At 62.1% G+C, this 55,846-nt stretch carries 52 protein-coding genes (2 of these 52 cut by a window edge); 21 read left to right on the top strand and 31 right to left on the bottom strand.

The window, feature by feature from the left end; all coding sequences use genetic code 11:
• A protein-coding gene (gene kduI / locus ACGK9R_RS03705) for a 5-dehydro-4-deoxy-D-glucuronate isomerase (protein WP_394578263.1) crosses the window boundary here: on the bottom strand, positions 1-556 show its 5' portion. It extends 281 nt beyond the left edge of the window; only the first 556 of its 837 coding nucleotides appear in the window; the start codon lies at positions 554-556; its stop codon lies beyond the left edge, outside the window.
• A gap of 144 nt (positions 557-700) precedes the next feature.
• Positions 701-1,396 (bottom strand): response regulator transcription factor, encoded by a 696-nt coding sequence (locus tag ACGK9R_RS03710; RefSeq protein ID WP_394578585.1) that lies wholly within the window; start codon positions 1,394-1,396, stop codon positions 701-703.
• Positions 1,397-1,556: 160 nt separating this feature from the next.
• On the opposite strand from ACGK9R_RS03710, the gene ACGK9R_RS03715 reads away from it, so the two are divergent.
• On the top strand, positions 1,557-2,057 hold the full coding sequence (locus tag ACGK9R_RS03715; protein WP_394578265.1) for a molybdopterin-dependent oxidoreductase: 501 nt from the start codon (positions 1,557-1,559) through the stop codon (positions 2,055-2,057).
• A gap of 152 nt (positions 2,058-2,209) precedes the next feature.
• Complete coding sequence (locus tag ACGK9R_RS03720) at positions 2,210-4,312, top strand: ATP-binding protein (RefSeq protein ID WP_394578267.1); 2,103 nt, start codon at positions 2,210-2,212, stop codon at positions 4,310-4,312.
• Here ACGK9R_RS03720 and ACGK9R_RS03725 read toward each other — a convergent pair.
• From ACGK9R_RS03725 to ACGK9R_RS03745, 5 genes are all read right to left on the bottom strand, one after another.
• Positions 4,273-5,469 (bottom strand): EAL domain-containing protein, encoded by a 1,197-nt coding sequence (locus ACGK9R_RS03725; protein ID WP_394578269.1) that lies wholly within the window; start codon positions 5,467-5,469, stop codon positions 4,273-4,275. The genes ACGK9R_RS03720 and ACGK9R_RS03725 overlap by 40 nt on opposite strands.
• 278 nt (positions 5,470-5,747) lie before the next feature.
• Complete coding sequence (locus tag ACGK9R_RS03730) at positions 5,748-7,586, bottom strand: ABC transporter ATP-binding protein (protein WP_394578271.1); 1,839 nt, start codon at positions 7,584-7,586, stop codon at positions 5,748-5,750.
• Positions 7,587-7,674: 88 nt separating this feature from the next.
• On the bottom strand, positions 7,675-9,282 hold the full coding sequence (locus ACGK9R_RS03735; protein WP_394578273.1) for a gamma-glutamyltransferase family protein: 1,608 nt from the start codon (positions 9,280-9,282) through the stop codon (positions 7,675-7,677).
• 33 nt (positions 9,283-9,315) lie between these two features.
• A complete protein-coding gene (locus tag ACGK9R_RS03740; protein ID WP_394578275.1) occupies positions 9,316-9,846 on the bottom strand; it encodes a chromate transporter in 531 nt (176 codons plus the stop codon).
• The gene (locus ACGK9R_RS03745) at positions 9,843-10,409 is read right to left on the bottom strand and encodes a chromate transporter (RefSeq protein ID WP_394578277.1); all 567 of its coding nucleotides are present in this window, start codon (positions 10,407-10,409) and stop codon (positions 9,843-9,845) included. The genes ACGK9R_RS03740 and ACGK9R_RS03745 overlap by 4 nt, the downstream gene beginning before the upstream one ends.
• Positions 10,410-10,619: 210 nt before the next feature.
• Here ACGK9R_RS03745 and ACGK9R_RS03750 point away from each other — a divergent pair, with 210 nt between their 5' ends.
• Both ACGK9R_RS03750 and ACGK9R_RS03755 read left to right on the top strand, forming a co-directional pair.
• Entirely contained in the window at positions 10,620-11,288 is a 669-nt protein-coding gene (locus ACGK9R_RS03750) for a GntR family transcriptional regulator (RefSeq protein ID WP_394578279.1), read from the top strand.
• Between the two features lie 39 nt (positions 11,289-11,327).
• Positions 11,328-11,891: a DUF1415 domain-containing protein gene (locus ACGK9R_RS03755; protein ID WP_394578280.1), complete on the top strand. Its 564-nt coding sequence runs from the start codon at positions 11,328-11,330 to the stop codon at positions 11,889-11,891.
• Here the strand turns inward: ACGK9R_RS03755 and ACGK9R_RS03760 are convergent.
• From ACGK9R_RS03760 to ACGK9R_RS03795, 8 genes are all read right to left on the bottom strand, one after another.
• A complete protein-coding gene (locus ACGK9R_RS03760) occupies positions 11,873-13,477 on the bottom strand; it encodes a diguanylate cyclase domain-containing protein (RefSeq protein ID WP_394578282.1) in 1,605 nt (534 codons plus the stop codon). The two genes, ACGK9R_RS03755 and ACGK9R_RS03760, sit on opposite strands and share 19 nt — an antisense overlap.
• A 168-nt stretch (positions 13,478-13,645) precedes the next feature.
• Positions 13,646-14,140, bottom strand: a complete 495-nt coding sequence (locus tag ACGK9R_RS03765; protein ID WP_394578284.1) for a GNAT family N-acetyltransferase — start codon at positions 14,138-14,140, stop codon at positions 13,646-13,648.
• Positions 14,141-14,143: 3 nt separating this feature from the next.
• The gene (locus ACGK9R_RS03770; RefSeq protein ID WP_394578286.1) at positions 14,144-15,142 is read right to left on the bottom strand and encodes an LLM class flavin-dependent oxidoreductase; all 999 of its coding nucleotides are present in this window, start codon (positions 15,140-15,142) and stop codon (positions 14,144-14,146) included.
• A 142-nt stretch (positions 15,143-15,284) separates the two neighbouring features.
• Complete coding sequence (locus ACGK9R_RS03775) at positions 15,285-15,977, bottom strand: SDR family oxidoreductase (protein ID WP_394578288.1); 693 nt, start codon at positions 15,975-15,977, stop codon at positions 15,285-15,287.
• An 81-nt stretch (positions 15,978-16,058) separates the two neighbouring features.
• On the bottom strand, positions 16,059-17,318 hold the full coding sequence (locus ACGK9R_RS03780; protein ID WP_394578290.1) for a nitrate- and nitrite sensing domain-containing protein: 1,260 nt from the start codon (positions 17,316-17,318) through the stop codon (positions 16,059-16,061).
• A 53-nt stretch (positions 17,319-17,371) separates the two neighbouring features.
• Complete coding sequence (locus ACGK9R_RS03785; RefSeq protein ID WP_394578292.1) at positions 17,372-18,724, bottom strand: NarK family nitrate/nitrite MFS transporter; 1,353 nt, start codon at positions 18,722-18,724, stop codon at positions 17,372-17,374.
• A 293-nt stretch (positions 18,725-19,017) separates the two neighbouring features.
• Positions 19,018-20,037 carry a patatin-like phospholipase family protein gene (locus tag ACGK9R_RS03790; RefSeq protein ID WP_394578294.1) on the bottom strand — a complete coding sequence of 340 codons (1,020 nt, stop codon included), beginning with the start codon at positions 20,035-20,037 and terminating at the stop codon, positions 19,018-19,020.
• Between the two features lie 103 nt (positions 20,038-20,140).
• Positions 20,141-20,881 carry a murein L,D-transpeptidase catalytic domain family protein gene (locus ACGK9R_RS03795; RefSeq protein ID WP_394578296.1) on the bottom strand — a complete coding sequence of 247 codons (741 nt, stop codon included), beginning with the start codon at positions 20,879-20,881 and terminating at the stop codon, positions 20,141-20,143.
• Between the two features lie 263 nt (positions 20,882-21,144).
• Between ACGK9R_RS03795 and ACGK9R_RS03800 the strand changes: the two genes are divergently transcribed.
• Positions 21,145-22,785, top strand: coding sequence for a murein L,D-transpeptidase (locus ACGK9R_RS03800; protein ID WP_394578298.1), 1,641 nt, complete (start codon positions 21,145-21,147; stop codon positions 22,783-22,785).
• 134 nt (positions 22,786-22,919) lie between these two features.
• Here ACGK9R_RS03800 and ACGK9R_RS03805 read toward each other — a convergent pair whose 3' ends face one another.
• Positions 22,920-24,614 (bottom strand): peptidoglycan DD-metalloendopeptidase family protein, encoded by a 1,695-nt coding sequence (locus ACGK9R_RS03805; protein ID WP_394578300.1) that lies wholly within the window; start codon positions 24,612-24,614, stop codon positions 22,920-22,922.
• A gap of 728 nt (positions 24,615-25,342) precedes the next feature.
• On the opposite strand from ACGK9R_RS03805, the gene ACGK9R_RS03810 reads away from it, so the two are divergent.
• On the top strand, positions 25,343-26,257 hold the full coding sequence (locus ACGK9R_RS03810) for a LysR family transcriptional regulator (protein ID WP_394578302.1): 915 nt from the start codon (positions 25,343-25,345) through the stop codon (positions 26,255-26,257).
• Positions 26,258-26,365: 108 nt separating this feature from the next.
• On the top strand, positions 26,366-27,367 hold the full coding sequence (locus ACGK9R_RS03815; protein WP_394578304.1) for a glutathione S-transferase family protein: 1,002 nt from the start codon (positions 26,366-26,368) through the stop codon (positions 27,365-27,367).
• Between the two features lie 78 nt (positions 27,368-27,445).
• Here ACGK9R_RS03815 and ACGK9R_RS03820 read toward each other — a convergent pair whose 3' ends face one another.
• Positions 27,446-27,946, bottom strand: a complete 501-nt coding sequence (locus ACGK9R_RS03820) for a PRC-barrel domain-containing protein (RefSeq protein WP_394578306.1) — start codon at positions 27,944-27,946, stop codon at positions 27,446-27,448.
• A gap of 56 nt (positions 27,947-28,002) precedes the next feature.
• Entirely contained in the window at positions 28,003-28,200 is a 198-nt protein-coding gene (locus ACGK9R_RS03825; RefSeq protein WP_394578308.1) for a CsbD family protein, read from the bottom strand.
• Between the two features lie 478 nt (positions 28,201-28,678).
• Between ACGK9R_RS03825 and ACGK9R_RS03830 the strand changes: the two genes are divergently transcribed.
• Together ACGK9R_RS03830 and nfi are read left to right on the top strand one after the other, a co-directional pair.
• A complete protein-coding gene (locus ACGK9R_RS03830; RefSeq protein WP_394578310.1) occupies positions 28,679-30,385 on the top strand; it encodes a DEAD/DEAH box helicase in 1,707 nt (568 codons plus the stop codon).
• Between the two features lie 117 nt (positions 30,386-30,502).
• Positions 30,503-31,210: a deoxyribonuclease V gene (nfi, locus tag ACGK9R_RS03835; protein WP_394578312.1), complete on the top strand. Its 708-nt coding sequence runs from the start codon at positions 30,503-30,505 to the stop codon at positions 31,208-31,210.
• Here the strand turns inward: nfi and ACGK9R_RS03840 are convergent.
• Positions 31,194-31,907: a glutamine amidotransferase gene (locus ACGK9R_RS03840; RefSeq protein ID WP_394578314.1), complete on the bottom strand. Its 714-nt coding sequence runs from the start codon at positions 31,905-31,907 to the stop codon at positions 31,194-31,196. The genes nfi and ACGK9R_RS03840 overlap by 17 nt on opposite strands.
• A 96-nt stretch (positions 31,908-32,003) precedes the next feature.
• Between ACGK9R_RS03840 and tpx the strand changes: the two genes are divergently transcribed.
• Positions 32,004-32,507 carry a thiol peroxidase gene (gene tpx / locus ACGK9R_RS03845; RefSeq protein ID WP_394578316.1) on the top strand — a complete coding sequence of 168 codons (504 nt, stop codon included), beginning with the start codon at positions 32,004-32,006 and terminating at the stop codon, positions 32,505-32,507.
• Positions 32,508-32,527: 20 nt separating this feature from the next.
• On the opposite strand, the gene ACGK9R_RS03850 is transcribed toward tpx, so the two are convergent.
• Positions 32,528-33,196, bottom strand: a complete 669-nt coding sequence (locus tag ACGK9R_RS03850; RefSeq protein ID WP_394578318.1) for a gamma-glutamyl-gamma-aminobutyrate hydrolase family protein — start codon at positions 33,194-33,196, stop codon at positions 32,528-32,530.
• Between the two features lie 20 nt (positions 33,197-33,216).
• A complete protein-coding gene (locus ACGK9R_RS03855; protein WP_394578319.1) occupies positions 33,217-34,224 on the bottom strand; it encodes an amidoligase family protein in 1,008 nt (335 codons plus the stop codon).
• 176 nt (positions 34,225-34,400) lie between these two features.
• Between ACGK9R_RS03855 and ACGK9R_RS03860 the strand changes: the two genes are divergently transcribed.
• Positions 34,401-36,824, top strand: coding sequence for a mechanosensitive ion channel domain-containing protein (locus ACGK9R_RS03860; protein ID WP_394578321.1), 2,424 nt, complete (start codon positions 34,401-34,403; stop codon positions 36,822-36,824).
• Here the strand turns inward: ACGK9R_RS03860 and ACGK9R_RS03865 are convergent.
• On the bottom strand, positions 36,735-37,172 hold the full coding sequence (locus ACGK9R_RS03865) for a hypothetical protein (protein ID WP_394578323.1): 438 nt from the start codon (positions 37,170-37,172) through the stop codon (positions 36,735-36,737). The two genes, ACGK9R_RS03860 and ACGK9R_RS03865, sit on opposite strands and share 90 nt — an antisense overlap.
• Before the next feature lie 68 nt (positions 37,173-37,240).
• Positions 37,241-38,062 carry a J domain-containing protein gene (locus tag ACGK9R_RS03870; RefSeq protein ID WP_394578326.1) on the bottom strand — a complete coding sequence of 274 codons (822 nt, stop codon included), beginning with the start codon at positions 38,060-38,062 and terminating at the stop codon, positions 37,241-37,243.
• A gap of 145 nt (positions 38,063-38,207) precedes the next feature.
• Here ACGK9R_RS03870 and ACGK9R_RS03875 point away from each other — a divergent pair, with 145 nt between their 5' ends.
• A complete protein-coding gene (locus ACGK9R_RS03875) occupies positions 38,208-39,632 on the top strand; it encodes a hypothetical protein (RefSeq protein WP_394578328.1) in 1,425 nt (474 codons plus the stop codon).
• Between the two features lie 71 nt (positions 39,633-39,703).
• Here ACGK9R_RS03875 and ACGK9R_RS03880 read toward each other — a convergent pair whose 3' ends face one another.
• From ACGK9R_RS03880 to ACGK9R_RS03915, 8 genes are all read right to left on the bottom strand, one after another.
• Positions 39,704-40,837, bottom strand: coding sequence for an aminotransferase class V-fold PLP-dependent enzyme (locus tag ACGK9R_RS03880; protein WP_394578330.1), 1,134 nt, complete (start codon positions 40,835-40,837; stop codon positions 39,704-39,706).
• A 104-nt stretch (positions 40,838-40,941) separates the two neighbouring features.
• Entirely contained in the window at positions 40,942-41,346 is a 405-nt protein-coding gene (gene cdd / locus ACGK9R_RS03885) for a cytidine deaminase (RefSeq protein ID WP_394578332.1), read from the bottom strand.
• A complete protein-coding gene (gene deoD / locus ACGK9R_RS03890) occupies positions 41,343-42,077 on the bottom strand; it encodes a purine-nucleoside phosphorylase (protein ID WP_394578334.1) in 735 nt (244 codons plus the stop codon). Before deoD ends, cdd begins: the two co-directional genes overlap by 4 nt.
• A 29-nt stretch (positions 42,078-42,106) precedes the next feature.
• Positions 42,107-43,345 (bottom strand): phosphopentomutase, encoded by a 1,239-nt coding sequence (locus ACGK9R_RS03895; protein ID WP_394578336.1) that lies wholly within the window; start codon positions 43,343-43,345, stop codon positions 42,107-42,109.
• Positions 43,345-44,679 carry a thymidine phosphorylase gene (gene deoA / locus ACGK9R_RS03900; RefSeq protein WP_394578338.1) on the bottom strand — a complete coding sequence of 445 codons (1,335 nt, stop codon included), beginning with the start codon at positions 44,677-44,679 and terminating at the stop codon, positions 43,345-43,347. Before deoA ends, ACGK9R_RS03895 begins: the two co-directional genes overlap by 1 nt.
• 2 nt (positions 44,680-44,681) lie before the next feature.
• Positions 44,682-45,470: a deoxyribose-phosphate aldolase gene (deoC, locus tag ACGK9R_RS03905; RefSeq protein WP_394578340.1), complete on the bottom strand. Its 789-nt coding sequence runs from the start codon at positions 45,468-45,470 to the stop codon at positions 44,682-44,684.
• 139 nt (positions 45,471-45,609) lie between these two features.
• Positions 45,610-46,893: a NupC/NupG family nucleoside CNT transporter gene (locus ACGK9R_RS03910; protein ID WP_394578342.1), complete on the bottom strand. Its 1,284-nt coding sequence runs from the start codon at positions 46,891-46,893 to the stop codon at positions 45,610-45,612.
• Positions 46,894-46,929: 36 nt separating this feature from the next.
• On the bottom strand, positions 46,930-47,766 hold the full coding sequence (locus tag ACGK9R_RS03915) for an outer membrane protein OmpK (RefSeq protein WP_394578345.1): 837 nt from the start codon (positions 47,764-47,766) through the stop codon (positions 46,930-46,932).
• A 173-nt stretch (positions 47,767-47,939) separates the two neighbouring features.
• Between ACGK9R_RS03915 and ACGK9R_RS03920 the strand changes: the two genes are divergently transcribed.
• The 9 genes from ACGK9R_RS03920 to ACGK9R_RS03960 form a co-directional block, all read left to right on the top strand.
• Positions 47,940-48,716, top strand: a complete 777-nt coding sequence (locus ACGK9R_RS03920) for a DeoR/GlpR family DNA-binding transcription regulator (RefSeq protein ID WP_394578347.1) — start codon at positions 47,940-47,942, stop codon at positions 48,714-48,716.
• A gap of 267 nt (positions 48,717-48,983) precedes the next feature.
• On the top strand, positions 48,984-49,970 hold the full coding sequence (gene cyoA, locus ACGK9R_RS03925) for a ubiquinol oxidase subunit II (RefSeq protein ID WP_394578349.1): 987 nt from the start codon (positions 48,984-48,986) through the stop codon (positions 49,968-49,970).
• Positions 49,971-49,973: 3 nt separating this feature from the next.
• Complete coding sequence (gene cyoB / locus ACGK9R_RS03930; RefSeq protein WP_394578351.1) at positions 49,974-51,950, top strand: cytochrome o ubiquinol oxidase subunit I; 1,977 nt, start codon at positions 49,974-49,976, stop codon at positions 51,948-51,950.
• Positions 51,950-52,570, top strand: coding sequence for a cytochrome o ubiquinol oxidase subunit III (gene cyoC / locus ACGK9R_RS03935; RefSeq protein ID WP_394578354.1), 621 nt, complete (start codon positions 51,950-51,952; stop codon positions 52,568-52,570). The genes cyoB and cyoC overlap by 1 nt, the downstream gene beginning before the upstream one ends.
• A gap of 1 nt (position 52,571) precedes the next feature.
• Positions 52,572-52,901: a cytochrome o ubiquinol oxidase subunit IV gene (gene cyoD / locus ACGK9R_RS03940; RefSeq protein WP_394578357.1), complete on the top strand. Its 330-nt coding sequence runs from the start codon at positions 52,572-52,574 to the stop codon at positions 52,899-52,901.
• A complete protein-coding gene (cyoE, locus tag ACGK9R_RS03945; protein ID WP_394578359.1) occupies positions 52,859-53,779 on the top strand; it encodes a heme o synthase in 921 nt (306 codons plus the stop codon). Before cyoD ends, cyoE begins: the two co-directional genes overlap by 43 nt.
• Before the next feature lie 223 nt (positions 53,780-54,002).
• Positions 54,003-54,917, top strand: coding sequence for an EamA family transporter (locus ACGK9R_RS03950; protein WP_394578361.1), 915 nt, complete (start codon positions 54,003-54,005; stop codon positions 54,915-54,917).
• A 76-nt stretch (positions 54,918-54,993) separates the two neighbouring features.
• Positions 54,994-55,500: a porin family protein gene (locus ACGK9R_RS03955; protein WP_394578363.1), complete on the top strand. Its 507-nt coding sequence runs from the start codon at positions 54,994-54,996 to the stop codon at positions 55,498-55,500.
• 180 nt (positions 55,501-55,680) lie between these two features.
• Positions 55,681-55,846: the beginning of an HlyD family secretion protein gene (locus ACGK9R_RS03960; RefSeq protein ID WP_394578365.1), read on the top strand. 896 nt of this gene lie beyond the right edge of the window; the window shows 166 of its 1,062 coding nt (coding positions 1-166); its start codon is at positions 55,681-55,683; the stop codon falls past the right edge of the window.

Raw genomic sequence — 55,846 nt, forward strand, 5'->3', positions numbered from 1 at the left:
CTTCCAAGCGGGTCATGCCCATCAATAGCTGGCAGGTAGGTAGCACATCCGGTACGAAATACTTGTAAATGGTGCGTTCGTTGCTGTTGGCGGCGATGCCTAGCGTTTGCGGTGAGGCATCTTCAAGAGTTACTTTCCGGGTAGGGTATTGCTGATGGGCAGGCGTACAGCACATATAAAAAGCGGCCGGATTATTAGCATCATCGCTCTCAAACTGGACATCACGACTCTCTTTGCCGATATAGACCCCTTCATGGGTCGCAACCTCGTAGCGTGTTCCATCGATGGTAATACTGCCAGGTCCCCCAATGTTGATGGTGCCTAGTTCACGCCGCTCGAGGAAGTAGTCGGTGCCCGTGTGTTGACACATAGAGGTCGATATGGCGATCGGATTTTCGATCGGCAGTGCACCGCCTACTATCAATCTGTCCAGGTGGCTGTATACGAGCGTAAGTTCGCCCTTTTGAAATAATTTTTCAATAAGAAACTGGTTGCGAAGACTTTCAGTATCCAGCTGTTTTGCATGCTCACTATGAATAGCCTCACGAAATTCCATACATTCTCCGAAATGCTGTTCTTAAAAAAAAGAAACGACGGTTCATCATAGCATCGAGTATGTTTTTTTCAACTTGGCTCTCACAACAAAAAAAGCAGCAACCCTGCTGATTGGGCGCTGCTTCTTTAATTGATTGGGACAGATTTACTCGTTTGGTGAACACGTCTCCAGTCGATACCCCGACTGATACACGCTTTTTAGCCGCAGCCCGTGGCGGCCGTCGAGTTCGAGCTTGCGACGCAGCCGACTGATGTGGGTATCGACAGTGCGGGTCGAAAGATCGCCCTTGATGCCCCACACCAGCTCTAAAAGATGAGCTCGCGTAAGAAGCTCGCCGACTCGGCTAAACAGTAGCGAGGCCAAACGGAACTCGCGCTCGGTCAGCTCCGCGCTCGACTCCATGATATGGATCTGGCGCCGGTCGCTGTCGAGCGAGTAGGGGGCGGCGAGCACCATCGCGGTGGGCTCTGCTCCCTGGCCCAGCCGGCGCCCAAGGGCGTTGACGCGCGCCGTGAGCTCTTTGGGTCGCAGTGGCTTGGCGAGAAAGTCGTCGGCGCCCTGTTCCAGCGCCTGGACTACGTCGTCCTCGCCCTGGCTTGCGGTGATGAAGAGTATGGGGCCTTTCCAGCCGTCGTTTTGACGCAGGTGTTCGACCACATCCATGCCGCAGCCATCCGGCAAGCGCCAGTCGATGATCAGAAAATCGAAAAGCGTCTGCTGCATGGCGCGGCGCAGCTCGCTGGCGCGGGCAAACGACGACACCGTATAACCCTGGGCCACCAGGCAGTGTTCGATGAACGTCTGCTGGTCCGGGTCGTCTTCCAGTACGCCTATGTGCATCATCTGCATTTAATGTTTCCTCGCTACCGTTCTGCTTCCCTTGCCTGGCCGGTCGCCGCACGCAATTCGCGCTTTTCGACACAAAGATTCACAGTTAGCCTGTAAAGGGCTGCTATATACTTAGCCGCTGACATGCACTTGACCGAAGGGGGCTTTGAACATGCGTTATTTGTTCGCGCTTGCCGCCGCACTACTCCTACCTTCTATATCGGCCGGCGCCGAAATTCTTGAGCCGCCGAGCGATCGCGTGCTGCTCGTGGTCTCGGGAAAGCTCGATAGAACCAATGTCGGTGACGAGGCGCACTTTGACCGCGCCATGCTGGAGGCGCTGGATCAGCACGAAACGCTCACCCACACGCCCTGGCACGATGGGGCAGTGCGTTTTTCCGGCCCCCTGTTCCAAACCGTGCTGGATACGGTGGAAAGCCAGGGAAGAACGGTACGGGTCTCCGCCTTGAACGACTACTCGGCCAACATCCCGGTGAGCGATTTTCGAGCGCATGATGTCATCCTGGCGATGCGGGCCAACGGCGAGCCGCTGCGCGTTCGCGACCAAGGGCCGCTGTTCGTTATCTATCCGTTCGATGACGACCCTGAACTCTTGAACGAGATAACACTTACGCGTTCGGTGTGGCAGGTCAACCGCATCGATATCGAGTAATTCAACGCGGGTCTGTCCCGATGCTGTCGACACTCAAACGCTATTTTCCTCGGGGAACACGAATCGCCACCTTATCGGCGGTTCTTTTCTTTTTTTCCACGTTGGCGACCGGCGGGATCATCTATTACCGGCAGTATACGCAGGAAAACCGGATGCTTGACAACATGCTCTGGGCCGCCTATCAGTTCGATCGGGAGGCGCGAGAGTTTCGTTTGGAGCTTCTGGAGCTGAGTCCGAATAGCGATATGGTCGATGCGCTGCTGATGCGCTACGAGATTCTCTACAGCCGCCAGGCACTTTTACAGCGCGGTGAAATAGGTGAGGAGATCGCTCGGATCGAAAGCCTGGGTGCGTGTATCGAGGCGTCGATGGTCGAGATCGCCGCGCTGGATGCCCTACTCGAGGATTTGTGGGGCAATCCGGACGCTCTTTCGGCGGCGCTGATCGAGACCCTGCGCGAGCGGGCCGAGAGGCTTCAAGCGTTGACCGGGGAGATTCTGGTCGAAGCCAACGCAAGCGTCGTGCAGAGTCGAACCCAGGAGCGCGAAGCGTTGAGACAGCTCTATGGGCTGGCGCTTTTACTGATCACCCTGGTGATGATCGCCGGGATACTGCTGGTTCGCGCGCTCATGCGCGAAGGCCGCTCGAATCTGCACAAGGCCCAGGCGCTCGAAAAGCAGAGTCTCGAGCTCAACGTCACCGCGCAGAAAGCGGAAACCGCCAGCCGCGCCAAGTCCGAGTTCATGGCGATCGTCAGCCACGAAATCCGCACGCCGCTCAACGGTATCGTCGGCATGGCGGATTTGCTGGAAGACGAGGTGAGCACGCCTTCGGCCCACACCTATCTGCAGGCCATGAAGCGCAGCGCCGAGAGTTTGCGCTGCGCCATCAACGACATTCTCGATTACACCAAGATCGAGTCCGGCTATCTGGATCTCAATTGCCAGCCCTTCGATCTGCACCAGTGCCTGGACGAGCTGTGGGCGGGCTATGCGCTTCAGGCTCAGGCTAAGTCCGTCGGCTTTAGCCACGACCGCGCCGAGGATCTTTCCCGCTACGTCGAAGGTGACCGAGCGCGTCTGCGCCAGGTCTTGATGAACCTGCTCAACAACGCGCTGAAGTTTACCGATGAAGGTCTCATCAAATGCTCCGTCATACAGCAGGAGGGCGGCGTCGTGCGCTTCGAGGTGCGCGATACCGGCTGCGGTATCAGTGAGCAGAATCAGGCGCTGCTGTTCACGCCGTTTTCCCAGGTGGATACCTCGATATCGAGGCGTCATGAAGGCACCGGGCTGGGGCTTGCGATCTGCAAGCGGCTAATCGAGTCGATGGGGGGCGAGATCGGTGTCAGCAGCATGGAGGGGGTCGGCAGCCGTTTCTGGTTCACCATCCCGCTACCCGCGACCGAGGCCCCGCAAACCTACGCGCCGCAAAGCAAGCGCCCGTGCAACGTTCGTGGTCGCCATGTGCTGGTGGTCGAGGACAACCCGCTCAATCAGACGGTCGCTCGCGAAATGCTCACCCGGCTCGGCCAACGTGTCAGCGTGGCCGATAACGGCGAGTCGGCGCTGACGCTGCTGGCAAGCGCCGACGATATCGACCTGGTGCTCATGGACATGCAGATGCCGGTGCTCGACGGACTCGAGACCACCAAGCGCTGGCGCGCGCGGGAGCAGGCGCAAGGGCTTGCGCGCCTGCCGATAGTGGCGATGACCGCCAACGTCATGCCCGAGCATCGAGAGCGCTGCATGCAAAGCGGCATGGACGGCATGATCCACAAGCCCTTTACCCGTAGCGAGCTCTACCAGGCCCTTTGCCTGCATTTATCGAAGGCAGAGTCCGGGGCGCCACGGGCCACGCCAGCCTGCGCGGAGCCGGCGCAGGTCGAGGCTGAGCCCCTGGCGCAAAGCGGCTGGCTCGATCCGAGCACCTGTGAAGAGCTCAAGGATACCTTTGCACCGGCGGCGCTCGAAAACCTGATGAAGACGTTTCTCACGCGTTTGGACGAGCGCCGCGAGCGCATGATGGGGTATCTCGAGGCGCAGGAGCGCGAGGCGCTCGATCAGGAGGCGCACTCGCTCAAGGGGGCGGCGGCGTCGCTTGGCTGCCTGGCCATCGCCGAGTGGGCGCGCCAAATGGAAGCACAAGCGCTTTCGAGTACCACAGAAGAGCTGCAGGGTGCCATCGAACGGCTGCCGGCGCTCAAGGCCGGCACTCAGCTGGCGCTGGAAATCGAAGGCGTGCTGGCGGGGTAATGCGGGTTGCTCGAGCTTCGCTGCGTCTTGAACCAGTGCGTGAACGCGGCGGCGGTCAGCGGCCTGGAAATGAAATAGCCCTGGCCCAGACCACAGCCCGCTTGAGTGAGCCGCTCGAGCTGGTGCGCGGTTTCGATGCCTTCGGCTACCACGTCCATCCCTAAGCGTTTACCCATATCGATCACCGACAGGACGATGGCGCATGCCGCCTCATCGCTCTCCAGCGAGTTGACGAAACGGCGATCCACCTTGAGCTCGCCAAACGGCAGCCGGTAAAGCTGCACCAGCGACGAATAGCCGGTTCCGAAGTCGTCCAGCGCGAGCCGGCAGCCGCGATCGCGCAGCGCCTCCAGCACGTGGCTGGCATAACCCAGGCACTCGATGCCGACCGACTCGGTCAGCTCCAGCGTCAGCGCAGGAGCCGGCAGGGCGTGGCGCTTGAGCAGCGCATCGAAGGTCTTGATCACCCCTTTGGCGCGAATGAACTCCGCTGAAATATTGACGGCGATGTTCAAATCCCACCCCAACGCGCGCCAGCGCGTCTGCTGAATCAACGCAAGCTCGAGCATCTGCCAGGTCAGCGCGTTCATCAAATCGTGCTTCTCCGCGAGCGGGATGAAGCTATCGGGAAAGAGCAGCCCGCAGCGCGGATGCTGCCAGCGCACCAGCGCCTCGACGCCGGTGATCTCGCCGCTTTTCAGCGCCTTTTTAGGTTGGTAGACCAGAAACAGCTCATCGCTTTCGATGGCGTGTTCGAGCTCGGCGGCCCAGGGCGCTTTCGCGCTGGCCGCTAGCGGCGCAAGAAAGTCGGCAAGGCCGCCGAGCAGCCTGGCCTTGGGCAGAAAGCCGAGCATGTTAAGCCCTTTCTGGCGTCCCACCTCCAGCGCGTGGTCAACGGCTTGCGAAGCGCTTGCACTGATCAAGAGCACCGCGGTCTGGAGCCGTAAATCGTGCAGGTAGTCGAGAATATCCAGTCCGGTGAACTTGCCAAGCCCCAGATCGAGCAGAATCAGCTCGGCTTCGAGCAGCGCCGGCTTGCGGGCAAGCTCCCCAAGGCTGCCCACCGTCTCGACCGCAAAACCGTGCTGTTCCAGCAATAGCTTGCTTAAATGCTGTACGTCGTAATCGTCGTCGATCACCAGCGCGGTAGAGGGCATGACGTTTCCTTGTGAAATAAAACGCTCGAGGCGCTCATGGATTCTCACTCGATGGGCTTTCAAAAGGCGTATTGAAACGGCCTGCTAGAGTGTACAGGGCACGCTGGACGCTGTTAACGCTGCAGGCATTGACGAACGCGTGACCCAAACGCACTGACCCACCATAGTCCTAAAGTACCCAAACTGCCGATAGCCAACCTGGTTGTTCACATTAGTTCACTTTTTGAACGGCTAACGGTTTTTGACAGGGGTTGAATATAAGCGATAAGGCACTGGATTCATTTGTAACCTTCCGCTTGAAGGCGAAAAAGATGCGCGTAGCGCCCATCGGCTGCCAGCAGCGTTTCGTGGGTGCCGCGCTCGATGATGCGGCCCTGGTCGATCACCAGAATCAGATCGGCGCTGCGCACGGTCGAAAAACGGTGAGAGATCAGAATCGTCATCTTGTTGCGGCTATGCTCGCGAAAGCGCGCGAAGACATCCGCCTCGGCGGCAGCGTCCATGGCCGCGGTAGGCTCGTCGAGCACTATAATATCCGCGTTTTCACGCATGTAGGCGCGCGACAGCGCTACCTTCTGCCACTGCCCGCCGGAAAGCTCCTGGCCATCCTTGAACCAGCGCCCGAGCTGGGTGTGATAACCCGCCGGCAGCCGCTCGATGAAACCGGCGGCCAGGCCCGAGTGCGCCGCCTGCTGCCAACGGGTCTCGTCGTCGACGGCGTGAATGTCGCCGACGCCGAGATTTTCGCCTACCGGCAGCTGGTAGCGCACGAAGTCCTGAAAGATCACGCCGACCCGCTCTCTGAGCGTTTGCACATCCCAGTCGCGCAGGTCGCTGCCGTCGAGCAGAATGCGCCCCGCGTCAGGGGTGTAGAGCCGAGTCAAAAGCTTGATCAGGGTGGTCTTGCCCGAGCCGTTTTCGCCCACCAGCGCCAGGCTCTGGTTGGGCGCCAGATGCAGCGAAATATCGCTAAGCGCCACGCGCCCGCCCGGGTAGGTGAACGTTACGTTTTCAAAGCGCAGGCCGTCACCGGGGCGCAAGCCCTTTGTCAGCGTGCCGCTTTCGGGCTCGGTGGGGTGCTCCAGGTAGTCGTACAGGTTGGAAAGGTAGAGATTGTCTTCATACATGCCGCTGATCGCGGTCAGGATCGCAGAGAGCGCCGTTTGCCCCTGCTTGAACACCATCAGGTACATCGTCATCTGACCCAGGGTAATCGCGCCGGCCACGGTTTCGAGCACCACCCAGCCGTAGGCGACGTAGAAGGTGGCCGTACCCAGTAGCCCGAGCACGAAGCCCCAGCCCTCGCGCCTGAGCGTCAGTCGCCGATCCTCGGTGAACAGCCGCTCGAAAATCGCCCTGTAGCGGCTCAGAAACAGCCCTTCGAGGCCAAAGAGCTTGACCTCCTTGATGCTGTCTTCACGTGCCAGCACCGTTTCGAGATAGCTCTGCATACGGGTTTCCGGCGAGCGGCGGCGAAAAAGGCGAAAAGCGTCGCCGGAAAACTTCGCTTCAGATACGAACACCGGCACGGCGCCGGCAGCCAGGATCAACAGCGCCCAGGGTGAAAACTGCACCAGCAGCACGCTGAAGCTACCAAGCGAGATGGCGTTTTGTAGAAAGCCGAAGGTCTTGGTCACCAGCGCCAGCGGCCGGGTCGAAGCCTCGCGCCGGGCGCGGGTGAGCTTGTCGTAAAGCTCGGAGTCCTCGAACTGGGAAAGCGACAGCGTGCCGGCTTTTTCCAGAATCAGCACGTTCACTTTCTGGCCGAGCAGGGCGCGCAGCAGCGCCTGCTGGGCGGAGAGTCCGCGCTGGGAAAGCGCGATCAGCGCGATGATCAGCGCCTCCAGGGTCACCAGCCACAGCAGCGGGGCGAGAATGATCCAGAGCACCGGCTCCTCGGCGGCCTCATGGACCTGCATGGCGTCGACCACGCCGTCGACGATCAGCTGGCCCACGTAAGCCGCCACCGCCGGCAGCACCCCCGCGATCAGTGTGCAAAGTGCCAATCCCAGCGTCATCCAGCGCGAGGTCTCCCACACCAGCGAAAGCGCTCGCCGGCTGTAGCGAAACACGCTGAAAAAGCCGGCAATGGGCGAGGAGAAGTTCGATAAGGCCATGACGGCTGGGCACCTTTACGTCGTGAATGTCACATCGTGAAAGGCGCCATGATGCAACGCTTTGGCTCAAAGCGCCAAAGCCGGCGGGCTATAGCGGCAGCACGGCCCCGTCGGTGCGCGGCTCGGTGCCGCCCTGGAGCACGCCGGAATCGGCGTTGCGTAAAATCACCTGGCCGCGCCCGAAGCTGATCGAGTCGGCGACCTTGACGATCCTGTGACCGCGCCGGGCGAGCGCCAGCGCCAGGTGGTTGGGAAAGTCGGCTTCGACCTCGACGGTCTTGCCCTCGACCCACTTCCAGCGCGGCATATCGAGCGCCGCCTGGGCGTTGAGGCCATCGTTCAGCAGGCTGGTCACCACCTGTACGTGGCCCTGGGGCTGCATGTAGCCGCCCATCACACCGAAGGGGCCGACGGCCTGGTCGCCTTTGGTGATGAAGCCGGGAATGATGGTGTGGTAGCTGCGCTTGCCGGGGGCCAGAGCGTTGACGTGACTTGGGTCGAGGGAGAACGACCAGCCGCGGTTTTGCAAAGCGATGCCCGTACCCGGCACCACCATGCCCGAGCCGAAGCCCTTGTAGTTGCTCTGGATGAACGACACCATGTTGCCATCGCTGTCTGCGGTGGCCAGGTACACCGTACCGCCCTGGAGTGGGTTGCCATGACGTGGGTCGAGCGCCTGCTCGCCAATCAGCGCCGCGCGCGCTTTCAGGTAGTCATCGCTTAGAAGCTGCTCGGTGGTATGCGCCATGGCGTCGCGCTCGGTCAGGTGCTTGAAGCCGTCCACGTAGGCGAGCTTGGTGGCTTCGATGCGCCGGTGCAGGGTTTCGACCGTATCACCTTTGCAGCTTCCGAGCTGATCGAGCATGCCCAGCGCCTGGAGGACGATCAGCCCGCTGCCGTTGGGCGGAATCTCCCAGATATCGTGATCCTGATAGCGCACGCTGATCGGGTCGACCCACTCCGGGGCGTAGCTGGCCAGATCCTCCTTGCGCAGAAAGCCGCCATGCTCGCGGCAAAACGCGTCGATCGCATCCGCCAGCTCGCCGGTGTAGAACGCCCGGGCGCGGGTATCGGCAATCGCCTTGAGGGTTTGGGCGTGGCCGGGAGAGGCCCAGAGCTCGCCGGGTTGGGGCGCATGGCCGTTGGGGGCGAAGGTGTCGAACCAGGGCTTGAAGGCAGGGTCATCATAAGCGGCGTAAGCATGAAGCGCCTCTTCCCACATTTGATGAATCACCGGTGTGACCGCGAAGCCCTCATCGGCCAGCGCGATTGCCGGCGCCAGCAGTTCGTCAAAGGGCAGTTTGCCAAAGCGTTCGGAAAGCGCCGCCCAGGCGGCGGGCGTACCGGGAACGGTGACCGGCAGCATACCGTGATTGGGAATATGATCATGGCCCAGCGCTTTCACGGCGTCGATAGTGGCGGCGCTCGGGGCCGGGCCGCTGGCGTTCAAACCATGCAGCTTGCCATCGATCCAGACGATAGCGAAGGCGTCGCCGCCGATGCCGTTGGCAGTGGGCTCCACGACGGTCAGCGCCGCCGCTGTGGCGATCGCGGCATCTACCGCGTTGCCGCCCCGCTTTAACATGTCGATGCCCACCTGAGCGGCCAGTGGCTGCGAGGCGGCGATCATGCCGCGCTTACCGAAGGTAGCCATGCGGCGAGAAGCGCTGGGGTAGTAGAGTGCATCGTTTTGCATGATGAATCCCTTTCCGACTAACCTGCTTTCCGACTAACCGAGTAGTACCGCTCCGTAGACAAGCGCCCCCATGACCACAAAGGCCGGGTGGACCTTGAGCCATACCAGGGTCGCGGTGGCCAGAAGCCCGATGATCAGGGTGTGAATGATGCCGGCGCTCTCCACCCCTTCGAGAAAGAAGCCGAGGGTGAGCCACGCCATCAACACGGCGATGACCGGGCGCACCCACTGGCTCATGCGTTTAACGCGCGGTGATTCGCGGTGGCGGTAGAGAAGCCCCAGCGCGCCGAGCATCAGCAGAAGCGAGGGCACCACGGTCGCCAGTACCGCGACCAGCGCGCCCAAAATGCCTGCCACCTCATAGCCGATATAGCCCGCCATCTTGGTGGCGATGGGGCTGGGCAGGGCGTTACCCAGCGCCAGGGTTTCGGCGAAGCCCTGGGAGGTCATCCAGCCGTAGCGGCCGACCACTTCCGCCTCGATCAGCGGAATGATCGCCGGGCCGCCGCCGTAGCCGATGATGTTGGGAATGAAAAACGCCAGAAACAGCTCCCAGTAAATCATGCGGACTCCCTTTTGGTCTGCGCTTTGGGCGTGCGTTTGGGTGCCACCAGCGCCGCGACCAGGATAGCGCCGATGATGATGCCCGGATGCACCCCCAGCCAGTAGATTAGCCCGCCGGCGACCAGAGCGATCGCGATGGCGACCAGCCAGCCAAGTGAGGCTTTCGATTTTTCCATAAAGTCCCAGGTGAGCTGGCCCATCATGACCATGACCACCGGGATGACGGCCTGGCTCATGCCGTTGATCCAGGCCACGTCGCGGTAACGGCTGAACACGCCGAGCATCGCGATCATGGCGACGATCATGGGGCCACACACGGCCAGTACGGCGATGATACAGCCGGCGATGCCGCCGACACGGTAGCCAATATAGCCGGGCATCTTGGTGGCGATGGGGCCGGGCAAGGTATTACCGATCGCCAGAATGTCGGCGAACTCCTCGTCGGTCAGCCACTCATGGCGCTTGACGACTTCGGCGTGCACCAGAGGGATCATCGAGGGGCCGCCGCCAAAGCCAAAAATGCCGACGCGAAAGAAGGCCCAGAAGAGTGCCGGTAGCTTCATGAAAGTGATCGCTCGTGGTCTTCGTAATCGTTTTGAGTAGGGGCGCTGGCGCGATGGAGCTAGTCTCGATCACGCTCGCTGCATGACGCCCTCTTCAACTCGTTTTATCATACCCCTTGATAAAAAATCGATTATTTTTTGATTAATGGATTTTAAGGGTAGTGTAAGCTCTACTGACCGAACGCTGCTCGACACCTTCCGGAGAGGCCCATGAGCGACGAAGTCAAACCGTCAGGTGGCACTTCTTCAAGCCGTATTTTCGAGGCGCTGCGCCAGGATCTGGTGCGCGGGCGCTTTGCTGCAGGCGAGAAGCTTGCGATCAACGCGCTCAGGCAAGCCTACGGCGTGGGGCTGAGCCCGCTGCGTGAGGCGCTCAGCAAGCTCGCCGCTTACGGGCTTCTAATACAGGAGAACCAGCGCGGTTTTCGCGTGCCGGCGCTCAGCCAGGCCGAGCTTGAGGACATCACCCGGCTGCGGATCGAACTCGAGGTCATGGCGTTCGAGCGCGCCATCGCCCAGGGCGACGCGCAGTGGGAGGCGGAGCTTCTGGGGGCTTCGCATCGGCTCAAGCGCGCGGACAGGACCCACGACATGGGGGAGGTCTGGGAGGCGCTGCATACCCGCTTTCATCGCACGCTGGTCGCCCCCTGCGGCTCGATGTGGCTTTTGCGCTTCATCGAACAGCTCCATGATCAGTTCGACCGCTACCGCCGGCTCGGCGACAATCCGCCGCTGATTCGCCAGCCCCTGGACGACCAGCACCAGATGCTCGTCGAGCTGGCGCTGGCGCGTGACGCCGCCGCCGGGCGCGCGCTTCTGACCGACCACATTCAACAATCCTTCGAGGTGGCGCTGGCGCACTATCGTCAGTACACGTAGGCTTGCGCCTTTGATTACGCGACAACACACGAGGGCGCCATGGCAACAGCGGACGAAGCGGTCATCGAACATACTCTGGCCTGGGTGCGGGAATTCATCGTCGAGTACGATATCTGCCCGTTCGCCCAACGCGAGCTCGACGCAGATCGCGTACGCGTTCAGGTGGTGCGCTCGAAGAAGTTCGAAGTGACGCTCGAGGAGCTGGCCGCCGAGCTTGAGTGGCTGACCGAGCACGAGGAGGTCGAAACCACACTGATAGTGCTGCCGACCCTGTTCAGAAGCTTCGACCACTACCTCGACTTTCTCGAACTCGCCGAGAACCTGATCGACATGCTGGGGTTCGAGGGCATCTTTCAGCTGGCGAGTTTTCATCCGGACTACTGTTTCGCCGATGCCGACCCGGAGGACGCCGCCAACTACACCAACCGCTCGCCTTACGCCATGGTACACGTGCTGCGTGAAGCAAGCGTCGAGAAAGCGATCGCGTTTTATGGCGACACCGCCGCCATTCCGGCGCGTAATATCGAAAAACTCGAGGCCATGGGCGCCGAGCAGGCCCAAGCGCGGCTCGAGGCGTGCCTGCGCTACTCCTTCAGGCCGTGAATGATCAACCGGTGCTTACCCTGACTCTTGGCCTCGTAAAGCGCGGCGTCGGCGTGTTTCAACACCGTTTCTATCTGCTCGCCGTGCTTGGGCCACCAGGCGGCGCCAAGGCTACAGCCGACCCGCGCCTGGCGCCCTTCGGGTAGTTCGATGGGATGCTCGATGGCCGCAAGCAGGCGCCGGCCCACTTCCCGCGTCAGGTTTTCCAGCTGTGAGGGCTGGGTTTTTACCACCATGACGAACTCGTCGCCGCCGAGCCTTGCGACCACGTCGCCGCTTCGCAGGGCGTTCTTCAACCGGTAGGTGATCTCGATCAGAAGCAGGTCGCCGGCGTGATGGCCGAGCTCATCGTTGACCCGCTTGAAGCCGTCGAGATCGATATACATCACCATGAGACTCTGGCCGTGGCGCTGTACCTCGGGGATGGCGTGGTTCAGGTACTGATCGAGAAAGGCGCGATTGGGCAGCCCGGTGAGCGGGTCGGTATTCGCCAGATCCTCCAGCCGAGTAATGGTCTTGCGCTGGTCCGAAAGCCTGGCCACCATCTCGCGCAGCGAAGTGGATAGCCGCTTGAGCTCCGGCGCGCCGCGCTCAAGCGGAATCACCTCGGTGCCAGCGCCATCGCGAATGGCGTCCGCCGCCCTGGAAAGCCTGGCCAGCGGCGCCACCAGCCCGGATGCCAGCCACCAACCCAAAATGGCGAACACCAGCGAGAGCAGCAAACCGATGCTCATGATCGCCAGCTGCAGACGCTGCGCGCCAGCGAACGCCGTTTCCATGGGCTGGCGGCTGATCGAAAGCCAGCCCAATCCCTCGAACTCGTCGAATCCGGCGCTGCGCGAGTAACCGGTAACGTAGCGTCGCCCATCGGGCCAGGTCTCCAGCGCCCACTTCGGTCGGCTGTCGTTCTGTGCAGGCAGCGCTTTCAAGCCTTCGAGCTTTTTGCCCAGCATCTTGCGCGGCCCCAGCAGCACGGTGCCGTCGGGGGCGAGCAACAGCATGTCCATTTCGCTTTCGGTATGGTCCGGCGGCTGCATCGATTGCTGGATGTACTCCGCCCATTGCCAGCTCAAGTGAACCGCGAGCACGCCGGTGAAACGCCCGCTTTGATCGTGAATCGGCGTGGAGATGTCAACGAACTTGAGCGCCTCGCCGCTCGGGTTCGGTAATAGAGCCGCCAGCAGGACGGCCTCGTGGACATCGCCGACCCAAAACCCCTGGCGGCCCTCGGTGAACACCGGGCGCTGAGCGATCGATACGCCTTCCAGAATGCCATCGGTCGCCGCAACGACCACGCCCTCAACATCGGTCAGGCCGATCCAGGACGCCACGTTGTAAGTCGCCTGCAAGCGCTCCATCTGGCGTTTGAGCACGTCTGTATCCGAAGCGTCACCGAGTGCCTGGATGGCAAGCAGAAGCTGCACCTCCTTGATTCGCGCGTTCATACTGCGATTGAGCTTGTCGGTCATCTGGTAGGCGGCATCTGCGGCGGCGTCGCCAATACCGGCCTCGATCTGCTCGGCGGATTCCCGCGAGGCGACCCAGGCCAGCAGCAGCGTGGTCGCGAAGACCAGTGCGGCGATCAAAAGAGTGAAGCGCGAGCGCAGCGAAAGGAGTGAAAACCACCTGAAAGATGTCAGAGCAGCGCGAAAAACCATGGGGAGCCAGCGAGCAGGTCGGAAACCTCTTGGGCTTCCTGATTAAAGGAGGCTAGAAATTACCTCATTTTACCGGCGTTTGCATGTCTGCCGTGCTCACAAAAATTTGTGCATTACGTGAATGTCGACCGCGCCCTGGCTTGCGTGATGAAAAGCGCCGGGAACGGTGCCGACGATTGCAAAGCCCAGCCGTTGCCAGAGTGACACCGCTACCTCGTTGGTTGCGACCACGGCGTTGAACTGCATCGCTTCGAAACCGAGCTCTCGTGCAATGCGTTGGGAGTGCTCGCACATCGCCCGTGCAACGCCCTTACCCCTGGCGCGGGCGTTGACCATGTAGCCGCAGTTACACACATGCCCGCCCGGACCCTGGGCGTTCGCCTTCAGGTAATACGAACCCAGCAAGGTGCCGTTGGCATCCTTGACGGCAAACGTCGCCTGAGGAGTCTGGCACCAAAGAGTGTAAGCGCGTTCGGCATCGATTTCCGGGTCGATAGCGTAGGTCTCGCAAGCACCGACGATCCTTTTAAAGTCCGGCCAGAAGGTCTCGAAATCCGTCCGCGTCATCGGTGTGAAGGATAACTCAGCCATTCTCTAGGTTTCCTTGGCGACGTTAGCGACGATCTCGTAGCTTTTCAGGCGATCCTGCTGACTATAGAAGTCGCTGTTGAGCATCAGCTCGTCGGCGCCGGTGCTGGCCTGAAACGCCGTCAGCTCCGCCTTGACGGTTTCCGGACCGCCGATGATCGCCGCGCCCAGAAACTGGCTGATCTGGGCCTGCTCCATCGGCGTCCAGTCGAGCTGCTCTACCGGCGGTTTCGAGGTCGTGCGCCGCCCGCGAATCAGGTTGAGAAACTTCTGCTGCGCGGTGGTCGCCAGGTAGTGCGCCATGGCATCGGTTTCTGCGGCGATCACCGGCAGACCCACCATGGCGTAGGGCTTATCGAGCACCGCAGAAGGGCGGAAGTTGTCGCGATAGAGGCGCAGCGCCTCATACAGGTAGCCAGGCGCGAACTGAGCGGCGAAGGCGAAGGGCAGGCCCAAACGTGCGGCGAGCTGCGCGCTGTAGCCGCTCGAACCCAGAAGCCAGAGCGGCACTTTCGTGCCTTGGCCCGGCACCGCCTTGACCTGCTGATCCGGCGTTTCATCGTCCAGGTAGCGGGTCAGCTCGTCGAGCTGGGCGGGGAAGTCGTCGACGCCGGACTGGGCGCTTCGGCGCATGGCGCGCATGGTGGCGCCATCCGAGCCCGGCGCGCGGCCAAGCCCCAGGTCGATGCGCCCCGGGTAGAGCGTTTCCAGCGTACCGAACTGCTCGGCGATCACCAGCGGTGCGTGGTTGGGCAGCATGATGCCGCCGCTGCCGACGCGAATGGTCGAGGTCTGGCCGGCGACGTGGCCGATCAGCACCGAGGTCGCCGCACTGGCGATACCGGCGATGTTGTGATGCTCGGCCAGCCAGAAGCGGCGATAGCCCAGCCGCTCGGCGTGGCGGGCAAGCTCGGCGCTGTTGGCAAAGGTCTCGGCGGCGCTTCCGCCTTCGCGGATGGGGGCGAGATCCAGCACCGAAAGAGCGGTGTCGGCGAGTTGGCTCATGAATCACCTGCGCGTTGGAGTGGTTCGCGGCTAATGGAAAAGGTCATTAGCACGCTTGTTAACAGCGTTTATGCGGGCAAGGGCGGGAGAAAACAAGGGTACCGCCCGGGCGCTTTCGGCGCCGCCCGGGCAGGTCGTGTGATCAGGAGTGCTCGCGCGGCGGGGTAGGGCGAATGAGAATCTCGTTGACGTCCACGTGCGGCGGCTGATTCAAGGCGTAGATCACCGCGTTGGCGATATCCTTGTCTTCGAGTGCCTGCTCCGGCGGTTCGTCGAAGAACGGCGTGTCGACCATGCCAGGCTCGATCAGGGTAACGCGCACGCCGGTGCCGCGAAGCTCCTCGCGCAGGTTGTAGCCGATCCCGGTGACCGCCCACTTGGTGGCGCTGTACATCGAGCCGGGAATGGTCGTGCGCCCGGCGGCGGATCCGGTCAGCAGCACGTGGCCCGCCGAGCGCTTGAGCGCGGGCAAACACGCCTGAAGCGTCAGCCCCACCCCAAAAACGTTGGTCAGAATCATCTCGCGCCACGTCTCGTGGTCGGCGCCGCTGAAACCGCCTTCGGTGCCGCCGCGTCCGGCGTTGGCGAACACGCCATCGAGGCGACCGAAGGTTTCCAGCGCGAGATCGACCATGGCGCGCTGCTCGGCCATGTCGGTGACGTCGAGCTCCACGGTAAGGATTTTCTCCCGGCCAAGCTCCTGGGCGAGCGCCTCGAGCTTGTCGCCGGAGCGTGCGGCGAGAATCAGCTTGTAGCCCTCTCGCGCCGCGGCGCGGGCGGTGGCGGCGCCTATACCGCTGGAGGCGCCGGTAATGAGAATGACGCGGTCTTGCATGAAAGCACTCCTTGCTCACGTAACCGGGGATCATTCAGCATGGTCAATGCGCCGCGATGTTGCAAACCGCCCATGGCGCGCTCAGGGCGCCTTGCGCTCCAGCATGCTCGAAAGCTCCAGTATCGACTGGGCCATGTTTGCCATGCTCTTGCTTTGATCCATCGAGGTCTTGCGCAGAAAGCGGTAGGCCTGCTCCTCGCTCATCGACTGGTGCGCCATGATCAGCCCCTTGGCGCGTTCGATCAGCTTGCGCTCGCGCAGCGCCTTGCGCGTGTTTTCGAGCTCGTCGCTCAGCCCCTGCAATCGGCTGGACTGGGCGTGGGTCAGCTCGATGAGCGAGCGCCCCAGCGGCGAGGTCAGCGCGCTGGTGGTCAGATCTCCCAGCCGCTCGCTGCCGGTGAGGGCCAGAAGCTGCTCGCCCGGCGCCGAGGAGGCGCCTTTTCTGGGCGCTCTGGCCGCTTCGAGCGCCTGCTGTGCCCGGGAAATCTTGAGGTGGCAAAGCCGCGCCAGCTCCTCGATCGCGCACGCCTCGACCTCTCTGAGCGCGTCGATGCGCTGCGTGGTCAGCGCGTACCAGGTTTCGCTCACTCGTGCGTCGCGCCTTGACGGGCCGCGATCGGCTCGGCTGGCGCTATCGCGCAGCGCTTCGATATGCGAAAGCGTCTGAGGTGAGAGACGCGTCTCCCAGCTTTCGCGCACCGAGGAGCCGGCGAATTCGAGAAAGGTGTCGAAGCAGCGGTTCTGGTCCTGGGTGAGGCGGGTCAAAAGCGCCCGGTGGGGCTCATCGAAGTGGCCGTAGGTGAAGCCGAAGGCGCCGCAAGCGCGCTCCTGGCCGGCCAGTTCCTTGCCCTGCATCAGATGAAAAATGGCCACCAGCGCTCGGGTGATATCCGGGTCGGCGGCGGTATCCGCCGCCTCGAACACGATCGCGAGCAGCCCTCCTATTAGCTCGTTGAAGGCGAGCGTTGCGGCGTCCGGAGAGAGGCCGAACGACTCGACCGAGTGGCGTAGGCTTGAAAGCTCGTCGAGCGCCATCCAGACCGTGGCGATACGGCGAAGAAGCCGGCCGGTGGCTTGGGGGTGGGGCGCTTCGGCGAATTCTTCGAGGCGGCTGCGTATCAGCGCCTCGGCGGCGCTGACCTCCTCGACGAAGGTCTGGCGCCTGGCGGCGAACTGCGCGCCTTTTGACGCCAGGTAGATGGTGGAGGCGCCGCGCTCGCGCTGAAGCGCGTGAATGAAACGGCTGATATCGCCCACCATGTCGCAGGAGGCGGCCAGGTGGCGAAGGCTTTCGATATCGAAACGCAGCGCGGTCAACAGGAGCTTACGGCCAGAGGACATGCGGTATTCCTTGAAAAACCGGCCCCGCCTTCGTGGCGGGGCCGGGGTGTAACCTAGCGTAGTGACAGCGCCCCGGCGCCGGTCTGCTCGCCGAGCGCCTGCTCGTAGGCGCGGGCCTCTTCGGCTTCGGTGGCGTCGCTAAAGCGTACCACCAGCACGCTACCGGCCAGAAGCAGCACGCAAATGCCGAGGTAGAAAAGCCCCTGCTGGTAGGTCAGGCTTTCACTGCGAAACAGAAACGCCGCCAGCACCGCGCCAACGTTGCCACCGGCGCCGACGATCCCGGCGACCGCGCCCAGCGCCTTCTTGTTGATGAACGGGACCACGCCGAAGGTGGCGCCTTCCGCCATCTGCACGAACAGACTGAACACCAGCATGATACCGATCGCAAGACTCAGCACGTGCATCTGGGAAAACGCGATCAGCGCGATGCCCTCGCAAACGAGCGCAATGAACAGCCACCGTACCCGGCCCTTGAGCCCGTTATGTTTGGCGAACAGATCCGAGAACACACCGCCCAGGGTGCGGGCAAAGATGTTCATCAGGCCGAACAGCCCGGCGATCATGCCGGCGGCGGCCAGAGTCAGCTCGAAGTGGTCGAAGAAGTAGATCGCCGCGATGTTGTTGATGGTGAGCTCGACACCGAAACAGAGCCCGTACACCACGAACAGCGCCCAGACACGGATATCCTTCGCCGCGCTCAAAAAGCTCTGCGTCGCGCCGTGCTCGCCGCGCGCCTCTGGCAGCTCGCCGCGGGCTCTGAGTTCGTCGAAGTTGCCGTCCGGGGCGTCCTGAGTGAAGAACCAGTAGCCAATACCGGCCAGAAACAGCACCACGCCGGGTACCATCATCGCCAGCCGCCAGCCGAGCGTTTCGCTTACGCCAAGCATCAGAAGACCTGAAAAAATCAGCGGCATGAGAATCTGCGTGGTGCCGCCACCCAGGTTACCCCAGCCGGCGCTGGTGGCGTTGGCCGTACCCACCACGTTGGGCGCGAACATCACGCTGGTGTGGTATTGGGTGATCACGAAGGAGGCGCCGATGGCACCGATGGCAAGGCGGGCAAGCAGGAAGGTTTCGAAACTATCGGCCAGCCCAATGCCCATCACCGGTAGCGAGCCCAGCATCAGAAGCCCGGTGTAGGTCTTGCGCGGGCCGAGCCGGTCGCACAAAAGGCCAATCAATAGCCGTACCACCACGGTGATGGCCACCGAGGCGATGATGGTGTTGCCGATCTGGGTCTGGGTGAGCGACAGATCCTCGCGCACCACCGCCATTAGCGGCGCGATGCCGAACCAGCCGAAAAAACAGATGTGGAAAGCGAACCAGGAGAAGTGAAACGCGCGCATTTGCGGCGTCGAAAAGCTGAGCAGGCGTATGCGATTGGCCTTGTTGCGAATGTCCATGGAGACCTCACCGAGCACGAACGAGTGTTAGTGACCGCCGCGCGTTAACGCCGCGGCCTACGAGAAGACGCCTTCGCCCTTGAAGGCAACCTCGACGCACTCGTACCCGTTGGGCCTGGTCCACGCCTGTCGCTGCTGGCCAATCTCTAGCAATTAGTTCGCCAGGCAGTGGTTTTTATCGTCAGGACAACGTATTAGGTTTGATCATGAGGTGAGGCCAGCGGTGCCAGCGAGGATAACTGCATCAAAATGGCGCCGCCCTGCGCCAAGGCGGTGCCGTGAAGGGTTGAGGCTCACTCGTTCATGTAGACGGTGTCGATATCGAGGGTAGAGCGGTTGCCCAACGCCTCGAAGTGCTCGTCGAGCCAGCGCTCGGCGGCGGCGCGGCCCAGCTCGAACAGGTGGCACAGAAAGGGCCATTCGGCATTCATCTTGCTCGACACCGACAGATCTTCCAGCGCCTGCTCGCCGCTGATGCGGTGAAACAGCGCCTGCTGATAGCAGTTTTCGATGCCTTGCTCATCGAGCGCGTGCTTGAGCAGCGCGATCATGCGGATCTCCTTGATCAGCGCGGCGTTGAAGGTGATCTCGTTCAAGCGGTTCATGATCGCCGAGGCGGTGGTGGGCAGGGTGTCACGGCTGATCGGGTTGATCTGCACCAGCAGGATGTCGCGGGCGCCACACTCCTCCATCAGCGGAAACAGCGCCGGATTGCCCATGTAGCCGCCATCCCAGTAGGCTTCGCCGTCGATCTCCACGGCCTGAAACACGAAGGGCAAACAGGCCGAGGCCATTACCGCATCGAGGGTCATCTCTTCGCGGCGAAAGACCCGCTGCTTACCGGTGCGCACGTTGGTAGCGGCAACGAAGAGCTTGAGCTGGTCGCAGCTTCGCACGCGCTCGAAGTCGATGTGCTCGTCGACGATGGCGCGCAGCGGATTGATATTCAGCGGGTTGAGCTGGTAGGGCGAAACCAGTCGGCTCATCAGGTCCATGGCGATATAGCCCGGCGACTGATCGAGGCTCCAGTTGCCGGTGAGGATATCCAGCGGCGAGCGGCGAATCGGACTTGCCATGCCGGCGCGGCTGACCGCCTGCCAGAAGTCGCGCAGCGCCTGGCGAGCGGTCTCCTTGCTGCCGCGGGTCAGGGCATCCGCCATCACCACGCCGTTCATGGCGCCGGCGCTGGTGCCGCTGATGCCTTCGATTTCGATGCGGTCATCCTCGAGCAGGCGGTCGATCACCCCCCAGGTATAGCCGCCGTGGGCGCCGCCGCCTTGCAGTGCCAAATCCAGCGTCTTCGCTTTCGCCATGCTGAACTCCTTTCCCGGTCGAATCACCAGGCTTCAGCTTGGCATAAAACCCCGGGGGCGAAAGTGGGCACTTCAACGAAGCCTAACGTTGCGGCTGCCCGAATCAGTGCTCAGAGGCGGCGAGCTGATAGCCATTGGCGCTTTCGCAGCGCAGAAACGCCGAGGTTTTCATCCACTGCGCGTCCGGGTAGTAGGCGAATACGTACTGGTTCTCCTTGAGGCTATCGATCAAGGGGTAGGTGATATCTTCACGCACCGCCGGGCAGCCGTGGCTTCGGCCCAGCCGCCCGGTTTGGGTGATGAAGTCGTCGCTGACGTAGCTGGCGCCGTGAATGACGATGGCGCGATCGAACGCCAGATCATTGACGTTGGCCTCGAGCCCCTGAAGGCGCAGCGAGTAGCCGTTGCGCCCGTAGTAGCTGTTCATGGTGCGAAAAAGACCCAGGCTCGACTGATAGCTTTCCGGCGTATTGGAGAACACCTCGGCGGTGGCGTCGCCGGAGCCGCGCCCGTGAGAAACCAGCTCCTTGAACAGCAGCCGATCACGATGCAGATCGAACACCCACAGGCGCTCCTCGGTCGAGGGCAGCGAGTAGTCGATCACCGCCAGCCGCTCGGCGTTTGGGTCGGCGCAGGCGAGCGCCTGGGCGGCAAGCGCAAGCGCCTGGGGGGTGGCGTTGGGTGCCAAACGCAAAAGCTGGTGGTGCAAGGGCGACACGCCCTTTGGGGCCGATGCCTCGAGCTGGGCATAAAAGCGCAGGGAGGCGTCCGCGTAAAGCGGGGTAGTTGCCAACAGGGCGGGAAAAACGAACAAACCGGTAACGAGAAGTGATCCAGGGCGCATGGTGTAAGACCTACTATCATTAAGGTAACGCCAGACAGAGCCGTCGCAGGCGATACCGCTCGCGGTCACGCCAGTGCCTCGAACTTGTAAATTCGAGCTCCAAGCGCCAGGATTCTTTAACGGAATTTAAGTAATCGGCGCTAAAAAAAGAAGGCTTGTATAACCAGCGTTGGTGAAATCGCAGTTTGCAATGGATGTCGGTGCGCATGTTTTATCTTTATCGGGTTGGCATGCGCCACCGCATGGTAACCCATGGAGGGGTTATGAACGAGACACGCTCGATCCATAAGTGGGCGATCGGTGCCGTATTGACCGCCACACTCTTGCCGCTCCCTCACGCGATCCATCATGCCTACGCGGCCACCCCCGCTCAACCGGCGCTTTCGCAGACGCTAAACGCCTCTGCCAACGATCTCCCCGTGGCCGCACTCTACCAGAATCTGGGCGACCGGCTGATTTGGCAGGATGAAGCCATGGTTCAGGCGTTGGCGGCGGCCATCTCAAGGCTCGATGAAGACGGACTGACGCCGAGCGACTATCGCGCCGATCGGCTAGTCGACGACTATCGAATGGGTGATCAGTCCGGCGAGCAGGCTCGGGCGCGCTTCGATGTAGAGGCGACCGAAACCCTGCTGCTGGCGCTTGATCACCTTTCGCGCGGTAAGGTGAACCCACAGACGCTGGGAAGCCAATGGAGCGGTGAACGCCCAGCGCGGCGCTATAGTATGGTCGAGGTGCGTAACGCCCTGGTACGCGGCGATGTGGAAGCGGCGTTTGCAGCCGCCAGGCCTCAGTCGAGCGCGTACCAAAAGCTGCGTCAGGCGTTGAACGATTACCGCGCGCTCGAGCGCAACACTTCAGGCCCGGTCGCTTATTTGAGTGCCAGCGCTGAGGCGCTGCGCGTGGGCGATTCCAGCGACGCCGTACAGACCCTGCGCCAGCGGCTGACCCTATGGGGTGAAAGTGGCCTGGTCGCCGCCGATGACGATGCCTATCCGATGGTGGCGGTACGCAGCGACGTCGACGACCCGCACTACTTCGATACGGCGCTCGAAAACGCCGTCAAACGCTTTCAGCGGCGCCATCAGCTCACTGCGGACGGCGTGGTAGGGGAGCGAACCCGCCAGGTGCTCAATACGCCGCTCTCCGCGCGCATCGATCAGCTGCGTATCAACCTGGAGCGGGCGCGTTGGCTCGATGGCTTCGAGAGTGAACCCGCGCGCGTCTGGGTCGATGTGGCCGGCTACAAACTGCACTACCAACGCCCCAACGGTCAGCAGTGGGATGCTCGCGTGGTGGTGGGCTCACCGCAACGGGCCACGCCGATGATTCACTCGGCGATCAGCCACCTTACCCTTAACCCGACCTGGACGATCCCGCCGACCATCCTGCGTGAGGACGTGCTGCCCCAGGTACGCCGCAACCCGGACTATCTGGCATCGCGCAACATTCAGGTGCTCGCGCCCTCCGGCGAGCGGCTTGACCCTGCAAGCGTCGACTGGCAGCGACCCGGCGGGGTGATGTTGCGCCAGGTAGCGGGTAGCGGCAATCCGCTGGGTCGGCTGGTGGTGCGTTTTCCCAACGATGACATGATCTACCTGCACGATACGCCGGCCAAAAGCGCCTTTGGTCGTAGCCAGCGCGCGCTCAGTTCCGGCTGTATCCGCGTGGAGGGGATCGACGAGCTGGCCCAGATGCTGCTTCGCGATAGCGGCAGCCAGCAGCAGGTGAGCTCACTGATCAAACGAGGCAGCAGCGATCAGCGAGTGAACCTGCCTCAGCGCATCCCGGTTCAGCTTCATTACCTGACCGCCTGGCCCAATGCCCAGGGCGAGGTCGAGTTCCGCGACGATATTTACCGCCACGATGCGGCGCTACTTCAGGCGCTTGGCCGCCCGGTTTGAAAGGCGCGTTTGAAAGGTTCGCCTTTGAAAGTTTGCCTTGAAAAGTGTGTTTTGAATAAGGCCTGCTTGAACGCAAGAGAGCCGCCCGGAAGGGCGGCTCTCTTTTTACTGCTCGGCTCAACGCAAGCGGGGGATCACTCGCTGCGCTGATAGTTGGCGACGCTGATGGTGCCGGTTTCGCCACTTTCGAGCGCGGCCAGCATCGGCTCGGCCTGGCGTTGGAAAGCGATCAGCGTGTCGCCGGTCAAACCGGAGGATTCCGGCAGGTCCACGGTCATGGCGTTGGTCGGCGAGTTGTTGACGATCACCTCGTAGTGCAGGTGCGGGCCGGTACTGCGACCCGTGTTGCCGGAAAGCGCGATCCGCTCGCCCATGGTGACACGCTCACCAACGCTGACCAGCGGCTTGGAAAGGTGCAGATAGCGGGTGCGGTAACCGTTATCGTGGCGAATGACCACGTAGCGACCGGCAGCGGCGTGATTGGCTACCCGTTCGACCCGGCCGTCCGCCGGGGCGACGACCGCAGTACCGATCGGCATGGCAAAGTCGGTACCGTTATGCGGGCTGATACGGCCGGTGACCGGATGCTTGCGGGTCGGGTTGAACGATGAGCTGATGCGGTAGCTGCCCTCGAACGGGTGACGAGCGAAGCCCGGCTCCAGACCGCTACCTTCCGGGGTGTAGAAGTTGTTGTCCGCGGCGTTGCGCACCATGGTCAAGTCCATACGCTCGCCGTCGTACTGTACCGCCAGCACGCGCGAATCGAGCGTTTCACCGTCGATCATGTCGGATTCGACCAGCACGCTGAATTGATCGCCACGGCGGCTGTCGCGACGGAAGTCGAGCTTCTTCTCGAGCAGGCGGGTCAGCTCGGTGACCGAGCTGCTCGAAAGGCCGGTGGCCTGCGCGGAGCGAGCGAAACTGCCGCTGACACTACCGGCGAACAGACGCTGAACCGGCTCGCCCTGGCGCTCGATGACGGTGGCGGCGAAAGCGTTTGCGTTTTCGTCACGCTCGAGCAGCACGCCGTCGCGAATATCCTTCATCATGCGCAGCGAGAGTAAACGGCCGTCTTCGTCGAGCTGGTAGTCGAAACTGTTGCCGGCGCGCCAGTTAGTGAAAATGCGCGGGTTGGGCATGTCGTCCAGCAGGGCGACCACTTCGCTGTAGCCCAGCCCCAACTCATCCTGGGCCACCACGGCGAAGGTTTCACCGGAGCCGACGATGTGCGTTTCCCACTCGGGTACGAACGGCTCTTCGGCGGCGAGCTCAAGTTCGAGAAACGAGATGTCGTCGAACAGCTCGATGCCGTAATCCTCATAAGAGGTGGCGTCCTCAAGAGGAGCATCGAAAGAAGAAGCATCGGCAATTTCGACCGAAGCGCTGCTGGCGCCTGGCTCGTCGATATTGAGCATGCCACTGGTCAGAGTACCGAACACGACCGCCATGTGCACCGCACCGTCGTCCAGCATCGGCTTGGCATCGATTTCGTCGGCGATCGACGCTTCGGCGGTGGAGATGACGTCGAGATCGACGATCTCTTTCGCGGCCAGGTCGCTTAGCGGAATGTGCTCGCGGGTAGCGTCGATGGCACGCGACGCGCGATTGATCGCTTCGGCGACCGGGCGACGTTCCTGGTTGAGCGAAGGCACCGTGGCAACGGAGTCGCTGGAAAGCGGAACCAGCACGCTTTCCAGCGTGGTGTGAGGTTTGTTCAGATCCTGGTACGTTGTTAACAGCTTTTGTGCGCCCAGCACCGTGACCATCGTCGCCACGGGTAAAAGTAATAATTTATGCGTGCGGGGCAGCGAATGAAGGATTCGCAACATGGGTAAATGGACCGCCGAATTCAAGGTTAAAATGAACGTAAAAGTGAACAAGCTCGGGAACAATACCCCATGGGGGTAGGGGTGAATAGACTGTATTTACATACAAGGAGCAAACTTTCACTTCGGCGCAAAGGCCCATGAGACGGGGGATTATAAGAAAACGGTGTTTACTAATTTTGCTTCAGGCAAGGTGGATGGCATTTTCACCTTGCTACACTCTTGTACGCCAAAGAGCACTTGTATCAATTAGCCCTTAAAAAGCGTCAATATTCGGGAAGCAAGAGAGCGGCGTAGTACTAAAGACGTATACCAACCCCGGCGCTTTTCCTCGCCTTGTACTCCTCTAGCGAGCGTTTTAACACCGATATCTGTTGGGCAGCATCGGGCATGATAGCTGTATAAGGATGCGTGAGTCCCATCGGTCAGAACGCTTGCCGGTGTGTCGTTTAGCGTGCTAAGCAAGCTGATGATTGCGCTCGATGTTTTTAAACTCAAGCGGGTTTGTTATTTTTTGTAACGGCAGTGAGTTACGATAGCCATTCACGTTCGTTCGGCGGTGTCATGTTCACGTGAGGTGATGGTATACGTCTTTTCAAAAAAGTTCCTTCACTTTTTATATTTTTCGATGACGCTCGTTGGAAAGTCGACTGTGCCCGGTACCGGCTATCTGCTAAGGTTTTTTCGAAGTTCTAGCGCCATATTCCGCTTTTAGCGTCGAGGAAATCGAAATGTCTCGGGTAACCCTTGCACAGTGGCAGATGCTCGCCGCCGTTGTGGATCACGGCGGCTTTGCCCGCGCTGCCGAAGCCATTCATAAAAGCCCCTCCACGCTCAACCATGCGGTGCATAAGCTCGAAGAGCAGTTAGGCGTGCAGGTACTGGAACCCATCGGCCGCCAGGTGCGGCTGACCGAAGCTGGCGAATTGCTGCTGCGTCGGGCGCGCCAGCTCATCGAAAGCGCCGCCTCGATCGAGGATATCGCCGTTCGATTAGCGGAGGGGCTCGAAACCGAGGTGACGGTGGCGATCGACCAGGTGTTTCCCGCCGATGCCCAGGCCAAGGCGCTCGAGCGCTTCTCCGAAGCCTATCCACAGGTGCGGGTACAGCTTTTTGAAAGCGTGCTCAACGGGGGGGTGGAGATGCTGATCGATGGCCGCGCCGACCTGGTGATTACGGGAACAGAGGTGCCAGGCTTTCTGGGCGAGCCGGTGGTCAACGTGCGTTTCATCGCAGTGGCACACCCGGATCACCCGCTTCACGGGCTGGGGCGCTCACTGGATCTGCGCGATCTGGCCCAGTACCGCCAGCTGGTGGTGCGCGACTCGGCCCAGCGCCAGTCGACGAACGCGGGCTGGCTCAAGGCCGAGCAGCGTTGGACGGTCAGTCACCTCAATACCTCGCTCGACATGATCAGGCGCGGACTCGGCTTTGCCTGGATGCCGGCCACGCGTATTGCCGACGAGCTCGAACGCGGTGAGCTCAAACCGCTGCCGCTCTCCGCCGGCGGTATTCGCGAAGTGCCGTTTCAGCTGGTCTTCAAGGATCGCGACCGCGCCGGCCCGGCGACCCATGCCATGGCTCGGGTGCTCAAGGAAGCGGTCGCTGAAAGCTGCGGTGAAAAATCGATTTACTCGAACGAGTAGAGGTAAAACATCCGCTGGAGCCGGTTTCAAAGCGCGCTATGCTTTAGCGACGCAGTAAAGCCAGCCAGCGCAGCGCCGTATCAGCGCTGCCGAATAAAGGAGACGCCAATGGGACTGTTAGTAGACGGCGAGTGGGTCGATCAGTGGTACGATACCAAAAAGCACGGCGGCGAGTTCGTTCGCGAGTCCGCCAAGCTGCGCGAGTGGGTGGGCGATGAAGAGGGTGCGTCGTTTCCCGCCGAGAAGGATCGCTATCATCTCTACGTGTCGCTGGCCTGCCCCTGGGCGCACCGCGCGCTGATCATGCGCAAGCTCAAGGGCCTCGATGCGCTGATCGATGTATCCCATACCAGCCCCTTGATGCTCGAACACGGCTGGACCTATCGCAAGGAGGAGGGCTCAAGCGGTGACCGGGTCAACAACGTTTCCTACCATCACGAGCTCTACACGCTGACCGACCCGCACTATACCGGGCGTGTGACCGTGCCGGTTTTGTGGGATACCAGCCGCAGCGTGATCGTCAACAACGAGTCGGCGGATCTGGTGCGCATGTTCAACGTTGCCTTCGACGCACTGACCGGCAACGATCTCGACTTCTACCCCGAGGATCTGCGCGAGACCATCGACGAGGTCAATGACGATGTCTACGATAACGTCAATAACGGCGTGTACAAGAGTGGCTTTGCCACCGAGCAGTCGGTATATGAAAAGCACGTCAGGGCGCTGTTCGAGTCACTCGATCGGCTGGAAACACGCCTCGATGGCCAGCGCTATCTGGCCGGGGAGTGGCTGACCGAGGCCGACGTTCGCCTGTTTACCACCCTGGTACGTTTCGATGCGGTGTATTACGGTCACTTCAAGTGCAACGTTCGGCGCATCGAGGATTACCCGAATCTCTCGAACTATCTGCGCGAGCTCTACCAATGGCCGGGCGTGGCGGAAACGGTCGATATGGATCACATCAAGCGCCACTACTATTACAGCCATGAGTCGATCAACCCGACGCGCATCGTGCCGACAGGCCCGGCGCTCGATTTCGACCGCCCGCACGATCGCGAGCGCTTGCCAGGCCAGGGCATTCGCCGCCGGAGTGAATCTTCGAAAGGCTAAACTCTCACGCAGCAGAGAGCCATGACGAAACAGGCCGCCTCGAGAGGCGGCCTGTTTCATGGTATGAGCGCTCAAGCGTTACTGGGCTTGAGTTTGCGGCTCGTCGTCGTTATCGAAGGCTTCGCGAGTCGACTGCCAGGCACTCTGTGCGCCTTCGCGCGTGGTTTGCCAGGCTTCGCGGGCGTTGTTCTGAGTCTGTTCCCACCAGTCGCGATCGTAAGCCGGGAAGGCTTCGACTTCTTCCGGGGTGGCGTTGAGCATGATGCGGTGCTCGGTTTCGCCATCGCCTTCGGTGCTGGTTTCGAGCGTGAAGTAGTCGTTGGCGACCACGATTTCGCGCCCGCCAAGACCCAATACGGCGCCGCTTTCTATGACCAGTCCGGTGATGCGCATATCGTCGTCAAAGAGAATGTCGTCGACATCGCCGATCTCTTCACCGGAGCCGTTGGCGAAGTAGACGTCCGCATCGAGAATGTCCTCGGCGGAATAAACGCCCTGGGGCTCTTGCGCCTGAGCGGTAAGGGAGGCACCCGCCAACAGGGCGGTGCTGACAGCGGTCCAAAGTAATGATTTTTTCATCGCGTTACTCCTTGAAATCTATCAATTCAAAGCGAGGAAGCACTATAGAGCGACGTTTAAAGCGTATTGGCCCAGTCGTCGGCGCGCTTTTCCGCTTCTTCGCGCTCGAGGCCGTACTTCTGCTGCAGCTTGCCGACCAGCTGATCCTTTTTACCGCCGATCTGGTCAAGCTCGTCATCGGTGAACTCGCCCCAACTGGCGCGCGCCTTGCCCTTGACTTCGGTCCATTTGCCTTCGATCTGATCCCAATTCATGGTCTCTCTCCTTGATCGTGTAACGCGTTATTGCCACTGGAATTTTAGACCATATATGGACAAGCGCAAGGATACGGGTCCAGGGTGGGTAAAGTAAAAAAGCTAGCCAGATAAGATTTCGAGTGCTAGTATTCGCGCTCCTCGCATGTGTTGACCCCACCATCACGACGGTAAGCGCTGAACTGCCCTGAAAGCGGCAACGCTTACGAAAACATCCGAGCGATGTTCGTCGCTGTGAAGATGGCGCGTTTTAGTATTTCACCAACCGGGTGAAATCGACGCAGAAGGTCGCCACAGCGGTTGGCGTGTTTCACCGTTTCTCTGCCAGCCGAATGCCAGGTGCGACCGGCGTCTTTGACTCCTTTAGCAAACGAGCCGTATTAGCGGCATTTGCCTACAGCGCGACCGCGCTTTTTAACGTGTCGAAGACGCTTCAGATGTTTTTTGCCGGCCCCGCCGGCCTACCAAGGTGTGATTAATGACCTCGACTTCTGTCGCCTCGCCGAGCTTCGGCGATCTGGCCCTGTTGCCTGCTGTTCTGTCCGCTGTTGAAGCACAGGGTTACCAAACTCCTTCGCCCATCCAGGCGCAAACCATTCCTGCGCTGCTGGAAGGCCGTGACATGCTGGGCCAGGCCCAGACCGGTACCGGTAAAACCGCGGCGTTCGCACTGCCGCTTCTGTCGCGCCTGGAGCTCGACCGCCGCGCCCCGCAGGTGCTGGTCATGGCGCCGACCCGCGAGCTTGCTCAGCAGGTTGCGGTATCGTTCTCCAAATATGGACAAAATCTCAAGGGCCTGGAAGTCGCCACGCTGTGTGGCGGTCAGGAGTATCGTGAGCAGCTGGGCGCGCTCAAGCGCGGCGCTCAGGTCGTGGTCGGCACCCCCGGGCGCATCATCGACCACCTGGATCGCGGCAGCCTGAAGCTCGACGGCCTCTCGGCACTGGTGCTCGACGAAGCCGACGAAATGCTGCGCATGGGCTTCATCGACGACGTCAAGCGCGTGGTTGCCGATACTCCGCAGAATGCCCAGCGCGTGTTCTTCTCAGCGACCCTGCCGACGGAAATCGAGCGCATCGTCAATCGCTACCTGGTCGACCCGGTGAAAGTGGCGATCGAATCGAAGACCACCACCGGTGAAAACATCGAACAGCGCATCGTGCGTGTCGATGGTGGCGCCAAACTCGAGGCGCTCTCGCGTATTCTCGAAGTCGAACCCGTCGACGCGGCGATCGTCTTCGTGCGCACTCGCGCGGCGTGTACCACCCTGGTCGAGCAGCTCACCGCCCGCGGCGTCAACGCCGCCGGTCTCTCCGGTGATCTGGATCAGAGCCTGCGCGAGCGCACCATCACGCGCTTGAAGCGCGGCAAGGTCGACGTGCTGATCGCCACCGACGTCGCCGCCCGCGGCCTCGACGTTCCGCGCATCACTCACGTGGTCAACTACGACCTGCCCCAGGACGCCGAAGCCTACACCCACCGTATCGGCCGTACCGGCCGTGCCGGGCGTAGCGGCGTGGCGATCACCTTCGCCGGCTTCCGCGAAGGCCGTAAGGTCGGCTGGATGGAGCAGGCGACCGGTCAGAAAATGACCGAAATGCCGCTGCCGGACGAAAGCGTCATCCGCGCCCATCGCGACGAAGTGTTCCATCACCGCGTCGTCGCTGCCCTGACCAAGGGCGCCTACGAGCAGCGTGCGCTGGTCGAGCGGCTGGCGGCCGAGGGCCACGACCCGATCGAACTCGCCTGCGCCTTTGCCGCCATGGCACGCGCCGACGAAGCGCCGATCGGCCGCCTGCAGCCGCCGCGCAAGGAGCGTGCCCCGCGTGAAGGCGGCCGTGACGGTAAGCCGCGCCGCGAGCGCTCGAGCACGCCCAGCGAAGGCATGACCCGCTACCGCGTCTCGGTCGGCCACAAGGATGGCGTCAAGCCCGGCCAGCTGGTCGGGGCGCTGGCCAACGAAGGCGGTATCGAAGGTGCGCGTATCGGGCGTATCGATATTCGCAACGCCTTCTCGGTCGTCGAGCTTCCGAGCAACCTGCCGTCCTCGATCCTGGCCAAGATGGCCCGCGCTCGCGTAGCCGGCCGTCCGCTCGAGATCAGCGAAGACGGCGGCCCGGAGCGCGCACCGCGCCGTCGCCGTGACGACGGCGACGCGCCGGTTCGCCGCCGCGAACGCGCCTGATCGCTCGCTTAAACGCGCCTCACAAGACCCCGCTTTCGAGCGGGGTTTTTTATTGGGCGCTTGGATGGGCCAGGCTATACCTGTCATCAGGACGACATTTTCTCAGGAGAGACCGCCATGGATGCAGCGCTACACGACTGGAACCTTGCGCCAAAAGAGGCCATCGCGCTACAAACCGAGCTTGCCCAACGCCTGGAGCTCAAGGACCGGCTCGACGAGGTGAGCCTCATCGCCGGGGTCGATATCGGCTTCGAGGATGATGGCGAAACCACGCGGGCCGCAGTGGTACTACTCGAGTGGGACGCGCAGAAGGCCCCGAACCTGGCGGTCGTCGAGCAGGTGGTTCACCGCGAGCCCACGCGCATGCCCTACGTGCCGGGGCTTTTGTCGTTTCGCGAGATTCCCGCCGCGCTCGGCGCGTTTAAAAAGCTTTCACGCACGCCGCAGCTGGTCATGGTCGACGGTCAGGGGATCGCCCACCCAAGAAGGCTCGGCGTGGCCGCGCACCTCGGGCTCTGGCTGGACCTTCCGACCATCGGCATCGCCAAGTCGCGCCTGTATGGCCGCTTCGAAGAAGTAGGCAGCGAGCGCGGCGACTGGAGCCCGCTCACCGCCGGGGGGGATACCCTGGGCGTGGTGCTGCGCTCGCGGGTCAACGTCAAGCCGGTGTTCGTCTCGCCCGGCCACCGTGTCTCGGTGGAAACCGCCCTGGAATGGGTCATGCGCTGTCTGGGGCGTACCAAGCTGCCGGAGCCGACTCGGCTGGCCGACCGGCTCGCATCAAGGCGCGACGAAAAAAGGCACGGGTCTAGAGCAGCGCGCTGAAACGCTCGAGCAGGCTGGTGGAGTGGGGCGTTTCTTCGATCCGGTTGATCAACTCGCTGACGTCGTCGCCCTGTTCCTCCAGCGCATCCTTCACCCGCTCGAGGTAGGCGCGCGTGATGTCGGCGTTGAACTCCGGATGAAACTGAACGCTCCACTGGCGGGTGCCGTAGCGAAGCGCCTGGTAGGGGTCGTGGTCGTTGAAGGCCAGCACCAGGGCATCGCTGGGCACGTCGAGCACCGACTGGCCGTGGGTCAAGTGCGTCAGAAAGCGCGTGGGCAGCTGGCTGAATAGCGCGTCCATGTTGGAAGCGTCGGTGCGCTCGAGCTCGAAGGTACCGGCTTCGCGGCCGTCCGGGTGATCGCCAGCGCTGCCGCCGAAGGCTTCGGCCATCAGCTGGTGGCCGTAGCAGACGCCGAACATCGGGATATCGCGCGCTCGCGCCTGCCTGAGCCAGGGTTTGAGCGCTTCGCTCCAGGGCTCCTTGTCGCTGACCATGCTGTTGGAGCCGGTGATCACGATGGCGTCGAGCGTATCGAGCGAAGGCGCCTCGGGCTCGCTTCGCGGATCCCAGGTCGTTACGGTGGCACGCGGGTTGCCGCGAAGGATGGGCGCCTCGAACAGCGCGCCGAAATCGCCGTGCTGTTCGATCACCTCGGGAAAAGCGTCACCGGTTTTTACTATCACTACCAGGGGCATGGCATACTCTTGATGAGGGATACAGCGTCTAACGGATGGACGCGGTGTATCGCGGGTGCGTAATGAGCGACTACCTATACCATGAGAGGAAACGACATGCAGCAAGTGACACGAGGCGGCACGCCAATGGACGTCGGCGGCGTGATACCCAAGGCGGGCGAAAAAGCACCGACGCTTACGCTCACCAATCGCGATCTCAAGGACGTGACACTGGCCGACTTCGCCGGCAAGCGCAAGGTGCTCAATATCATCCCGAGCGTTGACACGCCGACCTGCGCGACCTCGACCCGGCGCTTCAACGAGCTGGCCTCAAACCTTCCGGATACGGTGGTCATGGTGGTGTCAGCGGATCTGCCCTTCGCCGCGGTGCGTTTTTGCGGCGCCGAGGGCCTCGATAACGTCGAAACGCTGTCGACGTTTCGTCACCCGGAGTTTCTCGAGGCCTGGGGCGTGGCGCTGACCAATAGCGCCATGGAAGGGCTCTGTGCCCGCGCGGTAGTGGTGCTCGACCAGAACGACACCGTGCTCTACAGCGAGCTGGTCAGCGAAATCAAAAACGAACCCGGCTACGACGCTGCGCTGGCCGTACTTCAGGGCTAACGGCATGAGCCTGGGCGCGGTCAGCGTCGCGCTCGGGCGGCGCTGACCAGCGCGCTGATCAGCCGCTGCTGCGGGCGGTTGAAAATCAGCCACTCGGGGTGCCACTGCACGCCGATCAGAAAGTCGTGATCTTCGGATTCGATTCCCTGAACCAGCCCGTCGCGGTCGCGGGCGACGATACGGATACCGCGACCGGCCACGTTCACCGCCTGGTGGTGCAGGCTATTGACCCGACACCAGCTGACGTCCAGAAGCCCGTGCAGTTGGCTGCCCTTGACGATATCGACGGTCTTGCGCGGCAGCACCGTGCGCCGACGCTTCAAACCCTCGTGAGTGGTGTAGATGTCCGGGTCCAGGGTGCCGCCCTGGTGCACGTTGATCAGCTGGGCGCCACGGCAGATGCCCAGCACCGGCGTGTGCGCGGGAATGAAGCGGGCCAGCAGATCAAGTTCCAGATCGTCCCGGGCCGGGTCGAGGCGCACGTCGAGCTGTACCTCGCCGCCGTAGAGCGTGGCCTGAATATCGTCGCCGCCGCCGATGATCAGCCCATCGAGAGTGTCGGGGCGTGGGCGTGACGGCGACAGCCGCAAGGGTCGACCGCCGTGACGCCACACGGCGAACCAGTCGAACCACCACGCCAGGTGGCTCTTGCGATCAGAGGTGGTGATACCGATCAAGGGGCGCGTCATCAGTGGCCTCGTGTCCTTGTTTAGCGGCGGCGTCGTAAGCGTTTGAGCCAGCGAAAAAGCCGCGTCGTAAGCGTCCGGGTGTGGCGGTCGATATAGGTATCGCACCGGGCGTTGAGGGTGGCCTCATCAGCGGCCAGCTGCTCGACCTCGACCCAGCGGTTCCACTCCAGCATCGAGCCCCAGTCGGGCTTTGAGAGCTCGGCATTGGGCAAACGGTAGTGAAAGGTCGGGCGCGCCTTGGTGAGCCGATTGTGCAGCAGCGCATGGGGATGTTTCGGGCGCAGATGAGCGAACAGCGGCAGCAGGTCGAGCTCGCGGTTGCGTGTCGGGTTGTAATAGAGGTAATCATCAATGAACTGATCGAGCCCCGGCGCGTAGCCTCGGTCGAGCACCTTGAGCGCGTACTCTTTCGGGAACGGGTTAGCGTGGGGCAGCACCTCGCGGGTGATGTCGACCTTGATCTCGTCGCGCAGCCACTGAGCCAGCAGCAGGTAGGCGCGCAGATGTGACAACAGATAGTCGACATCGAGCGCCGCGACTTCCGGGTTCAGGTGCAGGCCAAAGCCGTAGAGCAGGCTGGCATCGGTGCCCTTGGCGCCTTTCTCGCGCAGCGCCTGGAACAGCGTATCGAGGGTGTCGAGCTCGTCCCAGGGCACCGGCGGGCAAACGATCTCGGTCGGCACCAGGCCTGTGACCATGTCGCCGATCAGCGCCCGGGTCTTGCGGTGAAATTCGACGCGTCGCTGGCGCTGCTGGCGCGCCCACTCGCTGTCGTCGGCGTGCTCGTCGTCTACGAGCGTCTCGTCCGGGTGGGCGTACTGGGTGTCGAGCTCGATGCCGAAGGTGCCAAAGCGGGTATCGCGTACCCGCAGCCGGTGCGGGTTGAGCGTATCGATCTCACCCCCGAACAGCGCCTGGACCAGCTGCGCGGTCTCCTGCGGGGGGAGTCCCGCAAATTCGATTTCCACGCCGACCCGTCGCGTTTGGCCGCGATCGTTCAAGCGGTGGGGAGGCGCCTGCAGCGTCATCTCTGTATCCTTGAGGTGAACGTTTGAGCCTTCAGCCTATCATAGTCAGGCGGCCGGCTAAGCGGTATTCGCGGGCCTGGCCAACCCGGTACATTACTCATTATCATGGTCGCTCGTTTACGCGGCGACGCTTCAAGCCATGGACCCGCACGCATCGTTTTAGCCCGGAGGCGCATGTGCGAAAGCACTCCTTGATCACGTTCGTTTTGAGTATCGCGCTTTGGGGGCTTTCTGCCCTTATGGGCTCGGCCCAGGCTCAGGGGGTCGACCTGCCGAGCCTGACCGGCGGCGGTGAGCAAAGCGAGCAACCCCAGGTGAGCAACGACGAGTTCCAGAGCTCGCTTGCCGATGTCATCCGGCTGCTCGAAAACGAGGAGCAGCGCAGCGCGCTGCTCGATTCACTGCGTGAGCTGCAAACGACGTCCGAGGCCGCCGAGGAGCAAGGCCAGGCGCGCCAGGGGCTTCTCGGGGCGCTGGCGGATACGCTCAGCGACCTGGGCGATCAGGCGCAGTCCGGCCACTCGCCGGTCGATGAGTGGTCGCGCCAGCTTCTACAGGGCGCGGAGGATTTGCGCGCGCTCAACGCCGGCACCGGCCAGGGCGAGGCGATTCGTGAGGTGGTCGACGCCGCCGTGCTCGCCGCCATCTGGGTGGCGCTTCTGATCGCCATGATCGCCTTCGGGCGACTCGTCGCCACTCGGCGCGAGTGGCCGCTGGATCTGCCCCGAGACCCCAAGGCCTGGCTGCTGGTGGCGCACTTTTTCCGCCGTATGCTGCCCTGGGCGCTGTCGTTCGCGGTGATTCTTGGCATCGGCCAGCTCTTACCCTACAGCGCCGGGCGTACCCTGGTGCTGGTCGTGGCGTACGTCTGCCTGTGCGGGCGGGCGCTTTCCGTGGTGTTCGAAACGGTCATTGCGTTCTTTAGCCGCGGCCATCGCTTCACCGCCGTGCAGCAACTGCAGAATCAGGCGCTGCGCGGGCTATTTCTGATCGGCGCGCTGATCGCCCTCGGCGATGCGGTCAACTCCATTCGCCTGGTCGACCTTCTCGGCGGTGAGCTTGCCAGTCTCGTCTCGGTGCTTGCCAACATGCTGGCGGCGCTTTTGGCGGCGCGCTTCATCATCAAGTTCAAGCGCCCGATTCGCCACTTGATCTGCAATCGCCCCTACAAGCAACGCCGCGACGCCAGCGCCGCAGTGGAAATGGTGCGTACCCTGGGCGGGCTGTGGCACATTCCGGCCCTGTTGATGGTCGGCGGCTCGCTGTTGGCGATCTTCATCACCGTGGGCGATGTGGCGACGGCCCTGGCGCGCTCGATCATCTCGGCGAGCCTTCTGGTACTGACGCTGGTGGTCACCGGGCTTCTGCGCCGCCAGGCCGAGCGGCTGACCAAACGCCGCCACCGGCGCCGCCATAGCCAGTACCGCAAACGTCTGGAGCGCTTCGGTTTCGTGCTGGCGCATCTGTGCGCGTGGATGGTGTTCGCCGAGCTTTCGATGCAGGTGTGGGGCGGCTCGCTCTTTGGCCTGGGCCAGCAGGCGGTGGCCAGCGCCCGTATCGGCCAGGCGCTGGTGAGCCTGGGCGCGACCATTCTGATCGCCTGGCTTGTGTGGATCTTCGCCGATACCGCCATTTCGCGGGCGCTGACTTCTTCTGCGCGCTCGCGCGGGCGCCGCGTCAATCAGGCCCGGGCGCAGACGATCACGCCAATGATCCGTAACGTCATCTTCGTCACCATCTTAATCATCGCGGTGATCGTGGGGCTTGCCAATATCGGGGTGAACGTGACGCCGCTGCTCGCCGGTGCCGGTGTCATCGGTCTGGCGATCGGTTTTGGGGCCCAGACGCTGGTGCAGGATTTGATAACCGGCATCTTCATTTTGATCGAGGATTCGTTGGCGGTGGACGACTTCGTTCAGATCAACAGCCATATGGGCACCGTCGAAGGCCTGACGCTGCGCACGGTGAAGCTGCGCGATCTCGACGGCATCGTGCATATCATCACCTTCAGCCGGATCGAGTCGATCCACAACATGTCGCGCCAGTTCGGTATCGCGTTGATGCGTATCCGGATTCCCTACGACATGCACATTGACGACGCCATCACGCTGATGCAGGAGACCGCGCAGGAGCTCAGGAAAGACCCGATGATGCGCCACTACATCTGGTCACCGCTGGAGATGCAGGGCGTGCAGGGCTTCGAGGATGGCTGCCCGATCCTGCGTATGCGCTTTCGCACCGCGCCGGAGATGCAGTGGGATGTGTCGCGCGCCTTCAACCTGCTGCTCAAGCAGCGCATGGAAGCGCAGCACATCGACCTTGGCGTGCCGCGGCTCAGCCTCAGCATGGAGCCGCGCTCTCAGCGTGAGGTCGACGAAACCGCAGGCACCGACTTCTTTATCGAGACTGAAAACGAAGAGCCGGATGGCCCGCGCAAGCGGCCACCGCCGCCCCGGCCGGCGCCGCGGCCCACCGAGGCCGAAACGCGCCGGGACGAGCGCGAGCGCGCCTCAGAAACGACCCGAACCCAACCACGCGAGCAGGGCCAATCCCAGAGCGAGGCCTACGCCAGCACCCATGGTGAAAACGGCGACGAGTAGCCACGCGCTCGGCGCGCCGCGCCAGCGCTCGAAAAACGCAACCGCCTGCGCGATTTGGTTGGAAAGCGCCGCACGCCGTGGCATGCGGGTTTCGGCGGGCAGCGAGAAGTCGTTGGCCGCTTCGCCCTGCCAGTGCGGCGCGTGGGTCAGGCCAAGCCCGGCTCTGAGCCGGCCGATATCGCCCAGGGTACGGTGTAGCTCGTCGTAGCGCGCACGGTGGCAGGGGTCGCCCAGAGTCGCCTCGCCATCGCGGCGAAGCGCACTGTGGGCGCAGCGCGAAAGCGCCGCGTCGAGCGTGGGCTGGTCAACCGATGGCGACAGGGCAAGGCGCTTGTAAAGGTCGCGCATGAAAAACTCTCGGCAGTGAGTGGTGCATTCAAAATGGCGAGCATGGGGTGCGCGCAGGATTCTGGCCGTCAAAGGCTCGCCTTGATCAGATAATCATAGGCGCTTTTGATGCGTTGAAACCGCTTCGAGGCCAGCGCCACGTGGTGCTCGCTTTTGGCGTAGGCGCGATCCGGGTGGTGAAGCTGCGCCAGGCGCCGATAAGCGCGGCGAATCTCCTCGCGGCTGGCGCCGGGCGCGAGCCCCAGCACCGCCAGCGCCCGGCGGCTCTTGTAGGCATCGGAAGGCGCGGCCTGGGCGCGCTCACGCCTGGCGCTTTCGGCGTTTTCACGCTCCTGTCTCTGGCGCTCTTCCCGGGCGCGTTGCTCCCTTGCCCGTTGCTCCGCCTGCGTCTTTTCCGCCTGCGCTTGACGATAGGCGCTATCTTCGCGCAGCCAGTAGTCGTGGCGGCTGATATCCTCGGGCGGCGTCAGCGCGGTGCCGGTCAGCTCGAGAAAAAACGCCGCCAGGGCATCGGGTTCGAAAGCGAGCAGGTCAGCCAGAAAGCGCAGCACGTAATGATTGGCCGGCGACAGCGCGCCGTCATCGGTCGCCAACAGGATGGCCTGATGCAGAACGGCGGGCCGACGCGCCGGCGGACACTCGCTTTGTACGATCTCGGCGGCCAACTGCAGCGCCCGGGTATCCTCGCCTGCGATCTCCAGCACGCATTTGAGCCCGTGGCCGTGGGTAAAGCGCTCGCCGGCGCGCGCCAGGCGCTGTAGCCGCTGGGTCGGTGAAAGCTCGGGGCGTTTGCACAGCACCCAAGCCAGCAGCAGAAGCACCGCCGAATCCACCTGGCTATGGCTTTCGACCAGCATTCGCTCGAAGCGCGAGAAACGGGCGGTGGGCATTCGGGCTCCGGGGAAGTCAATCGTGGCGAGCCATAGTCGCCCGAGCCCGAAACGATGGCAAGCCCGCGTCCAGCGCTGGCGAATAACGGCCCGGACCAGTATCGTCACACTCAAGCCACTTTCAACTGTGAGGACACACGCCCAGGTGATCAACGTCGAGCGTAAAAATAGCTTCCAGCTTCGGCTGACCCGGCGGCTCAAGGAGGAAACCTCGCACCGGCTTGACGTTTATCTGTTCGTGCCCGGCGAGCTGGGGCTCAGCACCCAGCTGATCACCGAGGAGGCGTTTTTCCATAGCGCCGTGCAGGTGTCGCGCACCTACTACAGCGATGAGTACCACCTGCCGCTGGTGCACAGCCGTTTGGCGAGCCGCAACCGGCTGGGCAGCGAATCCTACCGGTTGAGCCTGAGTCTTTACGCCTACCAGTACGTGATCGCGCTCGAGCAGGCGGTACAGACGATTCTTGCCGACACCCGCTCGCTGCGTCTGGACAAGAAAGAGCCGCTCACCGAAGCGGAGCTTGAAAGCCGCGAAACGCTGCTGGGCAAGGTCGACGAGGTCAATCAGCTCAGCGAGGAGATCCTCAAGCGGCTACGGCGCAACGAGCCCGGCGACGAAACGCTCTACAAGTATTTCGCCAATATCGACAACTATCTCTCCTGGTTCACCGAGCAGCAGCGTTTGGCGCTGGTGGCGCACCTGCCCCGCGGCGGCGTTTTCAACCCGGTGCGCGCACAGCTGATCAATCTGAGTGAGATCGAGAACGACTACCGCCGCGAGCGTCAGTACAACGCTGAGCGGGTGATGGCGGATCCTACCCGCATGTCCAACAAGATGCGCCTGCTGCGCCGGTTGATCGAGTATCCGATTACGCTAAAGCAGGAGTCGCTGGAGCTTGGCAACATGGAGCAAAAGGCGGTCAAGGGGCTGGCCACTGCCGTGGTGATGGTCTTCGTCACGCTCGGGGTGCTGCGGCTGCGCCAGGAGGTCGGGGACTTCACCGCCATTTTCGTGCTGGCGATGGCGTTTTTGTACGCCATGCGTGAGGTGTTCAAGGATGATTTGCGCAATACCCTGTGGCGGGTGCTGCGCAAGGGGCGCCCGAAATGGCGGCGCCACTACAAGGACGCCACCCGCGATGTGCTGGTTGGCCACCAGTTCGAGTGGTTCAACTACAAACGCTACGCCTCGCTCGACGAGGAGATTCGAAAGCTGCGCCACCGCAACGTCGCCCAGCGCGAGGAACTGGTGCTGCACTACCGCTCCCGCTCGCGCATGTCGCCCACACGCTTTTTGAGCGGCTACGAGCACACCCGCGAAACGCTGACGCTGGATATCTCGCTACTCACCCGGCTGATGAGCAAAGGCAAGCACCACATCTACCGACTCAAGGAGGGCCAGGTAGTGCGCGAAGGCGTCGAGCGCCGTCACCTGTTCAATCTGGTGATTCGCGAAACCGGCAGCGAAGACGAGCCCCACCTGGCGCGCTGGAAGGTCGTGGTCAGCCGCTCCGGCATCGTCGACGTCGAACGCGTCGACCAGGGAACAGCCAACGAAAAGCGCCCCTGAGGGCACTCCAACGATTCACGACTCACCCCTTACCATTCACGACTTACCACTTACCACTTACCACTTACCATTTACGCCTCACCCACAACCCGCTCAATCGCCTCTTCGAGTTTTTCGACACTGCGCTCGGTGTGGTGCAGCTTGTCGAGCCCAAAGAGCCCGATGCGGAAAGTAGAAAAATCGTCGCCTTCGTCGCACATCAGCGGCACACCGCCGGCCACCTGCACGCCGGCCTCCGCCAGCTTGCCGACGATACCGCCATCCTCGGTATAGCTGACCACCACGCCGGGCGCTTGAAAGCCCTCGGCGGCCACACTCTTGAATCCCTGGCGGGCGAGCATGGCGCGTACCTGGCCGCCGAGCTCGATCTGCTCCTGCTTCACCTTGTCGAAGCCGTACGCGCGGGTCTCTTCCATGATGGCGCTAAGCGTTCGCAGGGCGTCGGTGGGCATGGTGGCGTGGTACGCGTGGCCGCCGTTTTCATAGGCCTGCATGATGGCGTGCCACTTGCCCAGATCGCAGGCGAAGCTGTTGCTCTGGGTGGTATCGAGGCGCTCGACGGCGCGGCGCCCGAGCATCACCATGGCGCAGCAGGGCGGGCCGCTCCAGCCTTTCTGCGGGGCGCTGACCACCACGTCGATATTCAGGTTCTGCATATCGACCCACAGCGTACCGGCAGCGATGGCATCGAGCACGAACAGCGCCCCGACCTCGCGGGCGGCTTTACCCACTTCGCGAATGTAATCATCCGGCAGCAGAATGCCGGCGGAGGTTTCCACCTGGGGGGCGAAGACCACGGCGGGTTTTTCCGCGCGGATACGCTCGGCGACCTCGCTTGCCGGCACCGGGGCGAAGGGCGCGCGCGAATCCGCGGGGCCGGTCCGGCGCGCCTTGAGCGCCTGGTGGTGGTCGGTCAGCCGACCCATCTCGATGATCTGCGTCCAGCGGTAGCTGAACCAGCCGTTGCGCACCACCATGACGTTCTCGTTCTGAGCGAACTGGCGCGCCACCGCTTCCATACCGAAGGTGCCGCTGCCGGGCACGATGACGCTGGCCTCGGCGTTATAGACCTCTTTCAGGGTGGCGGAAATGTCGCGCATCACGTGCTGGAAACGCTTCGACATGTGGTTCAGCGAGCGGTCGGTGTAGACCACGGAGTATTCGAGCAGACCGTTGGGGTCGACGTTGGGTAACAAAGCCGCCATGGCGTTTCTCCTGAAGTGGGGGAGCGGGAAGGGACTTCAGCATACGAGGATTAGGCAGGGGGTGCCAGCCAGGCCCCGCCGGACGAACGGCAGGGCCTTGGGCATCAGCGCGGCGGCAGCTGCTCGGGGCCGAAGGCGTCCGGCAGCAGTTGCTCCATGCTGTAGGTTTTCAGGATCTCGCCTTCGCGGGAGACGACGTGGATCTCGGTCTCCGGCGTGGCGAACTCGCGAATGCGCTGGCGACAGTCGCCGCAGGGCGTGCACAGGTGATCCCCCGGGCCCATCACAAATACTTTGGCCAGCTGGCGGTGGCCAGAGGTGACCATCGCCGAAATCGCCGAGCCTTCGGCGCAGACGCCCTTGTAATGGGCGACTTCGACGTTGCAGCCGACGAACTGCTCGCCGCCCGGCGTTTCCATGATGGAGGCGACCGGGTGGTCGGAGTAGGGCACGTAGGCGTTGGCCAGCGCCTTGGTCAGCTTCTCGAGCAGGGCGTCGTCGATTTTCATGCTGTTTCCTTGAGCGCGCCCTTGTCGCGCAGCACCGCCTCGAGGGCGATGGTCATCATGTCGTTGAAGGTGCTCTGGCGCTCGGCGCTGGAGAGCGAGTCGCCCTTGAGGATGTGATCCGACACGGTACAGATCGTCAGCGCCCGGGCGCCGAACTCGGCGGCCACGCCGTAGAGCCCCGCGGCTTCCATCTCGACGCCGACGATGTTGTAGCGCTTCATCAGCTCGGCCATCTGCTCCTGGGGGTTGTAGAACAGATCCGCCGAGAAGATGTTGCCCACCTTGACCGGCACGTTCTGCGCTTTGGCGGCGGCCACGGCGTGGCTCGCCCACTCGAAGTCGGCGATGGCGGCCAGGTCATGATCATTGAAGCGCATGCGGTTGACCTTGGAGTCGGTGCTGGCGCCCAAACCAATCACCACATCGCGCACGTTGACGTCGTCACGCACCGCGCCGCAGGAGCCCACGCGAATGATCGACTTCACCCCAAAATCGGTGATCAGCTCCTTGGCGTAGATCGACACCGACGGAATCCCCATGCCGTGACCCATCACCGAGACTTCGACGCCGCGGTAGGTGCCGGTGAAGCCAAGCATGCCGCGCACGTCGTTGACCTGGCGCACGTTCTCCAGATAGTTCTCGGCAATGTACTTTGCCCGCAGCGGGTCGCCGGGCATGAGCACGGTATCGGCGAAATCGCCCTTTTCAGCGTTGATATGCGGCGTTGCCATGCAAACTCCTCGATTATCCAGTCAGTGGGTCAGGCCACGCGGGGCAGAAAGCTTTCGCCGTCGTCCATTGCGCGCAGCACGAAGTAGTCGGCCAGGGTCTGACCGATATCGGCGAAGGTGTCGCGCTTGCCAAGCGGCCCCGGCGCGAAAGTGCCACCGCGCACCAGAATCGGCACGTACTCACGGGTGTGCTCGGTGCCTTTCCAGCTCGGGTCGCAGCCGTGGTCTGCAGTGAGAATCAGCAGATCTTCATCATCAAGCGCCTCGAGAAGCTCCGGCAGGCGGGCGTCGAAGTGCTCGAGCGCGGCTGCGTAGCCGGCAATGTCGCGGCGGTGGCCGTAGAGCGAGTCGAAGTCGACGAAGTTGGCCATGATGTAGGTCGGCTTGTCGCGGCGGTCGGTACGCGCGATTTCGCCAAGGGTTGCCTCCATCAGCGCGTCGTGGCCGCTCGCCTTCACCTTGTGGGTGATGCCGCAGTGGGCGTAGATGTCGGCGATCTTGCCGATCGACACCACCTCGCCGCCGGCCTCCGCAAGCTTCTGCAGCACCGTCGGCGTGGGCGGCTCGATGCTGTAGTCGCGGCGGTTGCCGGTGCGCTCGAAGGTCTTCGCGCTCTCGCCGACGAAGGGCCGCGCGATGACCCGGCCGATGTTGTAGGGCTCGAGCAGCTCGCGCACGGTTTCGCACAGCGCGTAGAGCTTCTCGAGGCCGAAGTGCTCCTCGTGGGCGGCGATCTGGAATACCGAATCCGCCGAGGTGTAGACGATCGGCTTGCCGCTTTCGACGTGCTCCTCACCCAGGCGCGCGATGATCTCGGTGCCCGAGGCGTGGCAGTTGCCCAGCACGCCGGGGAGCTCGGCTTGCTCGACGATTTGCTCCAGGAGTTCCGGCGGAAAGCTCTGCTCTTTATCGAGGAAGTAGCCCCAGTCGAAGCGCACCGGCACGCCGGCGATTTCCCAGTGGCCGGACGGCGTGTCCTTGCCGCTGGAGATCTCCCGGGCGTGGGCGTAGGCGCCGGTCAGCTCTTCAGGTAGCTCGACGCCTTCGGCGACGCTGCCGGTGGCATCCCGGTGGGCGTGGAAGAGACCAAGCCTGCCCATATTGGGCAGTTTCAAGGGGCCGCTACGGGTGTCGGTGTCCGCCTCGCCGCGGGCACAGGCAGCGGCGATGTGACCGAGCGTATCGGCGCCCTGGTCGCCGAAGTCAGCGGCGTCCGGCGCCGAGCCGATGCCGAAGGAGTCGAGTACCACTACGATGGCGCGTCGCATTAGGCTTCTCCTCTGAAGGTATCCTGAATCAGCGTATCCGCCTCGGCGGCGTTCTGCCCAAGGCTGATCGCGGCCTTGAGCTGCTCGGCGGCGCGGCGTGCGGCGTCCTCATTAGCCGCGTGAACGAAGGCCAGCGGTGTATCGGCATCGACGCGATCACCGATCTCGGCAATCGCGCTGAAGCCGACGCTGTGATCGACCTTGGCGTCGTTACGCAGCCGCCCGCCGCCGAGCTCGACCACGCTCATGCCCACCGCCCGGGTGTCGATGCGCGAGACGATGCCCGCGTTATCGGCGTAAATCGGCTTCACCACGTTCGCTTTGGGCAGGTAGTGCTCGCTTCGCTCCATGAAGTCCTTCGGCCCGCCGAGCTCCGACACCATGCGTGCGAACACCTCGGCGGCGGCCCCGGAGGTCAGCGCCTTGTCGAGCTTGGCCAGCGCCTCGTCGCGGCTCTGGACGAGCTTGCCCGCCAGCAGCATCTCGACGGCGAGCTCGCGAGTGACCTGCATCACCCGGCTTTGCGGGCGCTCGCCGCGCAAAAGCGCAAGCGTCTCGACGATTTCCACCGCATTGCCGGCACAGGGCGCCAGCGGCTGGCTCATGTCGGTCAGAAGGGCGGTGGTCGGCGTACCGGCCTGGGTGGCCACGTTGGCGATGCTCTCGGCGAGCTCGCGGGACTTTTGCGGCGTCGGCATGAAAGCGCCGCTGCCGACCTTGACGTCCATCACCAGCGCATCCAGCCCCGAGGCGAGCTTCTTGCCGAGGATCGAGGCGGTGATCAAGGGAATCGACTCCACCGTGCCGGTGATGTCGCGCACGCCGTAAATACGCTTGTCCGCCGGGGCGAGGTTGCCGGTCTGGCCGATGATGGCAACGCCCGTGGACTGGACGATCTGGCCGAAGCGCTCTGGAGCGGGGTAGGGGTCGTAGCCCGGGATCGACTCGAGCTTGTCGAGCGTGCCGCCGGTGTGGCCGAGCCCGCGCCCGGAAATCATCGGAACGAAGGCGCCGCAGGCCGCGACCCAGGGACCGAGCACCAATGACACCAGGTCGCCCACGCCGCCGGTGGAGTGCTTGTCGACCACCGGGCCGGGCAGGTTCAGCGAGTCCCACTGCATGACGTGGCCGGAGTCGCGGGTGGCGGTGGTCAGCGCGACTACTTCCTCGCGGGTCATGCCGTTCAGGTACACCGCCATGGTGAAGGCGCCGATCTGGGCGTCGCTGATGCGATCGTCCGCGATACCCTGGACGAAGTGCTTGATCTCATTGATGGCAAGCGCCTGGCCATCGCGTTTCTGGCGAATGAATTCCTGGGGGAGCAGGTGTGCCATGCTTAGTAGCCTCCTTCTTGCGTTGCAGCGTCGGCGTCCGGGTTCAGCGTCATCAGTACATCGCCGAGCAGGCTCGAGGCGCCGAAGCGAAAGTGGGCGGGCGTGACCCAGTGCGGGCCCATGATGTCGGCGGCGAGTTTCAGGTACTCGGCGGCCTCCGTGACGGTGCGCACGCCGCCGGCGGCCTTGAAGCCCACGTTCTGGCCGCTTTGCTTGATCGCGGTGAGCATGATCTCGGCGGCCTCGAGCGTGGCGTTGGTGGCGACCTTGCCGGTGGAGGTCTTGATGAAGTCGGCGCCGCCTTCGATGGCGAGCTCGCTTGCACGCTTGATCAGCTCCGGCGTTTTCAACTCGCCGGACTCGATGATGACCTTGAGAATGGCCTGGCCGCCGCAGGCCGCCTTGCACATTTCGACGAGCTCGCGGCCGGTCTCTTCGTCGCCGGCCATCAGGGCGCGGTAGGGGAACACTACGTCGACTTCGTCGGCGCCGGAGGCCACGGCTTCGCGGGTTTCCCGCGCCGCGCCCATGATGTCGTCGCCGCCAGCGGGGAAGTTGGTGACCGAGGCGATCTTCACCTGGCCTTTCAAATTATGCGCGGTCAGCGCGCGCGCGGCGGTGACGATGAACTGCGGGTAGACGCAGACGGCAGCTGGGGTCCCGACCGGGGTTTTGACCATCTGGCAAAGCGACTCGATGCGCGCATCGGTATCGTCGTCGTTAAGGCTGGTGACGTCCATCAGGGCGAGCGCTTGTTTAGCGGCGTGAATCAGGTCGGAAGAAGCGGTCATGGCGTTCTCGCATTGGTATGAATTCGGTAATGGGTATGAATTCGGTAAGTGACAAAATGCATGGCCTAAAAAGCATGCGTATAAAACACGAACGGGCACTGCGCCTGGCCGTGCCCGTTCGCTCACGCTGCGGCGGGGCCTACGCCGCGATACTGCCCAGCGCAATGAAAAAGCCCGCGATCGACGCCGACATCAAGTTCGACAGCGTCCCCGCCAGTACGGCCTTGACACCGTAGCGGGCGATTTCGTTGCGCCGCGTGGGCGCGATGCTGCCAAGCCCGCCCAGCAAAATAGCGATGGAGGAGAGGTTGGCGAAGCCGCACAGCGCGAACGAAAGAACCGCTTGGGTATGAGGCGTCATGGTTTGACCGGTTGCGGCCACCACCTGTTCCCCATCGATGTAGGGCGCCAGGTTGATGAAGGCGACGAACTCGTTGACCACGATTTTCTGGCCAATGAAGGAGCCGGCAAGCGTGGCCTCGGACCAGGGGACGCCGAGCAGAAACGCCAGCGGCGCGAACAGCCAGCCCAGAATCAGCTCGAGGCTCAGCGACTCGAAGCCGACCCAGCCGCCCACGCCGCCGAGAATGCCGTTGACCAGCGCGATCAAGCCGATGAAGGCCAGCAGCATCGCGCCGACGTTGGCGGCGAGCATCAGCCCGGAGCTCGCCCCGGAAGCCGCGGCGTCGAGCACGTTGACCGGCTTGTCTTCCTGCTCCTTGAGCTCTTCATCCACTCTGGAAACGTTGTCGGCGTCCTGGTTGTCGCGGGTTTCCGGCATGATCAGCTTGGCGAACAGAAGCCCGCCAGGTGCTGCCATGAACGACGCCGCCACCAGGTACTCCATGGGAATGCCGAGCTGGGCGTAGCCCGCCAGTACCGAGCCCGCTACCGACGCAAGACCCCCACACATCACCGCAAAGAGTTGCGACGGCGTCATGCGCGCGATGAACGGGCGCACGACCAGCGGGGCCTCGGTCTGGCCAACGAAGATATTGGCGGTGGCCGAGAGCGACTCGGTGCGCGAGGTGCCGAGCGCCTTCTGCAGCGCCCCGCCGAGAATGCGGATGATCCACTGCATGATCCCCAGGTAATAAAGCACGGCGATCAGTGAGGAGAAAAAGATGATGACCGGCAGTACGCGCACGGCGAAGACGAAGCCGATGCTCTCGACATCGGCCAGCCCACCGAAGAGAAAGTCGATGCCGTCGTTGGCGAAGACCAGCACCTGGCTGACGCCGAAGGAGATGGTTTGCAGAAACGCCTGGCCAAACGGAATGTAGAGCACGAACGCGCCGATACCCGCCTGAATGGCGAAGGCGCCGAGCACCGTGCGCAGGCGGATGGCCTTGCGGTCATAAGAGAACAGCAGGGCGATGGCCACCAGGGTGGCCATGCCGACCAAGCTCATAAGGAGTGTCATAAGGGGATCCTTTGAGTGGCGAGGGGGCGCCTCGCGTTACAGGAAGTTGAGCTTGACCGAGTAGATCATCGCGTTCTGATAGACGTTCGGCGCGCCCAGCTTGTTATCAGAGTAGCGGTATTGCACGCCGGTAGTGATCAGATCCGCTGGATGCCACCAGAGCCCTACCGCGCCGTTGGTACCGGTGCTGCCTGCGGTGCCGCCCACGTAGTTCTGCTCGAGGTAGTCGCTGGCGCGATCAAACGTCTGCTCGTGCCAGTTGGTCACGCTGAAACCCTGATCGAAGGCGGTGAAGTCGTAACCCGCGACCCAGCCGGCCATGTAGCCGTTCATGCCGGTGTAGCCGTCACTTTGCACCCGCGCCGGGCCGATGAACGGCTTGAACCAGAGGCCGTTATCGAACGTGGTACGATAACCCAGGCCCAGAATCTGATCCTGCTCGCGGCCATCGAAGCCGTAGTCGCGGAAATCGTAAATGTGGGCGTAGAGCGAGAAGGGCGTGTCGCCGAGATAAATGTGCGAGGTCACCTTGCCCGCGGTGCGGAAGTTGTCCTTGCCGCCGCTCGATTCGTCGAACTGGTCGTTGGTCGGGTTTTCGAAATCGAAGAAGCCGTAGAACTCGCCCCAGCCAAAGCCCACGCCACCTTCGAGTTCGACGTAGGTGAAGTCACTCTTGGCCGCGTTGTTGGCGGTACGCCGCTCGGTACCGTTGGACCAGTCCAGGTAGTTCACCGAGACGTTGGCAAACGACCACAGCCGGTCGAGAGTGCGCGGCTCGGGGTCGTCAGCCAGCGCCTGAGGGGCGAGCAGCGTGCCGGCTAGCGCCGTGCCAGAGATAAGAGAAAGGGTGCGAAAAGTGCGTTGAGCGGTCATAAGGCCTCAAAATGATCGTAATAGCGCAGCAGCCCCCGGGATTTTTGTAGGGGGTAAAGGTATATAGCGCTGGGGTTTCATGGCTGCGGGCTGGCGGATGTTATAATTATAACATTCAGTGTTATTCCTTTAACACCGATTTGCAAGAATCGCGCGAAGAGGGTGTCGGCATCATGAACGATCGTCGAGAAGAGCGGCTGGCGCTTTTGAAAGAAGCGCTCGAACGCCACACGCTGCTGCCACTGCGCGACGCGGCTACGCTGTGTGGCGTGAGTGAAATGACCATTCGCCGCGATCTACAGGGGGGCGCTGCGCCGATTCAGCTCGCCGGCGGGCGGTTGTTCAAGCTGCCGGCCGCGCCGGCTTATGATCTCGCCGAGCAGCAGGAAGTGGATTATCCGGTAAAGTATCGCCTGTGTGAGCGAGCGCTCGATTTTATCGACGAGGAGGATACGCTGTTCATCGACTGCGGCTCCACATTGACGCCGCTGCTCGGGTTTCTGTCGCGCTTTAGAGCGCTCACGGTCGTCACTTACGCGCTCAACGTCGCAAGCGCCGTGTCGACGCTTCCCAATGTTAGGCTAGTGCTGTTGGGCGGACTTTACTATCCCGCGTCGCAATCCTTTGGTGGAGATAACGTGGCCTTCGAGATTCGCCGGCTGGGGATCAACAAGGCGCTGATATCGGCGGCCGGCGTCGACGATCAACAGGGCGTGAGCTGCTTTCATTTTCACGAGGTCGCGCCCAAGCGGGCGGCGATCGAGTGCGCTGAAAAGCGAATTTTGCTGATCGATAAACGCAAAATGGGTGTTGTTCGACCGGCCTATTTTGCTACTCTTGGCGACTTTGATGCGCTGGTGACCGACGATGCGCTCGTTTCAACGCGATTCGAGCAGCGCCTGTCGTCGTTTCCGGCCATCGCCATGACTGGCCAAAAGTGCGATGACTAGTGGTTCCGGCAGAGCAGGGTGCGGCAATGCGTCGCTTTCTGCGCACGCCTGATCGGTAGAAAATAATCGCGCTTGTGTATGTGCGTTCAACGCACGCCAGGTTCGCTACCAACCCCATGCGGTAGCGCATATTTTTCCCGGTGTTATCAGGCGTTGCTCTAGTGCCCTGGGAAAAATATGGGGTGCTAGTGGGTCGCCCATGCGGCAGTACGTTCGACGCGCCGTATGACGACCAGTTCCAAAACGCAACTCTGACGAGATCGCACCATGCAACAACCCTCCCAATGGCGCAGGCGTGGCACTTTCCTGGTGCTGCTGGCGCTGTGCTTGCTCCTTGCAGGCTGTAGCTCGGCCCTGATGGACCCAAAGGGCGATGTTGGTGAAGCACAGCGTTCGCTGATCCTGAGCGCCTTTGGCCTGATGCTCATCGTGGTTATTCCCGTCATCGTGCTTACCATTGCCTTCGGCTGGCACTATCGGCGTAACAACACCGTCGCACAGTACCTGCCGGACTGGGCGCACTCCAACGTGATCGAAGGCATCGTGTGGCTGGTCCCGGTCGTCATCGTCGGTATTCTGGCGGTCATCACCTGGCGCTCCTCCCACGAGCTCGACCCGCACCGCCCGCTGGAAAGCGATGTGCCGACGCTCGAAATTCAGGCGGTTTCGCTGGATTGGAAATGGCTGTTCATCTACCCGGAGCAGGGCGTGGCCTCGGTCAACGAGATGGCCATCCCGGTCGACACGCCGGTGCGTATCCGCGTGACCTCTGGTTCGGTCATGAACTCGCTGTTCATTCCGCGCCTGGGCACCCAGATCTACGCCATGGCGGGCATGGACAACGACGTTCACCTCATTGGTAACGAAATCGGTACCTACTGGGGCCGCTCCACCAACTACAGCGGTGCGGGTTTCGCTGGCATGGTCTTCGATGCCTACGTTACCTCCGACGAGGACTTCGACGCGTGGATTGCTGACGTCGCGGCTTCTCCGGATGCGCTGACCTACCCGGAAGGATACTCGGAGCTCGCCGAGCGCTCGTCGTTCGTCCCGGTCCAGTACTTCTCCGACGTCACGCCCGAGTTCTACGAGCGGTTGGTCAGCAGTTTCCATACGGGAACCGACCCCGAAACGGACACGCAGGATGCAGACCGTGCACCGGCCGTTGATACCAATGAAGCCTATCAAACGACCGAAAACCAGGAAGATGAGGTGGAAGATGACCAGCTCATCAGCAACGAGGCGGGAGGGTAAGCCGTGTTCGGTAAACTTAGCTTAGAAGCTATTCCTCTTCACGATCCGATTATCGTGGTCGTGGGCATAGGAATGATCGTTGGTGCGATTGCACTGTTGGCCGCCCTGACTTACTTCCGTAAGTGGGGCTGGCTGTGGAACGAGTGGTTCACCTCCGTGGATCACAAGAAACTCGGTATCATGTACTTCATCGTGGCGCTGGTCATGCTGCTGCGCGGCTTCGCCGACGCCATCATGATGCGGACCCAGCAGATGTTCGCTGCCGGCGGCTCGATGGGCTTTCTACCGCCGGATCACTACGACCAGATCTTCACCGCTCACGGCGTGATCATGATCTTCTTCGTGGCGATGCCGATGGTCATCGGTTTGATGAACCTGGTGGTGCCGCTTCAGATCGGCGCGCGCGACGTTGCCTTCCCGTTTTTGAACAACCTGAGCTTCTGGCTGTTCGCGGTTTCGGCGCTTCTGATCAACATCTCGCTGGTCGTGGGTGAATTCGCCAAGACCGGTTGGCTTGCCTACGCGCCGCTATCGGGGATCGAATACAGTCCCGGGGTCGGGGTGGATTATTGGATATGGGCACTACAGATATCCGGTATCGGTACGACTCTGACCGGTATCAACTTCTTCGTGACCATTCTGAAGATGCGCACCAAGGGCATGACCCTGTTCCGCATGCCGATCTTCACCTGGACCTCGCTTTGCGCCAACGTCCTGATCATCGCGTCGTTCCCGATCCTGACCGCGACCATCGCGATGCTGACGCTGGATCGTTATCTGGGCATGAACTTCTTCACGAACGAGCTTGGCGGCAACGTCATGATGTACGTGAACCTGATCTGGGCCTGGGGCCATCCGGAAGTCTACATTCTGATTCTGCCGGCCTTCGGTGTGTTCTCTGAAGTCATTGCGACCTTTGCGCGCAAGCGTCTGTTTGGGTATCACACCATGGTGTGGGCGACCGTCGCTATCACGGTGCTTTCGTTCATCGTCTGGCTGCACCACTTCTTCACCATGGGGGCGGGCGCCAACGTCAACGCCTTCTTCGGCATCATGACGATGATCATCGCGATCCCGACCGGGGTTAAGGTCTTCAACTGGATCTTCACCATCTTCCGCGGTCGTCTGGAGCTGACCTCGCCGGTGCTGTGGACGCTCGGCTTCATCATCACCTTCACCATCGGTGGTATGACCGGTGTGATGCTGGCGCTGCCGGCGGCGAACTTCGTGCTGCACAACAGCCTGTTCGTCATCGCGCACTTCCATAACGTCATCATCGGCGGCGTGCTGTTCGGCATGCTGGCGGGTCTGACCTACTGGTTCCCGAAAGCGTTCGGCTTCACCCTGGACGAGAAGTGGGGCAAGCGTTCGTTCTGGTTCTGGATCACCGGTTTCTACACCGCGTTCATGCCGCTGTACGTGCTGAGCTTCTACGGCGCGGCGCGCCGCATGCAGTCCTACCCGAACGCCGAATGGCAGCCCTGGATGATCGTGGCCTGGTTCGGTGCGGTGCTGATCGCCTGTGGTATTGCCTGCACCATCATGCAGTTCTACGTGAGTATCCGCGATCGCAAGAAGAACCAGGACGTGACCGGCGACCCGTGGGACGGCCGTACTCTCGAGTGGTCCACTTCTTCACCGGCGCCGTTCTACAACTTCGCGCACGAGCCGGAAGTTGGCGACATCGATGACTTCTGGACTCAGAAGCAGCGCGGTCTCGAGCAGGCAGAAGAGAAGGTTTACACAGATATCCACATGCCCAAGAACACCAACGCTGGCCCGATCATCAGCGTGTTCGCCATGATCTTCGGCTTCGCCATGATCTGGCATATCTGGTGGCTGGCGATCGTCGGCGCGGTGGGTACGCTGGTGAGCTTTTTGGCTCGCGTGTTCAACGACGATATTGACTACTATGTGCCGGCCGCTGAAGTCGAGCGGATCGAACAGGCGCATCTCAAGCGTGTGGAGGCACATTCGTAATGGCGACAGATACAATGCACCATGGCGCCCATGCTGACGATCATCACGAGCATCACGATCACGACGTAGAAGGCACGAAGGTCTTCGGCTTCTGGGTCTACCTGATGAGTGACCTGGTGATCTTCGGGTCACTGTTCGCCACCTACGCCGTGCTCATGAGGGGCACGGCGGGCGGGCCCACCGGCGCCGATATCTTCGAGCTGCCGCTGATCCTGTTCGGTACCTTTGCGCTGTTGATCAGTAGTTTCACCTTCGGCATGGGCGTTCTGGCGATGAACGCCCAGCGCGTCGGCCAGCTGAAGATGTGGCTGGTGGTGACCTTCGTACTGGGCCTGATGTTTCTGGGGATGGAGGTCTACGAATTCCATCACCTGATTCATGAAGGCTACGGCCCGGATCGCAGCGCGTTCCTGTCGGCGTTCTTTACGCTGGTGGGTACGCACGGTCTGCACGTCACCTTCGGCATGATCTGGATTCTGGTGGTGCTGGTGCAGCTTCAGACCAAGGGCCTCAATCACATGACGCGTCCGCGCATCCTGTGTCTGAGCCTGTTCTGGCACTTTCTGGATATCGTCTGGATCTGTGTGTTCTCCTTCGTCTACCTGATGGGAGTGCTTTGAGATGAGTTCTGCTTCTGTTGAACTAGGAAACGCCCACGGCTCTACCAAATCCTACGTGATGGGTCTGATCTTCTCGCTGGTGCTGACGATCATTCCCTTTGGCGCGGTGATGATGGGGCTGTTCAGTACGCCGGTCACCGTCTGGATCATCGTGATTACCGCGGTGCTGCAGATGCTGGTACAGCTGGTGATGTTCATGCACCTGAACACCAAGGCGGACGAGGGATGGAACATGATGTCCTTCGTATTCACTGTCTCGATTCTCGCCCTCGTGGTAGGAGGCTCTCTGTGGATCATGCATCATCTGCACATCAACATGATGATCGGCTAACCACGATGCCCAGCCGGCGGCAGGATCTACTGGAGCTGACCAAACCCGGTATCATCGGCGGCAATCTGATTGCCGCCATCGGGGGCTACTTTCTGGCCGCTCAGGGCCAGTTCGATCTGATGACCTTCGCTGCCGTACTGCTCGGCATCGCACTGATCATCGGCTCGGCCTGCGCGTGTAACAACGTGATCGATCGGGACATCGACGCTTTGATGGCGCGCACGCGCCATCGCCCGCTGGTACGCGGCAGCGTATCGATCACCCAGGCGCTGGGGCTCTCGGCGCTTTTGGGCGTGTGTGGCGTGGTGTGCCTGGCACTCGGCACCAACGGCTTGACCGTGGCGTTGGCCGTGATCGGCTGGGGCGTTTATGTAGGCATTTACAGCCTCTACATGAAGCGCCACTCCGAGTACGGCACCCTGGTGGGCAGTCTTTCCGGCGCGATGCCGCCGGTGGTGGGTTACTGTGCCGTGACCGGCACCTTCGACAGCGGCGCGATCGCGCTGCTGGTGATCTTCTGCCTGTGGCAGATGCCGCACTCCTACGCCATCGCGATCTTCCGCTACGCGGACTATCAGCGGGCGTCGATTCCGGTACTGCCGGTGGTGCGTGGCATCAAGACTGCCAAGCACCATATTCTTGGCTACATCGTGGCGTTCATTCCCGCCTCGCTGGCGCTGGGGCTGGCAAGCCAGGCCGGGCTTGGCTATCTCTGTGTGGCGCTGGTAATGGGCTGCTACTGGCTCTATCTTGCGCTTCGCGGCTATCGTCTGACCGATGACGTGCGCTGGGCCAAGCAGGTCTTCGGCGTCTCGATTCTGACGATCACCGCCATGAGCCTGGTGATGGTGTTAGAGGCGGTGGTACCGCTGGCCTAGGCCATTTGATCATCGCCTGCACTCAAAAAATGCTCAAGGGTTTCGCCCTTGGGCGTTTTTTTTGGTACGCAGAGTCCGCTGTATTCACGCTGACGAGCGCCATGAAAGCCCCCGTTGGATGGTCATGCCGATTCGCTGCGATACTGCGCTGTGGCGCCGCGGCGAACCCTGTAGCATGGTAAGTTTCACCTTCCGATTACTTATCTTGAGGCGACCCTTCGCTATGTCTTCGCTCTCTTCGCCGCTGCCGCGTAAGCTGGCCATCGCGCTGTTGATCACCGTGGCCTGTATGTTCGCGGCCAATCACGTGTCGGCGCGGCTCGCCTTCGATAACGGCACCGGGCTACTGTTGGCGATTCTGACACGCTCCGGCGTGGCCTGCATCGTTTTGCTGACGCTGTTCGCCGTCAAGCGAAAGCGGCTGTGGTTGCCTTTGCATACCTGGCCCTGGCAACTTTTGGTGGGGTGCTTGATTACGGTACAGAGCCTGGCGCTCTACTCGGCGGTCGCCAGGCTTCCCGTTGTGATCGCGCTGCTGCTCACCAATACCTTTCCCATTCAGCTTGCGCTGATTACCTGGATGTTGGGCGGGCCGCGCCCCACGCTCAGGCAGTGCGCCATCATGGGCACCATTTTGCTGGGGCTTCTGGTCGTACTGGATATTCCCGCCTGGCTTCTACAAGCCGAAACGCTGGGCGCCGATTGGGCGCTTGGCATCGGTTTTGGCTTGCTTTCCGCTTTCGTGTTCGCCTGCGCGCTGTGGATCACCGAGCATCGTCTTTCAAGTGTGGGCAGCACGCTTCGAAGTCTTTTGACCGTTCAAACGGTGTTCATTCTTATGCTGATCGGGGCCGCGCTGGGGGTGGTACCGGGCGGCATGAATCTGCCGGCCAATAGCCAGGGCTGGACGGGGCTGATTTTGCTTGCACTGTTATACGGTACGGCTTTTTCAACGCTTTTGATTAGCGTGCTGCGACTGGATATGGCGCGCAACGCGCCGGTAATGAACATCGAGCCCGTCGCTTCGTTGGTATTGGGATATTTCGTTTTGGGTCAAGCCCTTGGACCGGTTCAACTGCTAGGCGGCGCTGTAGTGGTCGGTGGGATCGTGATTCTGAGTCTTTCGAAAGTGCGCTAGGATTTGCGTTTTCGAACGCACTAGGCCACACTTCGCAGGTGTAAGGAAACACTGTTTTTTAACTGAGGTGCCCCCTATGAAGATGACCGTTTTATCACTCACCTCCGCGGCCGTTCTGCTGGGTGCCGGTGCATTCGCGGCATCGGCTCAAGCGCAATCCTTCAACTATCCGGAAGGCTACATCGGCGGCGACGCCATGTTCTGGAACCTGGACCCGGACCGCGGCTCTTCGCTCGACAGCACCGGCCTTCGCCTGCGCGGCGGTTCGCAGTTCAACGATTACTTCGCGCTGGAAGGCCACCTGGGTACCGGCGGCTCCGACGGCCCCGCCGAGCTCGACTACCTGGCCGGTATCTACGCCAAGGGCATCGCGCCTATCGCCCCCAACGTACGCCTTTACGGCCTGGCGGGCATGACCGAGGTAGACTTCGACCTCGATCGCGAAAGTGGCTTCTCCTACGGCGGTGGCGCCGAGGTCGATATCGCCCCGAACCTGGCGGTAGGCGCCGATTACATGCGCTACCTGGATAAATCCGACTACGACTTCGACGCGGCAAGCGTTGGTCTTCGTTATCGGTTCTAGGCTTTTTCGTATATCGCTTGAGCGAGTCAGAGCCCCACCCACGCGGTGGGGTTTTTTTATGCCTGCTCATCACGATCGAGCGCGATTACAAGCACATTGTTAGCAAGCTAATAATATGATAGGCTAGCGTATCGAACTGAATGAACCCTGGCGTGCCAGCGGTTAAACGAGTGAATACCGATGTCTCCCGATCAGCGCTTTACCCGATGGGTAAGGGTGGCTTTGGCTACCTTTGCCCTTTTGTTTGTCTATTTTCTGGTGGCCGATAGCTTCATGCCGATCACACCCGAGGCGCGTATCATGCGCCCGGTGACGCGAATCGCGCCGGAGCTCAGCGCGCCGGTGG

Origin of the sequence: Halomonas sp. HNIBRBA4712, from assembly GCF_043558675.1 — a bacterium.
Classification (GTDB): Bacteria; Pseudomonadota; Gammaproteobacteria; order Pseudomonadales; family Halomonadaceae; genus Vreelandella.

What these genes read in the sequence shown, in the direction of transcription:
- ACGK9R_RS03710 (WP_394578585.1), bottom strand. Translation starts at nt 1,396, where the DNA reads ATGCACATAGGCGTACTGGAAGACGACCCGGACCAGCAGACGTTCATC.
- ACGK9R_RS03715 (WP_394578265.1), top strand. Translation starts at nt 1,557, where the DNA reads ATGCGTTATTTGTTCGCGCTTGCCGCCGCACTACTCCTACCTTCTATA.
- ACGK9R_RS03720 (WP_394578267.1), top strand. Translation starts at nt 2,210, where the DNA reads ATGCTTGACAACATGCTCTGGGCCGCCTATCAGTTCGATCGGGAGGCG.
- ACGK9R_RS03725 (WP_394578269.1), bottom strand. Translation starts at nt 5,469, where the DNA reads ATGCCCTCTACCGCGCTGGTGATCGACGACGATTACGACGTACAGCAT.
- ACGK9R_RS03730 (WP_394578271.1), bottom strand. Translation starts at nt 7,586, where the DNA reads ATGGCCTTATCGAACTTCTCCTCGCCCATTGCCGGCTTTTTCAGCGTG.
- ACGK9R_RS03735 (WP_394578273.1), bottom strand. Translation starts at nt 9,282, where the DNA reads ATGCAAAACGATGCACTCTACTACCCCAGCGCTTCTCGCCGCATGGCT.
- ACGK9R_RS03740 (WP_394578275.1), bottom strand. Translation starts at nt 9,846, where the DNA reads ATGATTTACTGGGAGCTGTTTCTGGCGTTTTTCATTCCCAACATCATC.
- ACGK9R_RS03745 (WP_394578277.1), bottom strand. Translation starts at nt 10,409, where the DNA reads ATGAAGCTACCGGCACTCTTCTGGGCCTTCTTTCGCGTCGGCATTTTT.
- ACGK9R_RS03750 (WP_394578279.1), top strand. Translation starts at nt 10,620, where the DNA reads ATGAGCGACGAAGTCAAACCGTCAGGTGGCACTTCTTCAAGCCGTATT.
- ACGK9R_RS03755 (WP_394578280.1), top strand. Translation starts at nt 11,328, where the DNA reads ATGGCAACAGCGGACGAAGCGGTCATCGAACATACTCTGGCCTGGGTG.
- ACGK9R_RS03765 (WP_394578284.1), bottom strand. Translation starts at nt 14,140, where the DNA reads ATGGCTGAGTTATCCTTCACACCGATGACGCGGACGGATTTCGAGACC.
- ACGK9R_RS03770 (WP_394578286.1), bottom strand. Translation starts at nt 15,142, where the DNA reads ATGAGCCAACTCGCCGACACCGCTCTTTCGGTGCTGGATCTCGCCCCC.
- ACGK9R_RS03775 (WP_394578288.1), bottom strand. Translation starts at nt 15,977, where the DNA reads ATGCAAGACCGCGTCATTCTCATTACCGGCGCCTCCAGCGGTATAGGC.
- ACGK9R_RS03780 (WP_394578290.1), bottom strand. Translation starts at nt 17,318, where the DNA reads ATGTCCTCTGGCCGTAAGCTCCTGTTGACCGCGCTGCGTTTCGATATC.
- ACGK9R_RS03785 (WP_394578292.1), bottom strand. Translation starts at nt 18,724, where the DNA reads ATGGACATTCGCAACAAGGCCAATCGCATACGCCTGCTCAGCTTTTCG.
- ACGK9R_RS03790 (WP_394578294.1), bottom strand. Translation starts at nt 20,037, where the DNA reads ATGGCGAAAGCGAAGACGCTGGATTTGGCACTGCAAGGCGGCGGCGCC.
- ACGK9R_RS03795 (WP_394578296.1), bottom strand. Translation starts at nt 20,881, where the DNA reads ATGCGCCCTGGATCACTTCTCGTTACCGGTTTGTTCGTTTTTCCCGCC.
- ACGK9R_RS03800 (WP_394578298.1), top strand. Translation starts at nt 21,145, where the DNA reads ATGAACGAGACACGCTCGATCCATAAGTGGGCGATCGGTGCCGTATTG.
- ACGK9R_RS03805 (WP_394578300.1), bottom strand. Translation starts at nt 24,614, where the DNA reads ATGTTGCGAATCCTTCATTCGCTGCCCCGCACGCATAAATTATTACTT.
- ACGK9R_RS03810 (WP_394578302.1), top strand. Translation starts at nt 25,343, where the DNA reads ATGTCTCGGGTAACCCTTGCACAGTGGCAGATGCTCGCCGCCGTTGTG.
- ACGK9R_RS03815 (WP_394578304.1), top strand. Translation starts at nt 26,366, where the DNA reads ATGGGACTGTTAGTAGACGGCGAGTGGGTCGATCAGTGGTACGATACC.
- ACGK9R_RS03820 (WP_394578306.1), bottom strand. Translation starts at nt 27,946, where the DNA reads ATGAAAAAATCATTACTTTGGACCGCTGTCAGCACCGCCCTGTTGGCG.
- ACGK9R_RS03825 (WP_394578308.1), bottom strand. Translation starts at nt 28,200, where the DNA reads ATGAATTGGGATCAGATCGAAGGCAAATGGACCGAAGTCAAGGGCAAG.
- ACGK9R_RS03830 (WP_394578310.1), top strand. Translation starts at nt 28,679, where the DNA reads ATGACCTCGACTTCTGTCGCCTCGCCGAGCTTCGGCGATCTGGCCCTG.
- nfi (WP_394578312.1), top strand. Translation starts at nt 30,503, where the DNA reads ATGGATGCAGCGCTACACGACTGGAACCTTGCGCCAAAAGAGGCCATC.
- ACGK9R_RS03840 (WP_394578314.1), bottom strand. Translation starts at nt 31,907, where the DNA reads ATGCCCCTGGTAGTGATAGTAAAAACCGGTGACGCTTTTCCCGAGGTG.
- tpx (WP_394578316.1), top strand. Translation starts at nt 32,004, where the DNA reads ATGCAGCAAGTGACACGAGGCGGCACGCCAATGGACGTCGGCGGCGTG.
- ACGK9R_RS03850 (WP_394578318.1), bottom strand. Translation starts at nt 33,196, where the DNA reads ATGACGCGCCCCTTGATCGGTATCACCACCTCTGATCGCAAGAGCCAC.
- ACGK9R_RS03855 (WP_394578319.1), bottom strand. Translation starts at nt 34,224, where the DNA reads ATGACGCTGCAGGCGCCTCCCCACCGCTTGAACGATCGCGGCCAAACG.
- ACGK9R_RS03865 (WP_394578323.1), bottom strand. Translation starts at nt 37,172, where the DNA reads ATGCGCGACCTTTACAAGCGCCTTGCCCTGTCGCCATCGGTTGACCAG.
- ACGK9R_RS03870 (WP_394578326.1), bottom strand. Translation starts at nt 38,062, where the DNA reads ATGCCCACCGCCCGTTTCTCGCGCTTCGAGCGAATGCTGGTCGAAAGC.
- ACGK9R_RS03880 (WP_394578330.1), bottom strand. Translation starts at nt 40,837, where the DNA reads ATGGCGGCTTTGTTACCCAACGTCGACCCCAACGGTCTGCTCGAATAC.
- cdd (WP_394578332.1), bottom strand. Translation starts at nt 41,346, where the DNA reads ATGAAAATCGACGACGCCCTGCTCGAGAAGCTGACCAAGGCGCTGGCC.
- deoD (WP_394578334.1), bottom strand. Translation starts at nt 42,077, where the DNA reads ATGGCAACGCCGCATATCAACGCTGAAAAGGGCGATTTCGCCGATACC.
- ACGK9R_RS03895 (WP_394578336.1), bottom strand. Translation starts at nt 43,345, where the DNA reads ATGCGACGCGCCATCGTAGTGGTACTCGACTCCTTCGGCATCGGCTCG.
- deoA (WP_394578338.1), bottom strand. Translation starts at nt 44,679, where the DNA reads ATGGCACACCTGCTCCCCCAGGAATTCATTCGCCAGAAACGCGATGGC.
- deoC (WP_394578340.1), bottom strand. Translation starts at nt 45,470, where the DNA reads ATGACCGCTTCTTCCGACCTGATTCACGCCGCTAAACAAGCGCTCGCC.
- ACGK9R_RS03910 (WP_394578342.1), bottom strand. Translation starts at nt 46,893, where the DNA reads ATGACACTCCTTATGAGCTTGGTCGGCATGGCCACCCTGGTGGCCATC.
- ACGK9R_RS03915 (WP_394578345.1), bottom strand. Translation starts at nt 47,766, where the DNA reads ATGACCGCTCAACGCACTTTTCGCACCCTTTCTCTTATCTCTGGCACG.
- ACGK9R_RS03920 (WP_394578347.1), top strand. Translation starts at nt 47,940, where the DNA reads ATGAACGATCGTCGAGAAGAGCGGCTGGCGCTTTTGAAAGAAGCGCTC.
- cyoA (WP_394578349.1), top strand. Translation starts at nt 48,984, where the DNA reads ATGCAACAACCCTCCCAATGGCGCAGGCGTGGCACTTTCCTGGTGCTG.
- cyoC (WP_394578354.1), top strand. Translation starts at nt 51,950, where the DNA reads ATGGCGACAGATACAATGCACCATGGCGCCCATGCTGACGATCATCAC.
- cyoD (WP_394578357.1), top strand. Translation starts at nt 52,572, where the DNA reads ATGAGTTCTGCTTCTGTTGAACTAGGAAACGCCCACGGCTCTACCAAA.
- ACGK9R_RS03950 (WP_394578361.1), top strand. Translation starts at nt 54,003, where the DNA reads ATGTCTTCGCTCTCTTCGCCGCTGCCGCGTAAGCTGGCCATCGCGCTG.
- ACGK9R_RS03955 (WP_394578363.1), top strand. Translation starts at nt 54,994, where the DNA reads ATGAAGATGACCGTTTTATCACTCACCTCCGCGGCCGTTCTGCTGGGT.